The organism is Pedobacter sp., assembly GCF_031119335.1.
GTDB lineage: Bacteria > Bacteroidota > Bacteroidia > Sphingobacteriales > Sphingobacteriaceae > Pedobacter.
This window is the reverse complement of record NZ_JAVHXT010000008.1, coordinates 124,587-182,257: the sequence shown is the minus strand read 5'-3', so window position 1 is coordinate 182,257 and position 57,671 is coordinate 124,587. Positions and strand designations below refer to the sequence as shown.

The window sequence follows — 57,671 nt, the reverse complement described above, 5'->3', positions numbered from 1 at the left end:
AGTTTTTTAGGTGATTTAAAAGACGAAAAGGGTAAACTAATTCCAGTTCTTTTCCGTCCGTATCATGAGCATACAGGTAGCTGGTTCTGGTGGGGCGAAGATAATTGTTCGGTTAGTGACTATAAACAGTTATGGCGCTTTACCGTTGATTATTTAAGAAATGAAAAGAAACTACACCACTTGATATTTGTTTACTCAACCTCTCGTTTTAAATCTGAAGATCACTATTTAGAGCGATATCCTGGAGATCAATACGTTGATATGGTTGGTTTTGATACTTATGTTAAGCCGAAAGAATACGATTATCAATCTACTTTGACTAATCAATTAGCCGTCCTTCAACATGTTGCCGAAAGTCATGGTAAATTAGCAGCATTAACCGAAACTGGTTACGTAACCATTCCGGATGCTCATTGGTGGACCGGAACCTTGTTGCCGCTATTGGCAAAACACAAACTTTCTTACGTTTTGGTATGGCGAAATGCTCGGCCAAATCATCATTATGCACCATTTCCTGGGCATCCAAGTGTGTCAGACTTTTTGAAATTTTACCAAGACGAACGTATCATTTTTTTAGATCGTCTAAATCGTTTGAAAACACATTAAATTCGTTTTTCATTAAATTACGTGAGCTGGCACATGCCAACTATTCGTTAACTATACATACCTTATAATTAGAAACAATGACATCCATTTTTAGAAATAGCGTTGAACTGTGTCCGAGTGTACAGGAAGCATCAGTAAATAAAGAAAAGCAAATTGTTACTCGTTTTGGCTTAAAGCTCATGTTATGGCTTTGTATTGGTTTTTTGCCATTCATTTCACAAGCGCAAATATATAATGTTTTAGAAATGGGTGCAGTTCCAGATGGTAAAACCTTAAACACAAGTATTATTCAGGCGGCTATAGATAAAAGTAGCCAAGCTGGTGGTAAAGTGGTGATTCCAAAGGGCACATTTCTTTCTGGAACATTGTATCTCAAAAACAACGTAAATATTTATCTGGAGGAAGGTGCTGTACTGCTGGGTAGTGCTTCTTTCAAAGATTACCCTTCAAATAATGTAAAGCACGCAACCGCTTTTACCCATAGCAATGGGGTTTCTAACGCTTGTAAAGCCTTGCTTTTTGGGGAGGATGTAGAAAATATTACTATTGCAGGTAAAGGAACAATTGATGGTAATGGAAAAAGTCCTGAATTTAATTTAAATGATGATAGTACCTCTCCTCAGAGCAGATTAAGACCATGTATGATTTTGTTAGTTAATTCTAGAAACATTAAAGTGCTCGATCTTTATCTTACCAATTCGGCCTATTGGTTACAAAACTATCAAAGTTGCGATGGTGTACATTTAAAAGGTCTTAAAATTTATAACCATGCAAACTATAATAATGATGCAATTGATATCGATAGCCGTAACGTTTTAATTGAAGATTGTATTATCGACTCTGATGATGATGGCATTTGTTTAAAAAGCCACGATAGGAACAGAATGTGTGAAAATATCGTTATTAGAAACTGTATCATTGCTACAAATTGCAATGCCATAAAGTTTGGCACTTACTCTGCATCTGGTTTCAAAAACATAGATATTTCCAATTGCACCATCAAGAAGGCTTCAGAAGACCATATTCGTAAATGGCAGAAGAACCTCAAATTTATCGGACAGCCCATCACGGTAATTGCTGGCTTGGCATTGGAAATGGTAGATGGCGGTATCATGGAAAATGTAAAGATTTCAAATATCCAGATGACTGATGTACAAACGCCAATTTTTATAGTGATGGGCGATAGAAAGCGCAGCAATTCGACCAGTACAATACCTACCAGCAGAATTTCTAATATTTCTATTAGTAATATTACTGCAGTTTCGCATAGTAAAATGTCTAGCGCTATTATTGGTCTTCCCAATGTTTACGCAGAAAATATTATTTTAAAGGACATTACTTTTAGTGATATGGGTACCGGTAGAATGAAAGATTCTAGAGTTGTACTACCTGAAGCCCATCGTGCCTACCCAGAGAATAGGATGTTCGGATTGGTTTATCCTTCTAGTGGTCTTTATTTAAGGCATGTTAAAGGTCTTGAAGTTAATAATCTTAAATTGGGGCTAAGAAACCCAGATTACCGACCAGCTATTTTTATGGATAATGCTGTAGATATTAAACTAAATTCAATAGAACTCTTAGCACCCAAAGGGTCTAATGCAGCAATTAGCATTGTCCAGAGCCGTAACATATCAATAAAAGATCCTAAGTTTAATAGCAAAATACATCCATTGGTTCAGGTTGAGCAAAGTAAAGCAGCTGAAATTAAGTTATCTGGATTTGAAAAGTATGAGGGATGGTTAAAGTTGTTATAAAAATAGCAGCTAATTGAACCCTTTGTATAGCTACGAAGGTAAATCAATCGATTTATTATGGACATCGGCATCTCATGTGCTCGATGTCCCATTCTAATGTTACTTGTAGCATTTAAAATTCCCATTTCCTGGTGTTTTGCCTTTTAGCCAGCCGTCCGTCTTTTACTGGTAAATGCCGCATGCTTCTCTAGCAGTTAACACGATGTCTTTATTGTTTTTTATTGGTTGTAATATGTTATAAATGAGTACGATATCGATATGTGGCAATATGGTGTTTTAGTATTTTAAAAGGTTAAAAATGTATTATAAACTGGTTCCGGCCTTGCCTAATTTTATATTAACTAATAGCTAAGGATAAGAAGGTAGAGCTTAGGGCTTACCTTAAATCATGCTAGTTTATAAGCGTATAACCAAATATGGACACAGTAAAAAACTACATGAATTTGTGGCGTAATGTTATTCTGCATCGGTTAGCGGAAACATTTTTATTGTGGTCAAAAAAAGCGGAGGAACCTGTCCTTATGCTTACTAGGCTTTTCCAAACTGATTTGACCGTATACCTGATTGCGAAATACCGACATCTCCATTCCATCATTGTTCCATAGCTGAACATTAGCTCACCAAGCTTAAACGTTAACCAAAATATAAGATGTTATGAAAAAAAATCACTACTTTTTTTGCTGCCTGTGGATCATGGGCACTGTTTTAACGGTTTTTGGCAGTCAGGCCAATGCACAAGAGGCCAAGCGCTCCCAGGGTAGGCCTGTTACTGTTTCTAATACGGAGGCGGGAGGGGGTTATCAGGCTTCTAATGCCACAGATGGCAATACTGCTACAAGATGGTCGTCGCAATCTAATGGCCCCAGCCAATGGCTCGAAGTTGATTTAGGGGATGTTTATGATATCAGTATGGTAGTGATTCGTTGGGCCGACGGTCGCTATGCCACCCATTTGGATGTTCAGGGAAAGGTCAACTCCGGAGATGCTTTCTATAACCTAAGGGTGATGAATGGCAACACAAATTCAACCGCAAATCACATTAAGGGGCTTAAGGGCAATGCCCGATATGTGCGTTTTAACGGAAGGGGAAGGGCCAATGGCAACGGCTATCGCATTGCTGAATTTGAGGTGTATGGCTATCAGACCACTTCAGTTGCAGAAAAAAAAGAGGTCGATACGGTAACGGCAAGGCTAAAAAGATATCACATTGAAAGAACATTGACTGGGCCAGATTATGCAAATGATACTCAGGTTCAGACCTACATGGACGATATGTTAACCAATGGTAAATGGAACAATATTACCTACACACATGATGGTACCTGGCCCGAACATGCCAAAAGGATGTTGCAAATGGCTGTAGCTTATAGAAAATCTGGAGGCACGCATCTTAATTCGACCAGTTTACGCGACAAGATTGCACTTGGCCTCAACTATTATTTTGTAACCGGGCCTTATACGCACGATAATTGGTACGAGGTTAAACTTGGCGGGCCAAATAATTACATGAGTGCTATCCTTTTAATGCAGGGAGCTATTGCCGACAGCACCCTTCGGACGTTTTCATCAGCGATTTTGGATTATGTAGATGAAACAAGCCATAAAGGCAAGAACCGAGCTTGGGTTGCCATGGCACCCATTAACAAAGGTGCTATAGAGGGCAGATTTTATCTGGTGAATAGAGGATTTAGCTCTTTTGTGACTGCGTTAGCGCTTGCGCCTGTAGAAGGCAATGAAGGTATCAAGGCCGACAACAGTTTTCACCAACATCATCAGCAGCTGCAAACTGGTAGCTATGGTAAGTCGTTGATGATTGATTATGCTGATTTTATGCGAATTGCCGACAGTACTGCAACACTAAAGAACTATTTTACGACAACCTACAGACAGCGGCTCTCCAATATATTGCTGAAGGGTTTACAGTTGCAAAGTTATAAAAACCAGGTAGACTTTGGTAATAATGGTCGCTCTCTTGCCTGGAATAATAATACTCAAAACATTACTTCAGCAACACTGAAAAAAATGAAGATTAACGAACCTGATAGCTCAACCGCTTACCAAAACTGGATCGACCATCTCGATAATGGAGCTGCCTTTCCACTTAAATATAGAGGAACAACGCATTTTTGGAAATCGGATTTCTTCTCCATGAGGGGAGCAAATTACTACCTTTCTGCAAAAGTCATCTCCGACAGAACTTATGGCACCGAACGCTTAAATAATGAGAATATAAAAGGGTATTACCTTCCAATGGGTGCTACCAACATCTTGACCACGGGTAACGAGTACCGAAACATTTTCCCGGTATGGGATTGGAGCAGGATACCTGGCACAACTGCAGAGCTAAATGATGCGGAAACGGTTATTGATACCCCTCAGAATTACGTCATTGGCACAAATGCCTTTGGTGGTGGACTTGCTCATAAAGACGAAGGAATCTTGACCTATAACCATAACTACAAAGGCGTTACCGCTAAAAAATCCTACTTTTTTATGGATAACATGATGCTTTGTTTAGGTAAAGGCATTACGGCGTCAAAGTCGAATTTAGTCGTAACATCTATTAATCAGACTTTTGCTGTGGGCGATATTAACTACAATAGGGGAACAACCTCGGTTTTTTCGGGAGCACCGCTCACTGCCGACGACTTCAAATGGATTCACCATAATAATGTTGGCTATATTTTCCCATTGGGGGGATACATGACCCTGCAGAAGGCGAGCCAATCGGGTACTTGGCGATCGATCAAAGGAAACGCAAGTAATGCTCTCGTAACCCATGATATATTTAGTGCATGGTTTAATCATAGTCCAACTCCTTCCAACAGGAGCTATTGTTATATAGTGGTGCCTGATAAATCATTGGGTGATATGCCAACAACAGCTTCTGGACATGGTTTTGTGGTTGTTAAAAACACCACTAACGTTCAGGCGATTAGAAATGATAATGGCTATAAAAGATGGGCCATCGTGTTTCACGAACCCGATTCGGTAAACATGGGGAACGGACTGACGATTTTTTCTGACAAAAAAGCAATCGTACTCATCAGAGAATATTCTGGGAATTATAGGATATCAGTAAGCGATCCGTTGTATAACCAGTCATCAGTAACCATTAAAATTAATAAGCACGTAGATAAAGGTACCTATGCAAATGGATACACTACCCTAAACATTAATTTTAATACGGGAGATGCAGTGGGAAGTACTTTTACAGATTTTTATAACAAACTCGGATCGGGAGGTGGTTTAATGGCTAACGAAAATCAAACACAACCGGTGTTGAATAAGAATATTCAAGAGGATTATCAAAGTGATAAATATGTCGTTATCTATCCGAATCCTACCAAAGGAATGCTGAATATTGATGGTGTAATTAATGAGGCAACAATAGAAATTTACGATTTAAGTGGTACAAAACTAATCTCTACTAAAAAGAAACAGATTGATGTTGGACATTTAAAGCAAGGAGCTTATGTGATCAGGATTGATGAGGGAGGAAAAATTACCAGTCGTCTTTTTGTTAAAGAATAATTTCTTGAGGTTTTTCAATCTTGCTGTTGGGTTTCCAATAGCAAGATTTTTTTGCATGAGCTAGTTTAGAATTAGTTCTTCGGGCTAAAGAGCATATTCAGCTGGTAGCAGCTTAAATTACTTCGTAAACTCGTAGTGCATTATACTTTTTTTAATTTTTTTAAAAAAAAACATAATATTCTCATTTATAAGTATTTAAGCAATTTGACCATTTTTATTGAACACCCCGGTCTTCGACCACCCCTCTGAAAGAGGGGAATGGAGAACGAAATTCCCCTCCTTTGGAGGGGTGCCTAAAAGGCGGGGTGGTTATTTTGATGTTGATTTCATTTTATGATAATGCACTACGGGTTTCGTAACTATATAAACACTCGCGTTCCCGAATAGTTGTCCCTAAATTCCTTTGGTGTAGTGTGCTTTTTCTTCTTAAAAACCCTATTGAAATTGGAGATGTTATTGAAACCACAACTATAGGCAATTTCCGAAATAGTGTTAGTAGTGTCAATCAGCATTCTGCTGGCGTGTCCAAGTCTAATCTCGTTAAGGCTATCAATAAATGTTTTTCCAGTTCTTTTTTTAATGAAACGGCTAAATGAAACCTCTGGCATATTGGTAATTTTAGCAACCTCAGCTAAGGTAAGCGGTTTGCTATAATTAAGGTTTAGATATTCAAAAACCTTCTCTATCCTGCGGCTGTTATAGTTGGCCTGTTGGTTACTAAATGCCGCATCAGATAAGGTAAGCATATTTCTCGAAATAGATAAGTCATGCAAGATTGAAAGCAGCTCCAAAACAGAATCAAAACCGTTTTTTTGAGAAAGTTCAAGTATTCTAGGTTTAATCCTTTTGATAGTATCTTTGGAAAAAGCAATCCCCTTATTAGATCTTTCAAACAGATTGCGTATAAAGCTAAGTTGGTTTCTTCTTAACATGGTTTCGTCAAGAAAATCTTTATGGAATTGTATCGTCACCTCAATAATCTCTTGCGATTTGCACTCATGTGTAAACCAAGCATGACTTAAATTTGGACCCACAAAAACCAATTCTAAATCATCAATAATATGGATATGGTTGCCCACAATCCGTTTAGCATTTTTAGCATTTAGAATAAGGTTAAGCTCGTATTCTTCGTGAAAGTGCAGAGGAAAATCAAACTGTTTTTTTCTCCTTGAAAATAAAGTGAAGCAATCGCTTTGAGTCAAGGGGGTAATTTCTCTAAGAATGTTCATATAAAAAGGTATTGCTTCTTTGGTTGCTTTAAATTAGGATATAATTTCAATAGCGACAACTAATCAATAGAATATTTGTGTTTTTGTACTATAAAATGTTAAAAAAGTATTGATTGATTTGCTCGTGGTTGGGCTACATTTGAAATGTTGTTTCAGATTTGAAAAAGCATCGCAAGGATAAGATTGAGCCCCTATTACTTATGTAAAGTGATAATAGGAACTAACCATGCTATCTTTACGTAAGAACAACAAAACCAGACCAAACGTATGAACGAAAAAATAACATTAAAAGAAAAAATTGGATACGGATTCGGCGATTTCGCTTCATCCATGTTCTGGAAAATATTTTCTGTTTATCTGCTTTACTATTATACAGATATATTCGGTATTTCTGCTGCAGTAGTAGGTACTATGTTTTTAATTACAAGAATATGGGATACCGCTCTTGATCCTATCATTGGTATTATTTCGGATATGACAAACACAAAATGGGGAAAATTTAGACCTTATTTGCTGTGGGTGGCTCTTCCATTTGGAATTATAGGGGTATTAACTTTTGTAACACCAGATCTGGATATCACAGGAAAAATAATCTATGCCTATGTTACTTATACCTTAATGATGATGATTTACTCGGCAATTAACGTGCCTTATGCCTCTTTGATGGGGGTAATGACTTCGGATATTAAAGACCGCACCTCGCTATCCACTTTTAGGTTTATTTTTGCCTTTGCAGGAAGTATTTTAGTGCTGGCAACTGCCGAACCTTTGGTGGCATGGTTTGCGAATGCGGAAATAGTAGCCGATATAAAGCATGGGTGGACTATGACTATGGTTGTTTATGCCATTATTGCAGTAGTTTTGTTCTACCTCACTTTTGCTTGGACACGAGAGCGAATTAGCCCGCCAAAAGCACAAAAAACCTCAATAAAAACCGACTTAAAACATTTGGCAGCCAATAAGCCTTGGTTTATCCTTTTAGGTGCAGGGGTTTGTACGCTGATATTCAATTCTTTGAGAGATGGTTCGGCTATTTATTATTTCAAATACTATTTCTCAGCACAAGAGGCTTTTAAAGTTCCTCTGTTTAATGTGTCGATCAACTACAGTACGCTTTATCTAGTATTGGGGCAAGCCGCCAACATTGTGGGGGTAGTTTTGGCAAAGCCAATATCTGATAAGATAGGTAAAAAGCATACGTTTTTATGGGCCATGCTGTTTGCTACAGCTCTAAGCTGCGTATTCTATGCTTTTAGTGAAAATGATCTTGTATTAATCTTTTCTTTCCAGTTTTTAATTAGTGTTTGTGCTGGTAGTATCTTCCCTTTATTATGGTCTATGTATGCTGACATAGCAGATTATTCAGAGTGGAAAACGGGACGTAGAGCAACTGGACTGATATTTTCTTCATCGTCTATGTCGCAAAAATTAGGTTGGACCTTAGGTGGAGCCTTAACAGGATGGCTACTCGCCATATATGGTTTTGAAGCTAATGTGGCACAATCTATAGAAACTCAAACTGGAATTAGAATGATGCTGAGCTTTATTCCTGCTATTGGGGCCATATTATCAGCCGTTTTTATCTTTTTTTATAAACTGGATGATGCTTTAATGATCTCCATTACAAACGAGTTGGAAGATAGAAGAAGAGAGAATTAAAATTATAAACATAAATAGTACACATAACATCATAAGTTATAAACGTATTTACAGATAAAAGAGAATATGACATCCATTTTTAAAAACCGTGTAGAACAGCTTCAAAAGGCTCAAGAAGCACTTATCAATACAAGAAACCATATAGAAACCAATGGCAACGGTATATTTAATAGATACAAGTATCCCGTGTTAACAGCTGCTCACGTTCCCTTAACATGGAAATACGACTTTGACTCAGAGAGCAACCCATATTTTATGGAACGCATAGGGGTTAATGCGGTTTTTAATGCTGGAGCAATAAAGTTTAATGGTAAATACGTGATGGTAGCTCGTGTAGAAGGAGCAGACAGGAAGTCGTTCTTTGCGGTGGCCGAAAGTGATAACGGAATTGAAGGCTTTAGATTTTGGGATACACCAGTTGTTTTTGATGCTTATGAAGGGGCCGATACGAATGTTTACGATATACGTTTGGTACAACATGAAGACGGTTGGATTTATGGTTTGTTCTGTACCGAAAAGCGAGATCCTTCGGCTTCGGTTGGAGACCAAACTTCGGCATTGGCGCAATGCGGAATCATTAGAACCAAGGATCTCAAAAACTGGCAGCGCTTGCCAGATTTAAAAACAACATCCTCGCAGCAGCGAAATGTAGTATTGCATCCAGAATTTGTAGATGGTAAATATGCGTTTTATACCCGTCCACAAGATAGTTTTATAGAAGCTGGTAGCGGTGGCGGAATAGGTTTTGGACTGGCCGATGATATACAAAACGCTGTAATAAATCAGGAAGACATCCTTTACAAAAAAGAATACCATACAGTTTACGAGGCGAAAAACGGGCAAGGTCCGGCTCCTATAAAAACAGAAAAAGGTTGGTTACATTTGGCGCATGGGGTTAGAAATACAGCGGCAGGTTTGCGCTATGTGCTGTATATGTTCATGACCGATTTGAAGGAGTTAACAAAAGTAATTTATAAACCCGGAGGTTATTTCATTGCTCCAGAAGGAGAAGAACGAGTGGGAGATGTATCTAATGTTGCTTTCTGTAACGGCTGGATAGTTGACGAGGACGGACAGGTCTTTATTTATTATGCATCTTCCGATACTCGTATGCATGTGGCCACATCTTCTATACAACAACTGATAGATTATGTAGTAAACACACCTCAAGATGGATTAAGTTCTGCTAAATCTGTAAAAAATATTATTAGCTTAATTGATAAAAATAGCCTGGTACTTAAACAGCAATATACCAGTATAGCCGAAAATTTATAAAAGCTTTAGATATGAACCATTTGCTTGTACAAGAATTTGAAAATGAGCTTTCCGAAACGATAGCCTATTGGGCCAAATATGCTTTGGACAATGAAAATGGTGGTTTCTATGGACAAATAGAAAACGATAATACGGTTGTAGCGCACGCTGATAAAGGTGCGGTGTTAAATGCTCGTATCTTGTGGTTTTTTTCGGCAGTTTATAACTATAGCCTCCTGCCCGAAGATTTGGACTTGGCCAGACGTAGCTACGAATATCTGCGTGAGCACTTTATTGATAGTGAATTTGGCGGGGTGTATTGGTCATTGGATTTTAAGGGGAAACCATTGGATACAAAAAAGCAGGTTTATGCACTTTCTTTCGCTATTTATGGTTTGTCAGAATATTACAAGGCAAGTAAAAATGAAGAGGCGTTAGCTTTAGCCAAAACCCTTTACACCGATATAGAAAAACATAGTTTTGATCCAATAAACAAGGGATACTTTGAGGCGTTTTCTCGTGAGTGGAATGAATTGGCCGATTTGCGGTTAAGCGATAAAGATGCTAATGAAAAGAAAACCATGAACACTCACCTTCATGTGTTGGAAGCCTATAGTAATCTATATAGCGTTTGGCCAAACGAAACATTAGGCAAACAGATCCATAACCTGCTTAGTGTATTTGTACATAGAATTATCGATAAGCATACCCATCATCTAAAACTCTTCTTTGATGAAAATTGGCACTCCAAATCTGACGCAATTTCTTTTGGACACGATATAGAAGCTTCATGGCTTTTATTAGAGGCGGCAGAGCTACTCGGTGATAAAGATTTGATCCGACAATTTGAAGATATAGCCATAAAGATGGCCAATGCAGCTATCCGCGGTTTAGATGTTAACGGTGGACTGAACTATGAGCTAGAACACAATCACTGGAACAAAGAAAAGCATTGGTGGGTACAGGCCGAAGCGATGGTTGGATTTTTTAATGCTTTTCAGCTCACTTCAGAACAAATATATAATCAGCATTTCGTTCGTTGTTGGGAATTTACAAAGGCTCACATTTTAGACGTCGTTAATGGAGAATGGTTTTGGGGTGTGGATGAAAAATTAGTATTAATGCCACAACAGTACAAAGTTGGTATTTGGAAGTGTCCATATCATAACGGAAGAGCCTATTTGGAAATGATAAAGCGATTGAATAAAAACTATCATAGTAGAAACTTATAATAGAGTTTTCCTTTAGTGTGCTTAATTGCTTTCTACGGCTACTAAAATAGCCTAAAATGGGCTGTAACACCAAGCTGCCATATTGGTAAGATTGTATCTGCCTCAAATCTGATAATCTTGTTAATATATTTTATATCGATACCTGATGTTTTTGTATTTAAAAACGTTAAAAATGTATTATAAATTGGATAAAAGCTTACCTAAGTTTGATTAACCTGATGATACATTAAAGACAATATCTGCAAAATAACAATGCGTAGATGTTTCTAAATTATCAACCTTAAATAACCAAGTATAAACATTATGAAAAAAAGAATTACACAGTTTGTTGTAGATGGGTGTAAGCAAAGTTTACTCCTATTTCTCATGCTCTGCTACACTTTGGGCCATGCTCAAAATCTCACAGTCACCGGAAAGGTTATAGATGCTAATGGAAATCCTTTGGTTGGGGTAAGCGTAAAGGTAAAAGGCTCACAAGCTGGCACCTTGAGCAATCCATCTGGAAATTATTCCATTACCGTTCCAAATAGCAATACAGTGCTGGTTTTTACCTTTTTGGGAATGGTACCCAAGGAAGCCGCTGTTAATGGACGTAGCAATATTGATATCACCCTTGATGAAGATGCAAGCAGTTTGGATGCGATAGTGGTGGTAGGCTACGGCACACAGTCTAGGAGAGATATTACCGGGTCTATTTCATCCATCAAAGAAAAGGCACTAAGAGATGTTCCCGTTACCAATATTTCGCAAATGATAGAGGGAAGGGTTCCTGGGGCTTACGTAACTACTGGGGCAAATAAACCGGGCACTACGCCTAACATTACCATTAGAGGAAACAGATCCATAACAGCAAATAATGGTCCTTTATACGTAGTTGACGGAATACCTGTTAACGATGCCATTACCGATTTTAACCCAAGTGATGTCGTATCCATCGAAATATTGAAGGATGCTTCGGCAACGGCCATTTATGGTTCTAGGGGTGCCAATGGGGTGATCTTGGTAACTACTGCTAGAGGTAAGGCCGGGGAAACCAGCGTAAGGTATAATGCATTTTATGGTGTTACCGAGGTGGTGCGACGAGCTGATATTTTTACAGGAGAAGAATTTGTAAAATATATGCGTGACGCCGGAGCAGCAGTTACGCCCATACCGCTCACTAATGATATTGACATTTTCAGAGATCCTATTGAACGCGAATCTATAGCACTTGGTAGATACACTGATTGGCAAGACTTGGTAATTAAGAAAGGCCATACTCAAAACCACGAGCTAGGAATTTCTGGTGGAACGGAAAAAACAAGAGTTAATCTTTCATTGGGTTACTTTGATGATGAGGGTTACTTTATTGGACAGGACTATAAACGTTACACCGCACGAGTTAACGTAGATCAAAGTATAGGAAAGAGAATAAAGTTGGGAATGTCGATTTTGGGTTCGTATTCGGAAGTTGATGGTGTTAATTATGGCCCTTATGGCAGTTCCCTAACCAATTCGCCATTGGGAGTTCCCTATGATAGTGAAGGAAAGTTTCTGATCTATCCCATCAATGACGCAACAATGTCAAATCCTTTACTGGCAACCCAGAAAGATAAATTTATTAATATAGAGAAAAGGACAAGGATATTAGGTAGCTTGTTTGCCGAAGCTGAGATTATAGAAGGGCTTAAATATAGGATAAATTTTGGGCCAGATCTTCGTGGTGCCAGAGGAGGTAACTTTAATTCTACAGCCGTTAGTGCGGGCGTTGCTTCCACGGCCAGTTCATCCGAAAGTTACTGGTTTTCTTATGCCCTCGATAACCAATTGACCTATGATAAGACTTTCAAGAAACATAAGTTTAATGTGACGGCACTATATGCCATACAAGAGCGTAGGAATGAAGGTTCTAATATATCAGTAAGAGATTTACCTGTAGAAACGGTAACCTATCATAACCTCGCTTCGGGTACAATTGTAGGCGTGGGCAGTGGTTATTCGAGATGGAACATCTCATCCTATATGGGAAGAATCAACTACGGTTTTGATGGACGCTTTTCAGTTACCTTAACTGGTAGGGCAGATGGAGCCTCTAGGTTTGCTCCGGGTAATAAATGGGCATTTTTTCCTTCTGCCGCTCTTGCCTATAATCTCTCGGAGGAGAAATTTTTGAAGAATGTCTCTTATCTGAGCAATTTAAAACTAAGAATAGGCTACGGATCAGTGGGTAACGAAGCTGTGGCTCCTTACGAAACTTTAGCTCAATTAGCACGTACAGCTTATGATTTTAATGGAGCTCCAGCTTTTGGTTTTGCACCTTCTAATGTTCCAAATAAAGATTTGAAATGGGAGACATCAACAACAGCCAATATTGCTGTAGATTTTGGGTTCTTAAACCAGCGTATCAGTGGTTCGGTAGATGTTTACCAAACCAACACCACAGATTTGCTACTGCCCTTTGCCCTACCTCCTAGCACAGGTTTTGGAGGCGTAATCTCGAATGTGGGTGCTACACGCAACAGAGGTGTAGAGTTCTCCTTATCTACACAAAATATTGTGTCTAAAAATGGCTTTCAGTGGAGCACCGATATAACTGGGGCATATAATAAAAATGAGATTGTAGAGCTCTCTTTGGGTAAAGTAGATGATGTTGGTAATTCTCGTTTTATAGGAAAACCCCTAGGCGCAATTTACGATTATGAGAAGATAGGGATTTGGCAAACTGGCGAAGAGGCACAAGCTGCTTTGTTTGCTTCCAAAGTTGGACAGATCAGGGTAAAAGACCAAAATGGAGATGGCAAGGTGACAGGAGATGATCGAACTATCCTCGGTTATCAAAATCCGGACTTTACCTTTGGTGTCAACAATAATTTTTCTTTTAAAGGCTTTGATTTAGCAGTATTTGTTGTGGGTGTACAAAATAAGACCATCATCAGCCCGTTGTACGACGGTCAAAACACCTTAGGTTTGGGAGGTAGATATAACCACCTTGCTGTAGACTATTGGACACCTACCAATCCGACGAATGCCTATCCACAGCCATTTACAGGCCAAAACGTGAATAACATTTTGTATAGAACCACCATGAGGTATTTTGATGGGTCTTTTGTGCGCATCAGAAATATCAATCTGGGATATACTTTGCCAAATATGGCGGTTGCTAAGATTGGTGCCAAATCGTTGAGAGTTTATTTCAATGTGACTAATCCGTTTGTGTTTTCTCCTTACGTGAGAGATCATAAAGGAATTGATCCAGAGATATTGGATAATCCGGCAACCATCAATTACCAGTTGGGGCTTAATGTTAAATTTTAATTCAAAAGTTATGAAAAAGATATATACAGCTATCATAGGCAGCTTGGTACTTTTTGCTTCTTGTAAAAAAATATTGGAAGAAGATGTAAGGAGCCAGATTTCAGATTTATATTACACTACACCTAGCGGAGTGGAATATGGAGTTAAGGCAAGTTATAGTTACATGAGAAGATGGTATGGCAACTTGCAAGAAACGGCATGGATCACCAATTTTGGCGACGAGTACACTGACGGAAATGCCAGCGGTGTAGTTAATGATTATAGTGTAGCCTTCAACTCTTTTGCTACTGCTTCTATAGCGCCCTGGAGTAACATGTACACGGCCATTAATACCTGTAATTCGGTGCTGAAAGCTGCCGAAGGGGTAGATATGCCAGCGCAGTTAAAAAATACGAGAATAGGAGAATTGAGGTTTTTAAGGGCAAACTATTTCTTTTTGTTGGTACAAACTTATGGTCCAATTTCTTTACCCTTAACCCCAACGGAAAGTGCATCTAGTGTGGCAAAACGAGAGCCCATTGCAGATGTATATAAAACAATAATTGCAGATTTGGATTTTGCGGTAGCTAATCTCCCACAAACAACAACTGAATATGGCAGGGCAACCACCTGGGCTGCACGACACTCCTTGGCAAAGGTATATTTGGCAAAAGCAGGCTCTACGGCTAAGGAAGCAACAGATTATGCTAAAGCGGCAACCTTGGCAAAAGAGGTGATTGCTTCTAATGTATACAAATTATTGCCAGATTTTGCCTCAATTTTTTTGCATGGCAAAAATGAAGAGGTGATATTTTCTTCTCAATTTGATGCCGAGCCACTTGCGGGCGGCTCTACTGGTAATTTGGGAAACTATTCGCATTTGTTTTTTGGCACCGGATACGATGTGATGCCAGGTATGCTACGCGATATTGCAAATGGAAGACCTTATAACCACTTTCGGCCAACGCCTTTCATGCAGGGATTGTATAATAAAACGATAGATTCCCGTTTCAGTAAATCTTTTAAAACCGTTTGGTATTGTAACAGACCAGGTAACTATACGATTAGCGGAAAAACGGTGAATATGAAATTGGGAGATATTGCGTTCATATTTACAGATTACGAACCTACTCAGGCAGAGAGAAATGCCGCACCATATACTATTGTTTCGCCTAGCCAACAAACAACTACCCGTTTTCCGCAATCTTCGAAACATATTGATGCCAATAGACTTGATTTTAATAACGTGAATGGTAATAAAGATTTAATTATTCATAGACTAGGTGAAACTTACCTAATTGCAGCAGAAGCATTGATGATGGACGGAAAACCGGGAGAGGCAGTTTTCTATGTGAACGAGTTGAGAAAAAGGGCTGCCATTACTTCAACTGATCCTTCGGTAACGGCTGCCAATAGATTGGCTATGGAGGTTACTGCTGGGCAATTGAATATCGATTTTATTTTAGATGAAAGAGCAAGGGAGCTTAATGGCGAATACATGAGATGGTTTGATTTGGTAAGAACGGGCAAGTTATTAGAGAGAGTAAAACTTTACAACACACGTGCTGCACCTAACATTAAGGATTATCACGTATTGAGGCCTATTCCACAAATCCAAATTGATAGGGTAATTGGAGGAGCTTCGGCTTATCCGCAAAATCCTGGATATAACTAATCGGAGTAAGTTTTAATTTTTGTTCACTAAATTGGCTGAAATCAGTACATAAAAACGATAAAATGCTTAAAAGGTTCATCTTGCTCTTTTTTGTACAGTGGATAGCACTAAACTCAACAACGGTTTTCGGTCAAATGAAGAAAAACAATTCTGTGTCCGAAGATATTAACCTAGTTGCTGAACGTTTGGTTAAAACTTATTTGCAGGAAGAGGTTGATGGACAGAAAGTAAAAAAGCTAATCGAAAACATACAACCAGATGGCAGTTGGCCTGGTATAGACTATACTACGGTTACGAATGGTTTCCCGGCAGGACAACATCTAAAAAACCTAAGGCTAATGGCCATGGTTTATGCCAAGCCGGGTACTAATTTTTACTGGAGTGAAAAGTTAAAACAAAAAATTTTGCAGGGTTATGATTTTTATCTGAGCAAAAATCCAAAATCAAAAAACTGGTGGTACAATGAAATAGGTGCTCCGCAAGATTATTTAGTTGGTTTGTTGTTAATTAAGGCGGAGCTTCCCGAAAAGGAGCTTCGCCATTATTCGTCTTACCTAAAAGATTTGACCGATAATCAAGGGCATCGTGGCATGAACCGTATTTGGGTATCGGCAATTACCATAGCCAAAGGATGTTTAGAAAACGATGGGGAAATGATAGCCAAAGGTTTTATGAGTGTAGCCTCTACTTTGGTCATTGCGCAAGAGCAAGGCGTAGAGGGTATCAAAATCGATAATAGCTTTCATCAGCATCGCCCACAGTTATATTCTGGCGGTTATGGAATGGGCTTTGCAGAAGGTACGGCAAATTTAATGGCACTGGCTGCGAATACTTCATTTGTAAAGGCTTTTTCTAAAGATAAAATACGCATTTTTTCAAATATGCTGCTCTACGGACATCAACTTTTCAGCTATCGCAGCGCCGTAGATTTTGGAACTATCGGAAGGAATATTGCCCGCCCCAATGCCATTAACGCTATCAACCCAGTTACTTTGGATGAGATGACCATCATTGATACCACTCGGGCTTCGGGTTTTAAGAATTGGAAAGCGCATTTGCAGGGAGCAGATTTCCCTAAGCCGTTTTGGGGCAATAGCTATTTCTGGAAATCGGATATCATGACACATCACGGACCAGATTATTATCTGTCTGCTAAAGTCATTTCTACGCGTACCAATGGCACCGAAATGCTCAATGGAGAAAACCTAAAAGGATATAATCTTCCCTTGGGTGCCACTAATATCATGGCAACAGGAGAGGAGTACAAAAATATTTTTCCCGTATGGGATTGGACTCGTGTTCCAGGTACTACAGCAGTAATGAATCCATCGGCTGCGGTACTACCTTGGTACCATTTCGGCAATAATGAATTTGCCGGAGGGATAAGTGATGGCAAGGCTGGGGCAATAGCCTACGAGCATAGCTATAATGGTGTACAAGCCAAAAAGGCTTATTTTTTTGTAGATGATATAATGCTGTGTCTAGGGGCAGGGATTAATGCCATCAGAACGCAGCAGGTGGTTACTTCTGTTAATCAATGTTATTTGCTGGGCGATATTGTAGCTGGAGGAGCTGAAAATGTGGGAGGTATTAAAATCAGTGACAGCCTTAAAGCTATAAAAGGTAATAACCTACAATGGGTTTATCATGGTGGTGTAGGTTACCTATTTCCTAATGGTGGCAATATCACGGTTAAGAATGCGGTACAAACTGGCTCATGGAGATCAATAAACACTACTGGAAGCGAAGAGATAATTAACAAGCCTATTTTTAGCTTATGGCTTAACCACGGTACAGCCCCAAAAAACGATAGTTATTGCTATATGGTCAGTCCAGGAAAATCTTTGGAAAGCTTTAAGCAGAAAATTGCTGCAAATCAATTTAAGGTAATCAAAAATGATAAAGATTTACAGGTAGTCAAATATCAGCAGTGGTATTTCATCATTATGTACAAGCCAAGTGTAATCGAAATAGAAAATCTAAAGATCACCTCTGATGCAAAAGTGGTAATGATGATAGAAGAAAAGAACAATGGGTATCAACTTTCAGTTTCAGACCCTACCCATCAGCAAAGTGAGGTGAATATCTCTATCAATAAAATCTTGAAAACTTCTACAAATATTCATGGAAACAAAGCCACCAGTATAAATATTAAATTTCCTCAGGGAGATAATGTAGGTAACTCGGTTAGAAACTTTTATGAAAATAAGAAGTAATATCAATTAATGTAGCCAAAGAAAAAATCCTGATAGGTAAAAATATAAAGCAGGGTTATTGCCCATAAAGTGATAGAATGAAAAATATGATTAAGATAGTGTTAGGCTTATGGTTAGGCTGTTTTTTATGCTTTACCAGCACAGCACAGCACAACATACAAGCACACAGCGATTCGGTTTTAAAAGTGATGAACAAGGTGGCCCAATGGCAGATGAAAGAATGGGAAGAAGGACGCATCATCAAACTTCCTAAAACAGAATGGGAAAATGGAGCCATGTATACGGGTTTTGTGGCCTTAAAACAGATTGATAAGCATCCAGCCTACGATCAATTTCTATATCATATTGGAGAGGAATTGAAATGGAATACTGGGCCGGTTAGGTTATTTGCTGATGATTATGCAATTGCACAAATGTATACTGCAATGTATATGGAACACAAAGAACCTAAAATGATTGCCAAATGGCAGGCACTGGCAGATACCATTGTAAATAAACAGTTTAATGAATCGTTAAAGGTGGTGCCAAAAATTAACCACCGCGAATGGGCCTGGTGTGATGCGCTTTTTATGGGACCGCCATCTATGGCTATGCTCTCTAAAGCAACCAACGATTTGAAATATCTCAAAAAGGCAGACACCTTATGGTGGAAAACATCGGCTTATTTATATGATAAAAAAGAAAGCCTATACTATCGTGATAGCCGTTTTTTCGAACGTAGGGAAGCTAATGGCAAAAAGGTTTTCTGGTCGAGGGGCAATGGTTGGGTATTAGCGGGTTTGGTTCGGATGATGGATAACATGCCGAGAGATTTTGAAAGTAAGCGTAAATACGAAAAACAGTTCAGGGAAATGGCTAAAAAAATTGCTGCTATACAGCAACCCGATGGTAGTTGGCACGCTTCTTTGTATGATCCTGTAACTTTTAATCTTAAAGAATCCAGTGGGACAGCATTTTTTTGCTATGGTATTGCTTGGGGTATTAACAATGGTTTGTTATCGAAAAAGAAGTACTTGCCAGTAGTGGAGAAAGCTTGGACAGCTCTGCTTTCTTCTATACATCCAAATGGAAAATTGGGTTATGTACAGCCCATAGGTGATAAACCTGTAAAAGCTGGTTTTGATAGCACCGATGTTTATGGTGTGGGAGCTTTTCTGCTTGCCGGCTCAGAACTATATAGGCTTTACAAGTAAATAGCAAGTGGTTAGCTAATAATAAAATATATTGAAATTCTAATGCAAGTATTTAGCCGTATCTCTTTTCTGGCACTGTTGTTCAATTTTGTTTTTCAGTGTTCCTTTGGGCAGCAACTGATGACTATGGATATGGTACACCATAATCCTGGTGAGCCACAAACAGAATCTCAATTTCTTGAACCTTCGTTTTTAAAGACTTCGGGCTATGATGCCAAAGTATTCTTTCTTTTCGAAGCAGCACAGTTTGGGCTAGATTGGCAGGCTTTTGACCAAGATGTCTTTCCCGAAAATACAGCAGAAAGAAGATGGGTAGATGATAAAAATGTAATATTGCAGCAAAAATATACAGCGGCAAAAAATGCCGGATTAAAGGTGTACTGTATGTTAGATATGTTAGTTTTTCCAGCAGAGCTGATTAATAAATACAAAACAGAGTTATGCAATAACAATGGCAGAATAGACATCAGCAAGCCCTTCACTCAAAAGTGCATTCGTTCATTAATTAACCAAATATTTGATAGGTATGCTCAAATGGATGGACTGATTATCCGCACAGGAGAAACTTATTTACACGATGCACCCTACCATAAAGGTGGAAGTCCTTTGGTGAATGGTTATAGTGACCACGTAACCTTGGTGAACATCTTACGTGAAGAAGTTTGCGAAAAGAGAAACAAACAGCTCTTTTACCGCACTTGGGATTTTGGTAGGTTTCATTCATTGCCAAAATACTATTTGGAAGTTACCAATCAGGTAGCACCTCACCCAAACCTCTATTTTTCGGTGAAACATACCATTGTAGATTTTTGGCGCTCTGCTATCACTCAACCTAACCTGGATTATAACAAATTTGATGTTTATTGGATAGATGAAGCCAGTAAATACGGTATTCCCTTTAATCCTTGTATTGGTATTGGTAAACATCAACAGATTGTAGAGGTGCAGGCACAACGGGAATACGAAGGAAAGGCGGCCCATCCCAATTACATTGGTAAGGGGATAATAGATGGTTTTGAGGAATTTAAAATAGCTAATAGCCAACAACCTTATTCGCTTAACCAAATCAAAAATAACCCATTATTTAAAGGGATATGGACTTGGTCGAGGGGAGGAGGTTGGTACGGTCCCTATATCAAAAACGAATTTTGGGCAGAACTGAACGCAAGAGTGGCTGTTCAATGGGCAAAGTATCCAGAAAAAACAGAAGAAGAAATCTTTGTGGCATTTGCCAGAGAAAAAGGACTGAACGAAGAAGATATTCCCAAATTTAGGGAACTGTGCCTGTTATCTGCCGATGGCGTAATGATGGGGCAATACAGTAGAATGGGCGGTGTACATGTCAATTGGACTAGGGATAATACCATTTCTGGGCTATATTTTCTTTCTCCATATTTTGATAAAATAATTGCCGAAAATAAAGTGAAAGAATATTTGGATGAGAAAGCGGAAGCCTTGGCAATATGGAAAAGAATAGAGAAACTATCAAAAGAGTTGCGTTTTAATAATAAAGAAACACAGCAATTTGTCCGTACATCATCTATTTATGGTAAATGGAAATTCCAGTTGTTAGATGCAGCATGGAAAGTAATGCTCAATGCCTATGCAGAAGAAAAGAAAGGCAATATTGATCTTAAAAAGCTTAGGGCGAACCTTAAATATTTTGATGAAACCCTCATACAGTGGCAGCAGTTTGTAACCGAAAATCCCGAAAGTGCATCGGTATATGTAACCACTTATTATGAAGACGAACAGGAAGTTGGTATAGCCACTACACTAGAGCGTTACCGGCAATTATTAAAGTAAATTCAATAACTTATTTTATCATTTTTTTAGTATTTAATTTTAAAGATATGTGCATTCCAACACTTTTAACAAACTATCCCGGTAGGGCTAAAGCAATAAAGACCACGCTACTACTTGTAATGTTGTTGTTGGGCAATTTATCTAACGCACAACAAAGTGTGCCAATTGTTTATCCTACCGTTTCACTAAGCGCAGAATGGATTGCCTGCCCTAACGTAAACCTCAAAGATTACGGGGTTTATCATCTCCGTAAAACATTTGAATTAAGCGAAAAACCCGAGAAATTTGTAGTTCATCTCACGGGAGACCAACGTTATCGTTTGTATGTAAATGGTGTGCCGGTAGTGCTTGGTTCGGCTAGGGGCGATTTAAGGAACTGGTACTATGAAACCATCGATATTGCATCAAATTTAAAAGCTGGAAAAAATGTGCTTGCGGTGTTGCTATGGAATATGGGAAATGGTGCACCTGCTGCACAGGTTTCCTCTCAAACGGGTTTTATCCTACAAGGTAATAGTGATAAGGAAAAATTGGTGAATACCGATAAAAGCTGGAAGGTGATTAGAAATAGCGCCTATTTCCCAGAGCCATTCCCAGCATCAAGGCTGGCTTCTTATATTGTGGGAAGCTGCGACAGTGTGGTATTCAAAAAATATCCCTTTGGATGGGAAGAACCAGCTTATGATGACAGTGCTTGGTTAATCCCGGTATTAGAGCCTCAGCCCAAATATTTCAATGTAAAACGAAACCTTATCCCTAGAACAATTCCTTTAATGGAGGAAAAACTGGAACCAATACATGGAATAGTTAGGGTATTAAATTTAGATGCTCAAAAAACAATAAAAACTTTTGAAAAGAGTGGCTCCATTACAATTCCGGCTAATACCAAAGCCACAATTTTGTTCGATATCAAAAACCTAACCACAGCTTATCCAGAAATTACGTTTAGCCGTGGAGAAAATGCAAAAGTTCAGATTACCTATGCCGAATCACTATTTGATAAAAATAACTTAAAGGGCAACCGTAATCAGGTAGAAGGAAAACATATTAAAGGTTATTATGATGTATTCCTTGCCGATGGAGGTGAAAATCGTTTGTTCAGGCCATTATGGATGCGTACTTTCCGCTATATCCAATTTGATATTGAAACCAAAGAAACGGCACTTACCTTAAATAAATTACAGTCTATGTTTACGGCTTATCCGTTAAAGGAGAATGGACGTTTCAGCTCTAACGATACCAGTTTGGACGAGATATGGAATGTGGGCTGGCGCACTGCTCGTTTATGCGCCAACGAAACCTATATGGACTGTCCTTATTACGAACAATTGCAATATGTTGGCGATACGAGGATACAGGCGTTGATTTCTTTGTATGTTTCTGGCGATGATCGTTTGGTGCGAAATGCCATTGAGCAGTTTCATCAATCTAGAATACCTGATGGTTTGACCAGAGATGCCCATCCGGCAGGAGGGGGTAAGTTTATTCCACCTTTTTCACTGTTTTGGATTTCGATGGTTTATGATTATGCTTGGTATAGGGACGATAAAGCTTTTGTGGATAGGTATCTTGTTCCAATGGAGTCGATTTTGAAATGGTTTGAGTATCGTTTAGATTCCAAATCGGGATTATTGGGTAAAACCGATTATTGGAATTTTGTGGACTGGACATTTTCTCCGAGTGGTATCCCTTCTGGTGGTATAGATGGAAACTCTTCCATTCTTTCGTTGCATTATGCCTATACCTTAGATCAGGCAGCCACGCTTTTCGAGCAAATGGGGCAATCACAAAAAGCAGGCTATTACAAAGAGTTATCCCGAAATATTAAAAAAGCTGTTTTTAATAGTTGTTACGATGCCGATAAAGGGCTTTTGGCCGATTCGCCAGAGAAGAAAGTTTTTAGTCAGCATGCCAATATTTGGGGAATTTTAAGCGATTGTATCCCACAAGCACAGCAGCAAGAGGTGATGAAAAAGGTGATGAATGATAGCAGTTTAATATCAAGCACCCTGTATTTTAGGTTTTACTATACAGCAGCATTAAAAAAAGCAGGTATGGGAAATCTATACCTTTCTACTTTGGGACCTTGGAAAGAGATGTTGTCGTTGGGTTTAAGCACGTTTCCTGAAACCTTATCGCCTACCGTACGTTCTGATTGCCATGCCTGGAGCGCCAGTCCTTGCTATGATTTTTTGGCCACGGTATGTGGAATAGAACCTGCAACACCAGGTTTTACTTCGGTGCGTATACAGCCAAACTTGGGCAACTTAAAAGAGGCTTCTGGCGAAATACCACATCCTATGGGAACTATAAAAGTGAGCTATCAAAAAGCAAAAGATGGAACTTATAAGGCTACCATTGAACTGCCTGCAAATTTGAAGGGCGAGTTTATTGCTAATGGTCAAAAAATGGTCTTAATGTCTGGGAAACAGCAGCTCACATTTAAGTGACATTAAGAAAAAAGAATTTATAAACTGTAAAATAAGTATTCGATGAACAAGTTACGATATCTGACATTTTTAATCTGCTTTGCTATTATAGGTGCTAAAGCCCAAGACAAAGATCTGATGCAGTTGTATCCAGAAGGGCAAGTTCCCTTCGCCAAACCTGGTGCAGAAGTTCCAACCATAAAAGTATTTTGGCCAGAGCGCAATCTTGCCAAAGGCACGGCTGTTATTGTTTGTTCTGGTGGTTCTTACGGGGGGAGAGCCAACAATGGGGAAGGTATTCCAGCTTGTAAGAAACTAGCCGAAGCAGGTATTACTGCTTTCCTCTTAAACTATCGTTTGCCTAAAGCCGAGTTTATGGATCGTAAGGAGATTGTTCCCTTAACAGATGCGCAACGAGCTATACAGTTTGTGAGAGAAAATGCGAAGAAATTTAAGATTGACCCGTCACGATTAGGTATCATGGGTTTTTCTGCAGGCGGACATCTAGTTTCTACTGTAGGTACACATTTTGTCGAAAAATCAGAATTGGATAATCCTAAAGGTACTTCGCTGCGTCCCGACTTTATGGTGCTGGTTTATCCTGTAATTAGCTTTGCGGATTCGTTAACCCATAAAACCTCTAGAATGAATTTGATTGGTCCTGAAGTTACAAAAGATGCCATCTTGAAATACTCTAATGAATTGCGGGTAACGGAACAAACCCCGCCTACTTACCTTACTTCTGGTATGGATGATAAAGCAGTTGATGTAAAAAACAGTCTTTATTTTGCCGCTGCGTTAAAGCAACACCATGTTCCTGTAGAATTGTTTCTCTATGAAAAAGGTCCACATGGGCATGGAGTGAACAATAAGTATGCGAAAGTACAGTGGATTGATGATTGTATTGAATGGATTAGAAAGGAGCGTTATCGTAGATAAGAGCTTTTAAGGTTGTTTAAGCTAAAATTATAACATTAGAAAATTGATAAGGAATAAACTTGATTTAGCTAGTTATATCTCAAATACGATACAGTACAAAGGAGAATTTATTTTACAAAAGAAATAATATCTTATCGATTGTTTTTAAAAATATTTAAAAACAAGCATGGTTTTCTTGGAAATCTATCTGTTATAAGTTAGTTTTGTTATTGGGATTTCTCTCCTAATAATCCCATTGAACTTACAAACTATATGGAATTTCTGAACGGCGTTAACGCTCTTACCCTTGTATTTGTCTCACTTTTGGTATTTGCCATTGCCTACCGTTTTTATGGTATATTCATGGCTAATAAGGTGCTACGATTAAATGCAAACAATGTAACTCCTGCTGTCGAATTTGCCGATGGGAAGGATTATGTAGCCACTAACAAGAACGTACTTTTCGGTCATCATTTTGCAGCAATTGCAGCTGCTGGACCACTTGTAGGACCAGTACTTGCCGCTCAATTCGGTTATTTACCGGGCACCTTATGGATACTGATCGGTTGCGTACTAGGTGGAGGTGTACATGATATGATTGTGCTTTTCGCATCTGTGCGGCACAAAGGCCAAAGCTTAGCTACCATCGCCAGTAAAGAAATTGGAAAGGGTACGGGTACCATTGCAGGTTTTGCCATTCTTTTCATCCTGATATTAACGCTAGCGGGACTTTCGCTGGCCTGTATCAGTGCTATGCACGAAGCCTCATGGTCGTTGTTTACCGTTATTGCCACTATGCCTATCGCGGTTTTAATGGGTTTAATTATGCGCTACAGAAAGAACAGCGTTACCTTGGCAAGTATCATCGGCGGTATTTTGCTCATCGCAAGTATTATCGGTGGGCACAACCTCATGCAGATCAAGGAAATCAGCGATCTTTTCCATTGGAACGTGAAAACCATCTCTATCTCGATTACCATTTATGGTTTTTTAGCATCGGTTTTACCAGTGTGGTTATTATTGGTGCCTAGAGATTACCTGTCAACCTACTTAAAAATTGGAACCATATTGATGTTGGCCGTGGGTGTAATTTTCGTTCATCCAACGTTACAAATGCCAGCTATTACCGATTTTATTAATGGAGGAGGTCCAGTAATTGGTGGTCCAGTATTGCCATTTATCTTTATTGTTATTGCTTGTGGAGCAATTTCAGGCTTCCATGCGGTTATTGCCACTGGAACCACGCCCAAGATGCTGAACAGTGAGAAGGAAATTCTTTTTGTGGGTTATGGCGCCATGTTAGTAGAAGGTTTCGTGGCCTTAATGGCATTAATTGCCGCTTGTACATTAGTGCCTGGCGACTACTTTGCTATCAATACACCGAAGGAGATGTATGATACTTTTCTTGCACAAAACCCAGGAATGCACACGGTAGACTTAGACCACTTCAGTGAGAAAATTGGCGTTGATTTACATGGTAGAACTGGTGGAGCGGTATCTCTGGCTGTGGGTATGGCGCATATCTTTAATAAAATTCCTTTTATGGATGATGTGATGGCCTATTGGTACAATTTCGCTATCATGTTCGAAGCAGTATTTATTCTTACGGCAATTGATGCCGGCACAAGGGTAGGGCGTTTCTTCTTGCAGGAGATGATTGGTGGAGTAATCCCTAAATTCAATGATAAAAACTGGATGCCGGGTATTCTAATCAGCAGTGCCATTTTTACCTTCTCATGGGGATACTTAGTTTATACTGGTAACGTAAGTAGCATTTGGCCACTCTTCGGCATCAGCAACCAGCTGTTGGCAGCCTGCGGTTTAATTGTCTGTACTACCATGCTAATCCGCATGAACAGAAAGAAATATGCCTTATGCTCCGCAATTCCGGGAGTGTTTATGGCCATCATCACCTTTTGGGCAGGCTACGAGCAGGTATTCAATATCTATCTCCCCAAACAGCAATATTTACTGGCATCTTTAGCCATCTTGGCGATGTTGCTCATGCTCATTGTATTCATCAACACCTTTAAAAGATGGAGCAAGCTTTTAAAAATGGAAGCGAAGCATGTAGATTATTATGGAGATACGGTGAAGGAGTTGGTAGAGCGGTAGTTTTTTGGGTTATAGCCGCTTTGATAACATTACAGATAACGACGTTCCGGAGCACTCTAGACAAGTATGCAAAATGCCTAGGCATTACGTGTCCCCCTTCGGAGGGGGATTCAAGGGGGAGGAATTTGCAACGTTGTGCACGCAAATAACAAGATAGATGTGTCCACACGGTAGGATAAATGGGAGCGGACGTATAGCTCTTAGGCATTTTGCATATTCCCCTCTTTTAGAGGGGTGCCCAAAGGGCGGGGTGTTTTAAACGTCGGTATTTAGTCAGGCTAGCGTTACTTAAATTCAAACTCAAGTCAATAAGCCACAAAAAAAGCCCCAATTACTCGGGGCTTTTCATTTTATATGCTTTTTCAGCTTAGTATCTGTAAGCTTCTGGTTTAAACGGACCTTCTACAGCTACACCAATATATTCTGCTTGGTGTGGATCAAGAACATCTAACTCTACACCAATTTTTTCTAAGTGTAAACGAGCTACTTTTTCGTCTAAGTGCTTAGGTAAAACGTAAACTTTGTTTTCGTAGGCATCTCTGTTAGTCCAAAGTTCTAACTGAGCTAAAGTTTGGTTAGTAAACGAGTTACTCATTACAAAAGATGGGTGACCAGTTGCGCAACCTAAGTTTACCAAACGACCTTCGGCCAAGATAATTACATCTTTACCGTCGATAGTATATTTATCTACTTGAGGTTTGATCTCTACTTTAGTGTTGCCATAGTTTTGGTTTAACCAAGCCATGTCAATTTCATTATCGAAGTGACCAATGTTACAAACGATAGCTTTGTCTTTCATGGTTTTGAAGTGCTCGCCACGAACAATGTCGCGGTTACCAGTGGTAGTTACCACGATATCAGCTTCTTTAACAGCAGTAGCAAATTTCTTTACTTCGTAACCTTCCATTGCAGCTTGTAAAGCACAAATTGGGTCAATTTCAGTAACGATAACACGTACACCTTGTGAACTTAATGAAGCAGCAGAACCTTTACCAACATCACCATAACCAGCAACAACAGCCACTTTACCAGCCATCATCACATCAGTAGCACGACGAATTGCATCTACTAGTGATTCGCGACAGCCATATTTGTTATCGAATTTAGATTTAGTTACCGAATCGTTAACGTTGATTGCAGGTAAGTGCAATGTTCCGTTTTTCATACGCTCGTATAAACGGTGTACACCAGTAGTAGTTTCTTCTGATAAACCTTTAATTGCAGCAATTAACTCTGGGTATTTATCGAAAACCATGTTCGTTAAGTCACCACCATCGTCTAAGATCATGTTCAAAGGTTGACGGTCTGGACCGAAGTGTAAAGTTTGCTCAATACACCAATCAAACTCTTCCTCGTTTAAGCCTTTCCAAGCATAAACCTGAATACCAGCAGCAGCAATTGCAGCAGCAGCGTGATCTTGTGTAGAGAAAATATTGCATGAAGACCAGGTAACTTCTGCACCTAGTTCTACTAAAGTCTCAATTAAAACCGCAGTTTGGATAGTCATGTGCAAACATCCTGCAATTCTAGCACCTTTTAGGGGTTTTGTTGGACCAAATTCTTTTCTTAATGACATTAAGCCTGGCATTTCTGCCTCTGCTAATTCGATCTCTTTGCGGCCCCATTCCGCCAGTGAAATGTCCTTAACTTTGTAAGGTACGTAAGTTGTCTCTACTGATGACATATTCTTTTCTTGTTTTAAAATTGAGCTGCAAAGTTACGGCATAGCTTTGTGAATATCAATTTAATAATTACAGCTTTACACCACGATGAAACTACCAAATCTTCTCAATTAACCATAGGTTTAAAACCGAATTGTTATACCTGCGCTATTTTCCTTAAACTTATCTCTTAATGTTAGCAAATCAATGTCATTGTCTTGTGGCAATAGCAGTCCCGCTTTCCGCTTTACTACAGGGCAAACACAGAGGTTTGCCCCTACGTGTTCGCTCCAATCGGGTTTAATGAACAAAAATCTGTGCTACATATGTAAAATCTTGCATCTTCATATAAGCCCCGGGTTAAAACCGCGGGGCTGAATGTTAAGCCTTCCCGACACTTCGGGAAACAAATCATCGATTAAACAACGCCCAAATCCCCACCTAAACATATTTCCTACTCGTTTGTTAAGCAGGTAGCTAAAACATAGAATATGGAAAATACAACTCATAAAATTACCGATCAACCTTCTCCTCAAGATGGGTTAGACAATACAGGTACTCAAGGTTATGATTCATTAAGCGACGATGCTTACAAAGGTTCCGTGATAAAAACGGAGCAAAGCAGTAACGACCCTAGTCAACAGGCTCCAGTTACTATTAGCTCGCCACCTAATGAAGGTGAAAAGATCATCGTCGATGTGCTGATTAACGAGAAATTAGCGCATGTGATTGTCACAAAGAACAGATCGCAATTTCATATCAACCTAGATGGTAAAGATATAGGGCGGTTTGAGCTAAATGACGAGGGTAAAATTAAACGTTTCCCGCAACCCAGCAGTGCCCACATAGACCACGATGTTTATTTTGCCCCTATTGAGGAAAAACTGAAGGAGCTGAATAAATTAAACTAACTTACTGTATCAGGTAAAATTATCATTTCTTCAATTTATCTAAGGATAGTGTTGCGCCCAGATACATCGCCAAGTACGTATCATAATTTATCACTTTTCTCAACTCCCAACCCAATGCAAGATCAACGGGAGCAACTTTGGTGAGTAGCTGACCCTTAAAAAGAAAAAATGGTGTGGTTTTCCTCTTCGTAGTGAAAAGCTGCCTGATTATCCCATTTTCAACTACTGTTTTGCTGAATGTGTTGTCAAAAAATGCGGCGCCCAAGGTCGGGTCCGCGTTAAAGGCAAATTTTTTTTCCTTTACATTTAACCTAAGCGGAAGCCCCAAACCTAAATAACTTTCATAGCTTACGTTTTTACTATATTGACGCTGTTGAATGGGTATCCTGTTAAGTGTAATGTTTTGTGTAATATCTGCTTGGGTTACCGTCAACGTATCAATCCTACGGTTTGCTTTGGTAGGCTTAACTGTTGTGGTTCTTACCATGCCTTCCAGATGTAGGTTGAGGTAAACTGAGAACCAATTTGACTCATCTATCGCAATCATCGGGTTCAAATACCATCCCCATAAATTCTGATCGGTCTTCGTGTCCAAGGCGTATGTTTCCTCTATATATTTAGACCCTACTTCTAAACTACTTATATTAGGTTTTTCAAGATACCTCTCTCTTCTTGTATAGCCTTTACTACTATCTGCCTCGAAATATCTAAAATTATAAATTCCAAATTGGAAGCCTAATTTTGTTTTTGATTTAAAAAGTTTAAGATCGTTCCAAATGTTAGGAACGAAAAGATTAATCTGGCCAGCAAAATTTTTAAACGTAGGTGCTTCAAAAAAATCAAAGTTACTACCTGTTACAATCCTAAGTTCCCATTTGGCTGTATCTGCTTTAGCTTTAGATGGGTCGGTAGCGTCACTAATCACAAGCTTTATGGGGTAAGTAGTAATCTCCCCATCAATTTCCTGAAATACGCTCAAGTTAATATATTCGTCAACTTCTGGAATGATGTCTGCCAATAATCTTACGCTTATGGTAAAGGCAGCAGAAATATTCTTATCAATGGTTTTAGTAGTTAAGGAATTGTCTGTATAAACATAATCTTTATTTATACTTGCTGTGCCATCGTTCCTGTCCTGAAATTTATAGACAATTTTCTTTTGATCATTATTATCCTCCACTTTAAAATTCAGAAAAATTGTCTGGTCACCGCTAGTCGGCTCACTTACTTTTAATTCTGTTACCTTGCCATTTTCTAACTTGAAGGTTTTTCCATTAAAATTCAGCTCTAGTTTTTGAGCTGCGCAAATCAATGGGAAATAAAAAATTATCGCTAATAACTTTTTCATATTATTCTGTTATAACTAATTTACATATGCTTAACTACTCAAATTTATCGTATTTGAATTGTTGGTGAAATACTTGAAAACCAGTATTTTATTAGCTAATTACTATAGGTTATCTTCGCAGCTTGACATGTTTTATACTTTTGTTTTTGTCGTACACAGGTTGTATATTAGTTTTTGCTAACAAAAATTAACTTGCTCAACCCAACGCTTTCCACATACGCCAAAGCCTTTACCAAACTCAAACGTGGTGGTACCAAATACGGTGCGGCACCGCACAAGCCTATTTTGCTGTTAAGCATCATCGAACTCATCGAAAAAGGCATCGTAACCGATAACCGTATATTTATAGATGCCCAACTGGTAGGCACTTTTAAAGAGAACTGGCTCTTGTTGGTTAACACCGCCCACCAAGAAGATTTTACCCAACCTTTCTATTACCTACAAAACGAAAGGGTGGAAGGCCAATGCTATTGGTTTTTACAGCCTATGCCGGGCTGCCAAATCAATGCGCATATTAAATCTGTAAGTGTATTGGCCAGCGTTTGTGAATATGGCTACTTAGGTACAGATTTATGGCTCTTATTAAACGATGCCGTAAGTCGAACCTTTCTAAGGCAAGTGCTACTAGATACTTATTTCGTAGCGACAAAAAATAACTTGCTAAATGCCAAGCAGCGAGGGCAGGGCTACCTTAACGACCAAACCTCCGATTTGCTAGAGGAACCCCAAGCCAAGTTAAAGCACATTAGTAAATTCACCGAAGAAGACGTTTTTGTGCGCAACGGCCTATTTAAACGCCTAGTGCCCAAACTCTACCAACAACAATGTAGCTTTACGGGCATGAGCCTCAGTAGCCTATACAAGCATAGCTTTGTAGATGCCTGCCACATCGTGCCTTTTAGCCATAGCCAAAATGACCATGTAACCAACGGCATTGCACTTTGCCCTAATATGCACCGAGCTTTTGACCGTGGTCTGCTGAGCATTGATGATGACTACCGCATCTTAGTTTCCGAACATTTAACAGAAGATAAAACCCATCCTTATGCATTAAGTGCATTAAAAGGAAAACAAATTATATTGCCTCAACAACAGAACCATTACCCAGCGCAGGAAGCTTTGGAATGGCATAGGAGTGAGGTGTTTAAGATTTAGTAACACATTGCGTGAGACTAAATTTTTTATTATGAAGATTTTTTATTTTTTCTAAAATATACATTTAACATCATGAAAAGCCCGAAAAATCCAATGACCATACCCCAGAACTGTTCCGGTGATTTATAAAATTTATGTAAAATATCATCTTTGAAAAATGAGAAACCAAATCCCATCGTTGCCAATAATATTCCTATCATTAATAACAACCGTTCATATAAGGCTAAAATTCCCAATTTACTCTCAAGTTTTTGGTTTATAACTGGACTGTATCGATAAAACTCAATTTTAGAGTGTAGCTTCATTTTTGAAGCAATATTATTCCATATTTCGCTTACGACAGCCTTATATAAAGACTTAGAAATATCGTCCCAGAATGTTTTCTCTCCGAAACTATTTAATACGTCCATATCAAAAGGTATCCGACCAATGAACGTTGAATATTCAAGTTGGCTATTAAGTTGCTTAAAATCGTGAATGTTCCTAGCTTTGTTAATAACACGAAAAATAGGCTTTTTTGAATTTTCTCTATCTAGCTGTTTAATTAAATTTCTAGCCGTTATATCAGAAATAAAATCATCTTCTTGAATACATATTGTAAAATCAGCAATGGAATGTATTTTTGATACTAATATGTCATAGCCGGCCCTACAATCTAGAAAAATGAAGTCATAATGATTTTTTGGAATTAAATTAAAGATCTTTTCTAAACCGATAGAAAAATATTTGTTTTCATCGAGATACGGATCATCTAAATCAACTAATTCATCGATCCTATCAACCGATGGTAATATGTCGAAACTTCTATATCTTTTAATTCCTAATGGATATGGTTGGTTGGTGCCAATTAAATCATTGTAATGCGAGGGTTTATTTTGGTAAAGGATATCACAAGTGCTTAATTCGCCTTTCTCTATTAGGTTGATTGCTTCACCTTTATGGAAATAAAGCAGTGATGTTAATCCCCTTACATATACGTCTAGATCTATTACTAGCACATTTGAGCCATTGTTGCCCAATAGATCTGCTAAAATCGCAGAAAATAAGGTTTTCCCAGTACCGCCTTTGCCACTTACTATATTGATTACAGTACTATTCATTATTTAACAAATCTAATTATGATAAAAGTAATAATTCCCTGAACGAAAAGTCCGATTAAAATCGTTTGCCAAACTATTTCAAACACCTTAGGAAGTTCTACGGAACTTATTCCGAATTTTAATAAATAACATGGATACATTATTACGGCAAACCACATGATGCCAAGAGCAGTTTTTGAAATTGATGAATTTAGATGTTTAACAGCTTTGTTGTTTGTGTTGCCTTTTAACCAAGATAAAATTATATAGAGCCATACATATCCACTTATAAAAGAGAAAAATATAACTGCCAAAGCAATAGGGGTTTTTATTATATACTTTACAATTTCGTTTTGTATAGATTTCTCCAGAATCATTTACTAAGAATTTGAGATAACGTCTAACTTTGTATTTGAGATATAATCTGATGCAATGTAACAAACATTTCGACGACTTGAGATTTTTTATTATTATGTTTTTTCATACTGAAGTTTTAGACTCATTTGAAGGTTCCAAAGTCTCTAATTTAAAGCACTAAAAAATGAGGTGTTTTTTTCTGCAAACATGTTCAATCATGAGGAATAAACTTACAATACTCTTTCTACTCCATTATTTTCCACCTTCCAGATTTGGCATGGCAATAATTTATTTAATTCTTGAAAAAGCTGTTTTGCATTTTGATAGGAGTAAATATGCACTGCTTCCGCAATAGCAAGCATAAACACAGGCTTGCCTTTTTCAAAAAAACCACTGTAGTAATAAGTTTGTTCAGAATTTGACTCTGCAACTAGATAAAATTTATCTTTGGAAATTAAGAATGTGTCAGTCATATTTGTAATTAGGTATACTGAGTTTAGAAATTAGCCTCCATTTTACTAAATTAAAATGATAAATATTTCTTTTCAAGTAAAGCTTCGTATTAATCGAAATTATTGAAAAATGCATTTACTTTTATTCTGTGTTTTGTAATTTTCTTAGTGTTAAGAGGTTTAGAACATTGCTGCAGAATGAATAAATAGTTCAAAAATAAATCTCCTTTTTTGAACTATTTGTACAAAAAATGCTAATTTTTGTGCCTTAGTAAAAGAAAGACGAAAGGTACCAAGAGATCATGAGTAAGAAAGGAAATAGCGTAAAGAAAGATACGGAAGAATTAAGGGAGAATATTAGGTTTATTGATCTTTTTGCAGGAATTGGGGGCTTTCATATCGGTATGCACAGCGTCGGTGGTAAATGTGTTTTTGCCTCTGAAATTGATAAGTTTGCTCGAGTAACTTACGAGCACAACTATAAGAAATGGTCTCCCGAAGTTTTCGCGAACAATTTGTTCAATCAAGACATTACCGATCCGAATTTAGATTACAATAACATACCCGCTTTCGACGTGCTTTGTGCAGGTTTTCCTTGTCAGCCGTTTTCTCATGCAGGATTAAAGAAAGGCTTCAGTGACACGAGAGGTACATTGTTTTTTAATATTGAACAAATCGTAAAAACGAAGATTAATCAAGCTAAGAAAAATAAAGATGATAGCTTAATCCCTAAAGTTCTTTTCTTGGAGAATGTGAAAGGATTGAAAAATCACGATAAGGGTCACACTTTTGCTGTGATAAAAGCTAACCTCGAGAAGCTAGGTTATGAGGTAAGGGCGGAAGTTTTAAACAGTAAAAACTTTGGGGTGCCTCAAAATAGAGAGAGGATTTTTATTATAGCTTGGTATAAAAAACTTATTAAAGCAAAGGATTTCAAGTTTCCTTGGGGTATTGATGCCGAAGGAGATGTAATTTTTGATAAATCTCAAAGAGATAAACTTTCAATTCCTACTACTTTGGGTGATATCCTATTAGATGAGAAACAGCTTTTAAAATTTGAACAGAAACAAAATAAAAGCTATACCATTTCAGAAAAACTCTGGGAAGGTCACTTAAGGAGACGGAAGGAGCACGGCGAAAAAGGCAATGGCTTTGGTTATTCCCTATTTAAAGATGATTCTCCTTACACGAGTACAATTTCTGCAAGATATAACAAAGACGGCTCTGAGATATTAATAGATCAAAGCATACTTGATAAAAGACCAAGAAAGCTACATCCAATAGAAGCAGCAAGACTACAGGGCTATCCAATAGATGCAAAGGATAAAAACGAACGTTTTCAGATACCAGTCTCCGATGCCCAAGCTTATAAGCAATTCGGTAATTCTGTTTCTGTTCCAGTGATTAAAGTATTGGCAAAGGAAATTTCTAATCAATTATTAACGCAAATCAAATGATTAAACAACTATTAAAAGACATAGATACCTTAAATGGTAAATCTAAATTTCGTCTAAGTTTTTACGCCTCAGGCGGTTTTGTAGAGTTTTACAATACTTCTGGAAAAGTGTTCGTACTAGGTCTCAGATCTATCATTTCTGTTTTAGAAGATATAATAGAAAATCTACCCGAATTCGCAAAGAGTGACGATTATGTTGAAAAGGAATGGAGAGACTTAGGTTCGGAATATTTTAGTGATGGTGCCGCTAACGCAATGGCTACCGTCCAAACCAAACCCTTATACGCTACCTTAACTAAATTTGTTGCTATTGCTAACAAAAATTTAGCTTCTTATGATGATAGTTGGATAGATCTAGAAAAAAGTAAATTAACTAACACTGTTGCCTACATGAAAAAGCTCTCTAGCTTGTTCGAAGTAGATGAGAATACTGAAAGTAACGACAAAAACATTGAAGAGGTTGAACTAAAATCAGAATTTGCGCAGTGGCTAGTGGATAATCCAAGAAACCATTATTTTGATGACGATATAGCAAAAGCCTTAAAGGCATTAGGAGTTTATCAAGAAAAATACGAAGAGGAATTCAAAACAAAACTATTTGAAATAAATTTTGCTGAACTTCAAAAGGAAATAGAAACTATTGAGCAAAATATCTGGAACACGGAATCTGCATTCTTTGAGTTTAGTGAAAAAACAAGTACACACCAACCGAGAGCAATATTCGGTTCTAGGAATTACCTAAAATTCTTACAAGAATATCAAAAGCCCAAAGAAACGGCTGGGGAAGTAATACTCGGCTACAACAAGATATATTTTGGTGCTCCCGGTACTGGTAAGTCCTACGCCGTTGCGCAGTTGCTAAAAGTAAATAAAGTTCGAGAAAGCAATGTCGAAAGGGTTACATTTCATCCCGATTACGACTACAGTTCCTTCATTGGAGGCTATAAGCCCGTTACTGAAACTGATGGACAAGGTAACGAGTTTGTAAAATATAAATTCGTTCCTCAAGTATTCGTTAACATATACGAAAAGGCATGGCGTAACCCACGCCAGAATTACTATTTAGTCATAGAAGAAATTAACCGTGGTAACTGTGCTGAAATTTTCGGAGATGTTTTCCAATTGCTAGACAGAAACCCTGACTATACCATCACGCCTTCCGAAGACCTCGCAAAATATCTTAATAAAAGAGATGAGGTTTCTGCGAACAAAAGTCTACATCAAGGTAAGTTAGTCATGCCAAGCAACCTTATTATTTTAGCGACAATGAATACCTCCGATCAATCGCTGTATCCAATGGATAGCGCCTTTAAACGAAGATGGGATTGGGAATATGTGCCTGTTAAATATCCGATTGATGAAACTGACAGCAGTTGCCCATCTTTTGGCTACAAAATCAAGTTAGATGAACATCATCATATCAACTGGATCGATTTTGTAAAAAACATTAATGCCCATATTATGCAGAACCCAAGTTTGGGTATGGATAAGTGTCTGGGTAATTTCTTTGTCAAACCGGACGAAACTGGTGAAATTAGTATCGATGCAGTAATCAACAAGGTAATGTTCTACCTATGGAATGACGTGTTTAGAGATGAAGAAAACGAGGTCTTTTCGGATCACAGTTACAATGATTATTTTCCAATTGCTACTAATGGCAGGGCGCAGCTTCATGCATTGTCGAGTAAGTATGATCTTATTGTAGAAAGTGTAGTAGTTGCGGAGCCTGAAGTTATAGCTTTCACTGACGAAGAAAAGACAACCTAAAAATCTCGCAATGAAGATACTCATTGAAGGAGAGAAATATCCCATCGAGGATTTAGAAAGGATATTTAAGTCGGCTCAGTTCTATTATCCTCAAGGCTACCAAGGTATTGTAAAGGCTGTGGGCTACTATCACTCTACAGAAACCAATGAACTGGTATTCATGCTTCCCAAAGTGTTTATGAGGGATGCTGAGCAGACTGTATGGGGCATTTCTAAAGAGGAGCTGTGTCAAATTGGAGAGCGTAGTACTTCAATTAAGCATGATGAACAGTTCGAATGGCTAAGGAATCTTTCTGTATTCTTTTATAAGAGTTTAGTTCTCTACAAAAAGAAATTTCCAGAATCAGAGTTGATCAACTATTCACCAACTTACCAGTTAAAGGGATTACGTACTACTCAGCAGTATTCTTACCTAGATATACTACTAAGTTTTGTTTCCTTTTATAAGAGAAATAGTAGTCATATTCTTTATAAACATATTGATGCCGTACACGCCAATCCGAAGAAACCAAAGTGGGAAAAGACAATAAGAAAGGGTAGTCCTATTTTGATCGATGATAAAAGTTTTATCTACGATCGAGTAAGAACAAAAAGTAAGGCAGTAGATAATGAGGAGGATTTGATTATCTACTTTCTTTCGATCATCAACTATTTCAATGAGCAGCATAGTTTAGGATTGCATTTGGACAAAATCTATCCAATTATAAAAGGCAAACGTTTTATTGAATTAAAGAAAAATGGCCTGCAGAAGCTGAAAAAGATTAAGTATAGATATTTTACTGATATGCTAAAGTCAATGCATAGCTTATGTATGATCTTTTTCTCGCAATACGACCAAGCCAGCGCAAAAGTACAGGAAGATTTTATCACAATTAGCAGTTACAATATCGTTTTTGAGGAAATGGTAGATCGTTTGTTTTCTGACGAATTGGAAGAAAAGTCGGTTGGCGGAGTCACTCTTTCTCAGTTAAAACATAACCTAGATGGAAAAGTGATAGATCACCTTTTTGACCACACCTCTCTATTAGATGATTCTCGTATCTTCTATATCGGTGACTCTAAATATTATAAATCAGGAACCCAAGCACATGACCTTTCAAGGTATAAGCAGTTTACTTACGCCAAGAATGTAATCCAATATAATATTGATCTGTTAAACGACGGAAGTAGAACCTATAAACCTGGTTTACGCTATCGAGATGAGCTAACTGAGGGATATAACCTAACACCTAATTTTTTTATTTACGGTTATATCGATAAGCCTAATGATTATTCTTTGAATGAACTAAGACCTAACGGAGACATTGTTCCTTCTTTCCATTTTAAAAACAGACTGTTTGATAGGGACACGCTATTCGTGCATCAATATAAGATCAATTTTCTTTTTGTACTAAAGGCTTACGTTACATTTAGTACCGATGCCGTATCAAAATTTAGGTCAGAGGTAAGGGATACATTCAAAAAAGAATTTGTAACCTACTTCTCAGATTCAACAAAATGTGGCTTCGAATTTTACCGCTTAAAAACAGAGATAGATTCAGAGGCTTTTATCAATCAACATTTCAAAATACTTAATGGTAAGGTTTATACCACGAGTAATAACGAAATCTTGCTAGCTTTATGTAAAGAAGAAGATGATAAAAAGCTTCTTCAGCTACTTGGAGATTTTGAAAAGCATACCATACAATAAATAAATACTATATTTATTGCTAGATGAGTACAAAGCTTTCCGATTATTTTGTAGGTATTGCGGCTAAACGCTTAAGCCATGTTGAAATCTTCTCAAACCAACACGAGCTAAATGGAATTACGAAATTCCGTTCGATACTTGGTGAAGAAAAAGCTAATTTCAATGGTCTAGCAGTTTATTTGCCCGATGAAGAAGAACATGTGGTTGAGAACGAGAGCAGCTATACTTGGTACGATGTTAGGGCAAATAACCCTAACCGCTCGGCAGAATACAGGCTCTACTTTTCCGACAACGAAGTTGTACCCAATGCAGCTGTCGGAGACTTAGTTATTTTGGGTAAAGATACCCAAGGCAAGCTCATCATCATTGTATCACCGTCAGGGTCAACTTCTGAAAAACAACTACTTTTTCTTTTCGGGCTCGAGGAAGTGGGCAATTCGTTTATTGTAAAGGATTTTAGGGAAGATAAAAATGATATAGGTTTTGCTGGTAGGTACATCCTCTCTACCTTGGGTATACAGATTACGGAAGATAATTTAGAAGAGGACTATCTTGCTCAGATGGTTAAAGTATTTGGGATGACTTTCCCAACTACAAGGGATTTTTCCGCTTTTTCGAGAGCAACGGTTAAAGATGTATCTGCTGTAGAAGACCCAGATGGCGCTTTGGTGGCTTGGTGGGATAGGGAAGGAATGCTTTTAAGGTTATTCGAAAAGGAAATCATAAAACAAAGATTGGCTCAGGGGTTTGGAGAAGATGGGACTGATGTGGATGAATTCTTGAAATTCTCTATAAGCGTAATCAATAGAAGGAAATCAAGAGCAGGCCATTCATTTGAAAACCATTTAGATACTATATTTACAGCGCAAAAGCTACAATATACCAAAGGTGGTAAAACTGAAAATAACAATAAACCAGATTTTCTTTTTCCCTCGGTAGAAAAATATCATGATCCCAATTTTAACACGCAGTTATTAACCATGCTTGGTGTGAAAACCACTTTGAAAGATCGTTGGAGACAAGTACTCGCTGAAGCGAATCGTATTCCCAATAAACACTTGATAACTTTAGAACCCGCCATCAGTAAAAACCAAACTGACCAGATACACGCTGTAAATCTACAGTTAGTATTGCCTCAAAAGCTAAAAGAAACCTTTTCTGCAGAGCAACAGCAACAAATTATTAATTTGTCGGATTTTATTGACTTGATAAAAGGCAAAAGTGCTTTTATGGCCTAGTCTCTTTTAACAAAGTTGTTAAGCTCACACAGATAGGTGGGGTTATAAGTGTCTGTCGCTCGCATGCCAGTGCCACCTGCAATCGGCTTTCGATCCATTTTCTCTATAAAATTCTTTATGCTTATCACTCTCCATTCCATAAAATCTCTAGTAGTTTGGTTGGCCACTCTTCTAACAATATAATAAACATTAATTCCAGTTGTTTCCTCTAATACGCGTAGTGCTTCTATTCTACTTAAATCCATACCAAAACCATTCAATGGCCCTTTACTTAAATCCTTTTCCTTCACCTCCATGATCAATGGCAAGCCTCTTGATGTCAATGCAATACAATCAATATCTGACGGAATACCTCTTTTAACTTTAAACCCTAAGAAACCATCGAAAATTAGTCTTTGTACATACAGTTGTAAGAGTTGTTCTTCATCAAACTTTTCTAATTTACCTATCCATTCTGTTTTTTTCGCTTCTGGTATATTGTTTTTAGGTCTATAGTAATTGTTAATTTGATAATTAGCTAAAAATTCTGGCAGTTCCACTACCTTGAATTGAGCATCTTTTGGTAAATACTCGAATACACTTAATTCGGGAGTGTGAATTGGATTTTCAGATTTAAGCAAATCTTTTTGCTCCCATTCTTCGAATTGTTTTTCAGTATTGTATTGTATAAAGTAATATTTTTTTAAAGAAAGCTTTGCAATGCTTTCATAGATAAATGCATACTCCTCAGGCTTGTCTTTCGATACGGTAAAATAAATACTGCTCTTGTCGTAGCACTCCTTGTATTCTTGCGTCGGCAAAAAATATCCGCCATCGAATAATCTGTCGTTTGGATGTGTTGATTGATACCATTCCAAAAAGGAAAGCTCCCCATTAAAACCAATATACCGGTAATTATACTGAATATCCCCAATTACATTATGTGCTAACAATTCATGGAGATTTTCTAATATGAGTTGTTTTTGAGACATAGGTATTACTAATTATTTATCTATTCTAGGAAATTTAAGAAAAAGGTCATACGCTCATTTCCGCAAGAACTTGTTAAGCGATATTCTTTTTTAATCGGAACCTTTTATAATTTTTTCGACTTTATCAAAAATGCTTTTTTCATAGGGGTCAAAATTCGATTTGAGTTTAGCGGATTTAGCTTTATCGTCTAAGTTTTCGTAATAATCAAGTACATTTGCAGGCACACCATAATCACTTGCAATTCGACCATAGTCTGTCAATGCATTGTATTCAAGTTTCACTAACAATCTATCAATGCCAGTAACTTCATCAAATGATTTATTGGTTTCTTGAGATTGGATGAAACGATACATAATATTAAAAACTCCCAAATATTTAACAACTTGATACTTTAACGTATTATATACAAATTCTGCTGTTTCAGAAATTGCTTTATCTACAGACATACTCCTCATCTTGTACTTAACCGAACCTAAAAAACCACCAGTCAAATAAAAATGAGTTAAATGGGTTAACGTTGAGTATTCATTAGCTTGTCCTTTATAGTCTATTAGGAACTGGAGCTTTTGGTTTTTGACTATGGGGCGAATGACCTTCAGAATTACTTGAAAACCATCGTAGTCAATATCCATTTTGAAGTTAATTGTTCTAATTAATCCTTTGATATAATCAATCTCAGAGTTGGTTAACTTTTTTATCTCATCATAAATAGTAATCTTATCAAGTCTGCTTACGACTTTGTATAGATTGAAAATTTCGTGAGGTATTCCTCGTTTAATTTGCTCATTTGATATATCAGTTTTTCTAAGTTTGTCAGATTCGGATAAGTATTCATCGCTAGAATAAAAGAGGTCAATCTCATCTTTAGGAGCTTGTAAATCATAATTTTTGTGCTTAATGCCTTCTGGTTCAGCTTCAATAGCCTTCATGAAATCGTTTTGAAGCACAATAACTCTACCTGAATAGTGATATAAAAATCTACCTGCTCTACCTGCAATATTTTTAGCATCAAACTTTTTTAATTCTTTATCTCCTTTTTTGCTATGTAACACAATTAGATTCTTGGCAGATGTGTTAACCCCTTCCGTAATAGTTGTTGTAGATATGAGAGTATTTAAATAGCCATTATTAAAGAGTGAAATGATTTCTTTTTGAATATATTTTGGAACTAACCCATGATGTATTCCAATTCCTTTTTTTAAAGAATTTACAACTATCCAATCTTCATTAAAGTTTTTCGAAATATGGTTAATAAATTCTGAATAATTTTTGTCTAAGTGGCTGTCAAAAACTTTTGATTCTAAAATGTTGCTAGCATAACTCTCTGCATATGCCCTTGTTGCGCAATAAACAATAGAGTTTTCATCTATTGCTTTTATTTGCTTTAATATTTCTATTAGTCTATCGGTTTTACCATTTGTTTGAAATTCAAATTGAAGTTGACTATCAACTTCAACATGTTTTTTCGTTTTTATATTATTGTAAGCTTTATTGACAATTTCGAACCTGTTATAATTCAAAAGAGTAATGTTGTTTTTTGAAAGGAAATCATCAAATGAGCTATTATAGCCTTTTTTATCCTTGTTGTAGAATTCAATGTAAGGCCCAGCGAGAAGAACATCTACGTTTTTTTCAAATGCATAGAAAACCGATAACCTGTATGCTACATCTCTTTCGTTTTCTTTAATTTCTTCGTCTAATAAATATTCATTGTCAATTTTGTATATTTCATCGATGAAAGCAAAATTAAAAGCTATTGTATTAGTATTTTTTTCCTTAAAGGATAAAAAACGTTCAGGTGTATAAATAAACAAATTGTTATCTGCAAACTCCGTTACCTCACTTAAAGTATGGATGCTATATTTTTCTCGAAAATAGGAATATGATACATCTGAAATAAGTTTTTCTAGATTTTCAGATAGTAATGCAATTGTAGGGAAAATCAAAACAACATTCGTATAATTCATCTTTTTGATGATCTCAAATACAATATGTGTTTTACCAAAAGAAGTACTTGCCGAAAGAAAATATCTGTTTAGCTTATCTCTGCTAAACAAATTGAGAATTTGCTTCTGATATTTATGTGCCTTGTTTTGTAAATCTAGATATAACGTGCTTTCATAAATAACAGATGAAAGTGTATTAAGATCAAAATTGTCAATTTCTGTGTTTTGGTTGAATTTTCCCAGTAAGTCATAAAAGTGTGGTATGCCAACAGCATTACATATATATATTAGGAACTTTTTGTCATGTTCCGTGATTTCTTCGTTCTTAATTTTATCAAAGTAAGCGCATACTGATTTAATTAAATCATAGTCCTTTATATGGCCATCGCGGTAATTATTTAGGCTAACGATTACAGTAGCGGCTTCTTCAATTTTATCCATGATAATACTTCTGTTTTTACAGCTTTAACATTTGAAATTGGCATTAAAATAAAATACAATGTGTAAGGAACAGATAATCCAAAGGTTGGTACTGTATATTTATTTTGAATGTATTCGGGGATCGCTTTGATACTTTCGTCAAATCCTTTTTTGTTTTCTTCAAAAAGGATAAATATTGGGTATACTAGTTCAATGTTATGTTTAACTAATTCGTCAATGATTACAATCTTCGGATTTTTTGCCCATGATTGTAATATGGTTTCGATAGTCGAACCTGAAATATTTAGACGGTCTTTATTCTGTCTTATGGCTAATAAATTTCTTTGTAGATAAGAATCAGACAAAGAAGTTGATATTTTTCCTAGTACGTCATTTAATGCTTGAGTGTAGCTTTTATGAAACTTAGTCTCGCCAAACCATAACTGAATTTTAGAGTTATTCTCAACTAAATGATAAGAATCATAACCTTTAGCTTCTGAGTTTTCAATTGGGCTATAGAAATAACCTTTAGATATTAGGGTATCTATCCCGTAAATAACTTTTAAAGTTGCATATAAAACTACCTCTCCAAAGAACCCATATTTTAACTGTACTTCATCCGAATCATCTTCATTGAATCTTATTCTTTCCTGAAATGCTACTTCAAGTAAATCATTGTAATCATTGCCATCTATTTCAAATTCGTTAAAAGAATATTCGATGATTGAGTTGTAAATTATTTCCGCTAGATCATTTTGGTTAGCAATTTCGTAGCACTTATCATTACAAGTAGAAAAGATAGTTTTGTCAATAATCAAACTGGTATGCGGTAAGTCATACTTATAGACGATTGTGTTATTAACTAGTTCTAAAAGTTCCTTTCTCATATTTATGTTTAGAATTCCATCATCTGTAATCTTAAAAATGTTTGCTTTTTTAAATGTTTAAATTTTGGGTGGTCATTCATGTTGAAGCTTGCATACTGTTCGATAACTATAGTATACATTCATTTTCGACATCTATATTTCCATCTCTTCAACAGCCTAGCCATCTTAATAATAATAAGGCACCTAGTACTAAAATGACCCACAAAATCTTATTGCTTGTGTTTTGTCTAAGTTTGCCACAACCTTCACACATCTCTGGCTCGGTTTCTATTTTGAAGCCATATTTTCTCGCACATTTAGAACAGTATTCAGCCATCTTTACCTTTAGAATTAAGTGACTATTTTATTTCTTTAACTACTTTTAGTCTTCTCCACAAATTCTCTCAGTGCTTTGACCATTTCTGGGTTATTAACCTCTTTAGTTGTTCCACTCTCGTCTCTTACTATTATTTTTTTGGTTAAACCATTTGCCAGTAATCTTTTATACTCTTTTTGCAATGCGTCGGCCAGTCCTGTTTGTTTTCTAGGTTGCGAGCTAACTAACTCTTTATTATCAATTTCTAAGATTTCACCAACTTCATCTAAGCGTTTTAAACTTGGTTGCGCAATATTTGAATTCCATTTACTTATAGTGGTATCGTCAACATCTAGATATAATGCTAACGCAGCAACCTGCAGTGTTGAATTTTTAATCGCTTTTGCTATATCATTAATTTTTTTAGACATTTTATAGTTTAAAAAACTTGCATAATAGTCAAGTAATATTTATATTTGTTTAATAGTTAGTTTAATAGCGACAAAATAGAGTGGGACATGTTCTTGCTTTTTACGATGTCACTCATGAAAGAAAACCGCTAAACTTTCCACATGAGCGTCGTGAGTTCGCTTTCTATTGAATATTTGTATCTTCGTATACTTATTCAATAGGGCGTTACTCATGTCAGTCTTTTGTGGAACACAAACTTAGGTTTGTGCGGTTCTTAGCGGTACCTCTTTCAAAAGCATTGAGTTTCGCCTTATTGGTTTCTCACCAATTCGGTTTTCTTCTTTTGCTTTTCGTGTACATCGTTTAACATATACCAAATATGAAAACGAACAAATCAAACGCCGTACTATACCGTTACCTCAAGGAGGTTAGGTATGGTTTTTCCCAACTCATTATTACAAAGAACAAGCTCTGTTCTCCTACATAGCGCAGCTAAAATATTCCAAATAAAAGGGGCCAATAAAAAAGAGGGGAGTCGTGAGAGCGAACCACAATTTTTAGATCGGTTTACATTTTGTTTGGTTACCAGCCCTTTTAGCTTACAGGCTAAAAGTTCAGCTACTATAGGTTTGTCGTAATTCCAAGGTAGAAAACTTTTTTCTAATAAGCAATACGGGAACCCGTAGTGGTGGCAAAAAGCCACCACAAGGGCTGGTTATGGTGTAATTTTTTTTCAACAAGGTTGAAAATGTGAGGAATGTCACGAGTGGCAAAGTTCATTAGCGGAGTAAAGCGCTTACCTATTACTGCAATTAAGTCCCGATTTGCATCGGGAGACGAAGAGCAGAGAGGATGACAAACAGGAGGAGCAGTGATGGTAGGGGTTGGATGGTGCTGATGAACTTGGAGATTGCCGCGTCGCTGCGCTCCTCGCAATGACGAGTAAGGGGATGAAAGTGGGAGGTATGAGAAGAGCAGAGAGGATGATGAAGGGGGTTGGGATAGTGCTAAGGAACTTGGAGATATCTCCTCCCTACGGATCGTCGATATGACGTGCAAGGGGACGGGGATTAGAAAGTGCAAAGGAGCGATGACATAGCCAAGAACGACGAACGGCCTCAGCGCATCGACGTTAAGAAAACTAGTCGTAAACAGCGTTAAAAATAAAAAGCTGTTTGAGCGTAGCGAGTTCTTTTTATTTAGCTGTTGCGGCTGGTTTTTAGGAGAGGCGGTGCACCTGTGCCGATTTTTCATCGGTAGCCTTGATTTTTTGGTGACTTTTTTATCAAGAAAAACTGCGAAGCATTCTTGAATACAATTAAAAAAATCCAATTCTAATGAAAAAAGTTACTAGCCATAACGGCGATGAGTTAAAAACTTAACTAACAAACCATATGAACCACAACCACTACAACTTCGATCGCTTATACGCGATCAAACCTAAAAATCCAGTATAGTTTGCATTGCAAACGGCAGCGTTTAGGTGTATGGTTAATAATTAAAATTAGCTGCCGTTTGTTTCAATCAACCTTACAGGTTTTTAAAACCTGTAAGGTTTGTTAAGCAATCAACTAACAAACTAAACCTATAAAAATGAAACTCAAAAAAATAACGCTTTTAGGCGTGCTGGCTGTGCTTTGCCTAAATTTTAGCACCAAGGCGCAGCGCAACTTTGATAAAACGATAACAAATTCAGTTAATACAGTAACAAATTCTCCCGAAATAACTTCGGGAACAAAAGATGCGGCTCCTTTACGCGTGGGCGACAAACTACCCGAAGCTTTTTGGAAACAAGAACACACTATTTATGCCGATGGCAAAACCAGCAAACAAACATTAGAAGCTTACAAAGACAAACTATTGATACTAGACTTTTGGGCAACATGGTGTAGTCCATGTATAAGTGCTTTTCCAAAACTACAGACATATCAACAGCAGTTTAAGAATAAACTAGCCATTGTCTTGGTAAACTCCGTAAATACAGCAGATAAAGACGAGCGCATCAATAAAGTACTGGCCAAGTTTTCTAATAGTACCGAAGCATTAGCCTGTATAAAAAGCGATACTGTTTTACTTAAATCCTTCCCCCATGCCATGGTACCACTTTATGTATGGATCATAGATAGTAGCGTAAGGGCAATTACCGCAAAAGAATGGCTAAGTGAAATAAACATTACCGAGGTGCTACAGGCAAGCAATAAATTAAACAGTTCATCTACTAAACAAGCGCAACAATGAACAAGATCTTAATTTCACTAAGCTTCCTTCTATTAGGGCTTATAAGCGTAAATGCGCAAAAAGTAAAAATAAGTTTGATAGATACGCAAACCAAACAACCGGTATCAGATGCCAGTTTAGCTTTGCAGCAAGGTAAAATCAAACAAACCTATCAAATTGCTAATGGCGAAGTGTTATTAACAAAGCACGCTGGTATAAACCATTTAAAAATTACTGCATTAGGTTATAAGCCTACAGATACCATAATAAATTTTGATAAAGTAGCGGCAATAGTCATACAGCTGCAGCCTATACAAACCTTATTACAGGAAGTTTCCATTGTAAGTAATGGCTATCAGCAAATAGAAAAAGAACGAAGTGTAGGTTCATACCAACAAATTTCAAACAGCCAGTTTAACAGTCAGGTAGGTACGCAGGTATTGTCTAGGTTAGAAGCCATTGGTAACAGCCTAAAGGTAGACAGGGCCATAGGAGAAAATCAATTGAACATTAGAGGTATAAGTAGTATTGGCGGGCCCAGAAGCATACTGGTAATTCTAGATAATTTTCCATACGAAGGCGATTTGAGCAATATAAACCCTAATGATGTGGATCAAATTACCATATTGAAAGATGCCGCCGCGACGTCAATATGGGGCGCTAGAGCTGGTAATGGCGTGGTGGTAATTACCACTAAAACAGGTAGGTATCAGCAAGCACTTTCAATTAGCCTAAACATTAACCAAACCATTGGCCAGGCGCCAAATTTAGAATACCTGCCACAAATGAGCACTAAAGATTTTGTGGAACTAGAAGAGTATCTTTTCAAAGCAGACCGTTACAAAGCAGACTATAATGCCGTAAACAAACCTGCTTTAAGTCCGGTGGTGGCCTTGCTGTATGATAACAGTATATCCCAAGCAGAGAAACAACAAATGCTCAACGAACTAAAAACAATTGATGCGAGGCAGGGTTACAGTCAACACTTTTACCAAACGGCATTAAATCAGCAATACGCCATAAATATCAAGGGCGGCTCCGAGAAATTTAAATGGTTGTCGGCAGTGGGCTACGATAATAACACCAGTAATTTGGCAGCCCAATATACCAGGTTAAGCATACGCTACACCAACGAGTATAAGATCTTAGATCGGTTAAGCCTACAATCTGCTATTACCTATACCAATAGCTCAAATAAAAGTGGTAAGCCCGAATTCAAGGATATCAGTTCTTCAAAAGGCATGCTCTATCCATACACACAATTTGCCGATGCCAACGGTAGCCCCCTGCCAATAGTTAAGGATTATAATTTTAACTATATCAATAGCGCTGGTAATGGTAAACTGTTAGATTGGAAATACTACCCATTAACAGATGATCAGTACCATACCACCACTTCGCCGAGCAAAGATATATTGCTTAACACAGGGCTAAACTACCGCTATAAAGGCCTCGTAGCAAATGTGAAATATCAATACCAACAGCAAGAAACCAGTGTAGAAGAATTACTGGGGCTAGAGAGTTATGCCGCCCGTAACCTGATCAATAGCTATAGCCAAATAAATTCCGATGGTACGGTAACCTATGCTATCCCGAAAGGGGCAATTTTAAACGAATCTCTAGTGGTAATGAAGTCGCATAATGTACGAACCCAGTTAGATTACAAAGTTCAAAAGTCCAATCATGATGTAGATGTAATGGCCGGTGCCGAACTAAGGGCAGTAGACACCAAAGGGCTGCAATTTCGATATTATGGTTATAATGAGGAATTGGCCTCGCAAACTAATGTCAATTATACTAGTCTATATCCTAACTTTATTACTGGCGCTACAAGCTTTATCCCAAGCAATAACGGAATCGCCGTTACTGCTAACCGCTTTGTTTCTTTGTATGCAAATGCCGCCTATAGTTATTCTAAACGTTATACAGCCTACTTAAGTGCAAGAAAAGATGCTTCAAATATTTTTGGCGTTAATACAAACGACAAATGGAAGCCCTTGTGGTCGGCGGCAGTGGCTTGGAATGTTTCCGACGAAACTTTTTTTAATCTAAAGCAAGTGCCATACCTAAAAATACGGCTAAGCTATGGCACAAGTGGCAATATAGATCCCTCTAAAACAGCGGTGACCACCATTAGGTATGCTTCAGTTTCTCCATATACACAAAGTCCTTATGCACTTATAGATAAATTTTACAATCCCGAGTTAAAATGGGAAACTGTTCAGATGACAAATATTGGAGTAGATTTTGCCCTCTTTAACCGCCGTATAAGTGGAAGCATTGAATATTTCAAGAAAAAAGCGAAAGATTTATTTGCTTCATATCCTATAGATTATACCACGGGTGTTGGCTCGTTTATCGTTAAAAATGTAGGCGCAATGAAGGGGCAGGGGCTAGATCTAAACTTGAAGTTAGATAATATACAAGGGAAGTTTACTTGGAGCACAAATTTAAATACCAGCTTTTATAGAGATAAAGTAACCGATTATTATTTACAGGCAGACCGCAGTAGTAGCTTGGTAACAACAAACCCTACGTTTAGCGGTATTTTAGGCAAACCAGTTTACGCCTTGTACGCTTTTAGGTGGATGGGGCTTGATCCTAAAACGGGCGATCCGCTCGGGGCCATTGATGGTGTTGCCACCAAAGACTATGCTCGCCTACTGGGTGCCGATACAAAAATCAATGACTTGGTTTATATTGGTTCGGCTATACCTACTTTTTTTGGAAACATCAACAATCAGTTTTCTTACGGTAGGGCAACCTTAAGTTTCCAGTTGCTATATAAGTTTGGGCACTTTTTTAGAACGCCATCTATAAATTATAATGAGCTAATTGCTAGTGGCAAAGGCCATATCGATTATCAAGACAGATGGCAGAAACCTGGCGACGAAAATCAAACCCATGTACCATCATTTGTTTATCCAAACGCAAGTAATCGAGATACTTTTTATTTGGGCACAGAGGTATTGGTGCAATCTGCAGATCACATAAGGTTACAATATGTAAGTTTTAACTATCAACTTTTAAAGTCTACAAATAAATACTTTAAGCAATTAGATGTCTATGCCAATATCGCTAATCTCGGAGTGTTATGGAAAGCCAATAAAGCTAAAGTAGATCCAGAATATAATGGCCTTAACAAGTTACTGCCATCAAAAACTTTTTCTATTGGTACAAACATTAATTTTTAATTCAAAAAAATGGAAAGAATATATAAAGCTATATCAATTTTGCTGTTCAGCATATTTGGTCTATCCTGCAAAGAATATTTAGACGTAAAGCCCGATAAAAAACTGGTAGTTGTTTCTACCGTAGAAGATTTACAGGCATTGCTAGATAATTTTGGGGTAATGAATTACAGCGATCCTTCTGTAGCAGAAATTTGCGCTGATAATTATTTTCTAACAGATGCCGTTTTTCAGGCTAGAAAAGAAACCGAAAGAAACATTTACGTATGGGGAGTAGATAATGTTTTTGATGAAAGAAACAATGCATGGACTGATGTTTATAAGCAAGTTTATATCGCAAACCTAGTCATAGAACAAGCTACAGCTATGGAAACAAGTAATCCAAATGCTACTGCTGTAAAAGCCCAAGCGCTATTTTTTCGGGCAAAAGCATTTTTAAACGTGGCAAGTGTTTGGGCACCAGCTTATAGTGAGCCTACCGCAAATGAAACATTGGGTATTCCACTTAGGCTTGGTACCGATTTTAATGTAAAAACAACTCGGGCAAGCTTAAAAGAAACATATCGCCAAATTACCGACGATTTACTAAAGGCAACCCGCAGCCTGCCAGTAAAGCAGGTTCACCTTATGCGACCAAATAAGGCCGCTGCTTTTGGTATGTTGGCTAGAAGTTTTTTGATGATGCAAAATTACGATCAAGCATATCTTTATGCAGACTCATGTTTAAAGTTGAATAGTGAATTGATAGATTACAACACGTTGAATGTAAATGATAATTTCCCGTTTGCAGCTTTTAATAAAGAGGTAATTCATGAGAACAGATACGGTGGTTCTGGTCACTTAGCGCAAACTAGAGCCTTGATTAATCCAGAACTTTATGCCTTATATGAACCTAACGATTTAAGAAAAACACTGTTTTTTAAAAGCAGTGGTACTAATTTTATATTTAAAGGTTACTATTCTGGTTCTGGGAATTTTTTCAATGGCTTAGCTACAGACGAATTACTATTAATTAGAGCAGAATCTGCGGCAAGAATTGCTAAGCTCAACAATGCGCTAGACGATTTAAACTACTTGCGGAGAAATAGATTTAAAAAAGCAAATTATATTGATTTGCAAATGATGAGCGCTGCAAATTTACTGATAAAGATAAAAGAGGAGAGAAGAAGGGAGCTGCCTTTTAGGGGACTGCGCTGGATGGACATTAAAAGATGGAATAAAGAAGGCGATAATATTGTTTTATCAAGAACGGTGAACAATACAAATCATGTCCTGTTGCCTAACAGTTTGCGGTACGCTATTCAAATACCTGCGGATATTATTGAGTTGAGTGGTATTGCTCAAAATCCAAGGTGAACATTGCAACCTGTAGCTAAATAGCTACAGGTTGCTTTTATTTAGTCCGAAAGTTTTTTGTAACTTGTAGAAGCAGTAATGTCCGCGTCATTGGGGAACAAAATCATATCATTTAAATAGTCATGTAATTTTGTCTCATCATCAATACTGGCATCTACTTCAAGCACACAGGGTAAATCTGTACCTGGGTCACAGCTAGCTGCTCCTGGATTCGCAACAATGCTATAGGCTTCTTCGTTTCGAAGGTCTGAGGCATCATTTGGATTGTAACGCCAAAAAATAGTAGTTTTTTTAACAGACTTTGCTTTAAAGGCACTAACTGTAAACACCAAGCCGAACACCATTACCAGCGCTACAAGGCCAAACATCAAACTTTTTAAATTTTTCATAATTCCTTGACTGCTTTATTGCACTTGAAAAAACAGACGAAAAAGTTAAGTTAAAATTAGATTGAAGCAACACAACAAACAGCTAACTGACATATACACAACCGCTATAAAATATTCATCACTGGATCGGTACAGGTAAAGGTCAAATAAAAACGAAAGAGAATAAATGTTGCATGCGGTAAAGTTCAGCACGAAATGAAGTCGATAAACTTAGCTGTAGCTATGAAATAAGCTAGCCGTAGCTAACTCTCCCTTCTAAAAAATCAGAATTTTGTACTAGGCAAATCAGGTAGGTGGCTCCAATGAACTTTGAGATTGCCACGGCTCGCTCAAACCCGGCCTCGCAATGACGGCATGGATTGACGGAAGACCTAGGTAAACTTTGCAAACGTGAACCAATATTGCTAAGCACGAAAGACGGCCTAATCAAATCGACGTTAAAAAAGGTGGAGACGGCAGCGTTAAAAATAAAAAGTTGTTTGAGCGTAGCGAGTTCTTTTTATTTAGCTGTAGGCTACAGCTTTAGGAAGATTTTATGCAGCCTAGATTTATACCTAATTAGTCTATTATATTTTATCTGTAAGTATGCTTTCGCTAAAGCTTCAGGTTTGTTTCTTTTCATCAATGGAAAAGAAATTGAGAAAAAACTATAGCATTACGATCCCAGACTAAATCTGTGATGACGAGAAGGGAGTGGATGGTGCTAAGGAACTTGGGAATGCTTTCCCGAAGTGTTCGGGACAGGCTAAGGATGACAAGCAGGGGAGAACGACTTTTATAAATGTCCATATAGCATGATGCTAGATCTCTCCGAAGTCGAGATGACGTGGAAGGGTGGTGAGAAAAAGCATTGGCCTTGCTAAGCATGAAAGACGGCCTTATTGGATTCCGACGCAAAAGAAAATTAAAAGATATGAATTTGCTAGTGGGGTGGAAGAAAAAATAACTCTAAGAATTCCAGTGCCTCAAAAAATTTGTATAATGTAAATTCAAATAATTTGCAATATCCTTTTTCTTCAAATAAGGCACTACGTCCTTAAAAACAACTCTAAAAGCACTGATCCTTCTCGGAACAGTCATTTCCAAGAGCCTCATTCTAAATAAAATACCCTCATCATATTCTGCACAAAGCCGATGGTAAATAGGCCTCAATTCATTAAATTCCTTTGAAATTTCAAGCAATACAGTCTCATTCCAAAAATAAATGATACTAGAGGTGCACGCTTTAAGATAATATTTTCGATTGTAACTTCGAGTATGGATACACTGTCCGATAGTGATAAAATTGATGATGCTAGGCTGTTTACGATCTGCAACGTCATATTCTTTCAGTACACCTTCCGCCACAAAGGCTAAACTACCTTCGCTACGGACGAAACTTTGATTGGGTTTAAGCTGTATCGTGACCAAATGGAAACAAATCATTTCCCATGCTTCAGGTTGTAAGGCACCAAGCTTTTGAAGTTTAAGTTTTAAAGAAGTTAAGAGCTGTTCCATAGAAAAATACTAAGCAGGGTCGAAGGGCTGTCCGACCCTGCTTTTGAAAGGTTAGTAACTGATTTCTATGACAACTTCGCCTTCCGCGTTTTCATTGCCATCACCATCTCCGCTAGCGTCAATTTTAGTTTTCGTTTCTATTAACTTCGTGTCTCTAGCACTAACACTTCGTTGTAGAGGTTTTTCTAAAGTGATAGGTAAGCGGTGTCTCATAGCGAATGAAACCTGTGAGCCCGTAAACTGAAGCAGTATTTTGCTCATACCATTAAGATAGTTAACCTGTGAATCATCAAAGTTAAATTTTGAGATAAGCCAAGAACTAAAATCTGCCAGTACAAGATCGGCCTCTTGCTTAAGTGCAACATCGTCTAATCCATACAGTGCTTGCATGAGTTCAGCAGCACCTGCTGTTGTAAAATCAATTTTTTTCATAAAAAATGTATTTAAAAGGTTAATAATGCCCAAAAATGCCGCTCACCGCTTAAACAATGCAAATGTTCATGTTCCTAAATGTGCTAACTCATCCAAAATGTTGTGCTAACTCATCCAAAATGAATAAAATACTTACGTTTGGGACCACCGAGATATTCACCTAACTATAAAATCATAATTTTCTTTCTTATATTCCATCAACCTACTTAAGCGCTTATGAAAAACACAATCAACCTTCTGAACCACCAACGACCTATTTACAATGACCTATACATTAGAATGTTAATGTCATTGCTAGCTGCGCACTATATTTTAACCCACACTTCTAAGTACGGCTTCTTCGAAATAGTACTTGTAAATGGCTATCTCTACTCTTTAGCGATCAGTTTTTTTATTGCATTTCTGCTCTTTCAGTTAGTCTATGCATTAACAACTCAGTTAGATAAGCGTTATCCATATCTAAGCAATTGGAAAATTAGGCTTGTGCTGCAGGTTTTAATTGGCATTGGCGTCGTAGCGATAATAGCTTTTTTATCAGCTTATATATTTTTCTATGCAAATAATGTGACGGAACGCATACCAAGATATTTCAATCACGACTTTCCAATGATTATGGCATACATTATTGGCATGAATGTATACTATATGATTCGGCAAGGCTTATTAGTGAATAGGTTTTTATTTGACCGAGTTCATTCATTGACAGAAGAGACACCCAAGAAAGCTCCACATCGAACAAAACTTGCAGAAAGAAAGACTGATCGAAAAATTGCTTTCGTTCTTAAAAAGGATAGGCAATACATGGTGACTTACGCCGATGGTAGTACCTTTGCATGGTTTAAATCCATAAAAAGGACAATGGAAGAATTATCTCTAGAGGAATATTTTGCTATAAATCCCACCTGCATTATATCGAAAAACGTAATTCTCTCAATAAAACCTATCCAATCTAAACGATATGCCATCACGTTGAAACCCGATTTCCATAAACAAGTCAATCCAGAAAACTTTATCGTAAGTCAGGCAAACAAAAAGCGATTCACTGCTTGGTTTACTAACAATCACATACATTAATTCGCATTTATACCTTAAATGACCCATATTAGCCTTTTAGTGCATTATGGAAACACTTTAATTTGAATTGAAATTAACCAAGCTATAAAAGAACGGTAGTTTATCTTAAACGATGTGTATAGGGCTGTAACACATCTATCATTTACCTTAATATTTCATTATGAAAACAAACAGACTGTGTATCTATGCTAAAGACATCAGCATTATCACTGGTAAAGGCATACGATCATCCCAAAAACTATTAAGAGAAATTAAAACCAAACTAAACAAGCAAAACCATCAATACGTAAGCCTCAAAGAATTCGCCGACTATACAGGCATCGAATTCGAACTCGTTACCAAGTCATGTTGGTAAAATAGCTTAGGCCAGTCCCAAATTTGCGACTGGCTTTTTCAATGCAAAAGCTTCAACCCAACCCCAGATACTGTTAGATTTCTCCTAACGTCGAAATGACGAATAGGGAGTAGTATCCACACAGCACATCTATTCCTAAGTACGAGGAACGGCCTCTTGGCGTAGCGCAGTGTAAGCCGATAAAACTTAAGTAGTTCTATAAAATCTGTAGGATACTAGCTTGGTGCAGAAGTGTTGCAGAAACAATAACTCAGTAAATTGAAAATTACCGTATTAAGATCCCGTATCAAGTACGGGATGACGGAGAATGAAAGACAGTGCTAAAAAATTCGAGATTGCCACGGCTCGCTCAAACCAAGGCCTCGCAATGACGTGAGAGGGCGGATGGAGCGAAGTAAAGGAAAAATAGCATCATCATTGCTAAAAACGAACAACGGCCTCATAAAATCGACGTTAAGAAAGCTGAGAGGGAGAGCGTTAAAAATAAAAAGCTGTTTGAGCGTAGCGAGTTCTTTTTATTTAGCTTGATAAATCAGCTTTTAGGAAGATTTTATGCAGCCTTGATTTTTTCCTCCTTTTTTATCAAGAAAAAAGGAGATGCCACCGCGGCAAAGAGCGGAAAACTAAGAACAACACTACCTCCACACTACCACCACACATGGTCGGCACAACAACTACACATCAACAATACATGAATCACACATGAACCACACATGGACGAGATACGCAAATTCCGAACAAAATACCATTTAGCGCAACTTTAGTACTAAAAGGACTAAAGAAGTATAAATGCATGCGATAGCGAACAACAAATTGTATGTCAGTAATTTATATTTCAACTTTGGTTTATCAAAGCATTCCGGAAAAAGCTTTTTAACAGAATTTTAAACTTTTAAAAAACAAACAACATCATGGCAAGATCAACAAACAACGTCGTAATGAAAGGCGTAAGCGGTACCATCGGAAAAATGTTAGTGTTTCGTACAAATGCAGCAGATAAAACAATTGTAGCCCGTCGTCCAAAACCATCAAACAAACCACTAACCGTGGCGCAGTTAGAAGTTAGAGATCGTTTTACCGAAGCAGCGTACTACGCAAAAGCGGCAATCAGTAATCCAGCTTTAAAAGAAGAATATCAAGCAAAGGCAAAGCCAGGGCAGTCGGCTTACAACATTGCCTTCGCCGATTATTTGAAAGCACCAGAACTTAGAAAAGTAATGGCAGATGAATACAATGGCGCAATCGGTGACAGAATTCAATTTAGAGTAGTAGATAACTTTAAGCTACAATCAGTAAACATTAGGATATTGGATTCCACAAACGCCGTTATCGAACAAGGTGCAGCAACACCCTTAGATAATGGTCTAGACTGGGAGTACATCGCCACGGTGGCTAACCCTACTGTGCTTGGCTCAAATTTAGAAGTCACCGCAAAGGATACACCGGGCAATACAGTCACATTTGATAACATCATTTCAAGTTAACAGTTATCGCGACACAGAGGGTCTTTATATTGCTATGAATATTAAACTTAGATGCAATGAAGACCCTCTTAAAACAGTAAAAGGCTTTATTGACTTCTGGCAGTAAAAACTACAGCATTACGATCCCAGACTAAATCTGGGATGACGGAATAGGAGGCACAGTGATAAAGAACTTGGAGATATCTCCTACCTAGGGATCGTCGACATGACGTGCAAGGAGAAGGGGGATATGGGCGGTGCAAAGTAGAACCGACATTGCTAAGCACAACGGACGGCCTTATTGGATTCTGAAGTAATAGGCAGCAAAACTTTTGCATGAACTAACATTTAGCAATAACAAGAAATTAGGCAGTCGAGCTAGGGTAAAAGCGGTAGGAGGACATTCTAATTTCGCTGAAAAAGTTTTGCTAGTCTAGTACAAGGAAGGCAATTCAGCCTTGATTGTTTGCTTCTTTATCATCAAGGATAAAGAAGATGCCTCTCCAGCATAACTTGTGCCGAGCATCGGTAGAGCGGGAAATACTTAAACAGCATTACGATCCCAAACTTAACCTGAGATGACGGAATAGGAGGGCCAGTGCAGATGAACTTGGAGATATCTCCTCCCTACGGATCGTCGACATGACGTGCAAGGGGAAGGGGGATATGGGCGGTGCAAAGTAGAACCGACATTGCTAAGCACGACGGACGGCCTTATTGGATTCTGAAGTAATAGGCAGCAAAACTTTTGCATGAACT

The 57,671-nt window shown here is 37.7% G+C and carries 39 protein-coding genes (1 of these 39 only partly in view); 26 read left to right on the top strand and 13 right to left on the bottom strand.

Annotated features, from left to right (window positions below; all coding sequences use genetic code 11):
* The 3 genes from REI64_RS10850 to REI64_RS10840 all read left to right on the top strand — a co-directional run.
* Positions 1-606, top strand: the 3' portion of a protein-coding gene (locus REI64_RS10850; protein WP_308850143.1) for a glycosyl hydrolase. 504 nt of this gene lie to the left of the window's left edge; 606 of the gene's 1,110 nt are visible here — the last part of the coding sequence; the start codon falls outside the window, past its left edge; it ends in the stop codon at positions 604-606.
* A 77-nt stretch (positions 607-683) separates the two neighbouring features.
* Positions 684-2,360 (top strand): glycoside hydrolase family 28 protein, encoded by a 1,677-nt coding sequence (locus REI64_RS10845; RefSeq protein ID WP_308850142.1) that lies wholly within the window; start codon positions 684-686, stop codon positions 2,358-2,360.
* 654 nt (positions 2,361-3,014) lie between these two features.
* The gene (locus REI64_RS10840) at positions 3,015-5,894 is read left to right on the top strand and encodes a polysaccharide lyase family 8 super-sandwich domain-containing protein (protein ID WP_308850141.1); all 2,880 of its coding nucleotides are present in this window, start codon (positions 3,015-3,017) and stop codon (positions 5,892-5,894) included.
* A gap of 359 nt (positions 5,895-6,253) precedes the next feature.
* On the opposite strand, the gene REI64_RS10835 is transcribed toward REI64_RS10840, so the two are convergent.
* Positions 6,254-7,123, bottom strand: a complete 870-nt coding sequence (locus REI64_RS10835; RefSeq protein ID WP_308850140.1) for an AraC family transcriptional regulator — start codon at positions 7,121-7,123, stop codon at positions 6,254-6,256.
* Positions 7,124-7,390: 267 nt separating this feature from the next.
* Here REI64_RS10835 and REI64_RS10830 point away from each other — a divergent pair, with 267 nt between their 5' ends.
* The 11 genes from REI64_RS10830 to REI64_RS10780 all read left to right on the top strand — a co-directional run bounded on the left by REI64_RS10830 (position 7,391) and on the right by REI64_RS10780 (position 26,893).
* Positions 7,391-8,782 (top strand): MFS transporter, encoded by a 1,392-nt coding sequence (locus REI64_RS10830; RefSeq protein WP_308850139.1) that lies wholly within the window; start codon positions 7,391-7,393, stop codon positions 8,780-8,782.
* Positions 8,783-8,848: 66 nt separating this feature from the next.
* Positions 8,849-10,057: a glycosidase gene (locus REI64_RS10825; protein WP_308850138.1), complete on the top strand. Its 1,209-nt coding sequence runs from the start codon at positions 8,849-8,851 to the stop codon at positions 10,055-10,057.
* A gap of 11 nt (positions 10,058-10,068) precedes the next feature.
* Entirely contained in the window at positions 10,069-11,268 is a 1,200-nt protein-coding gene (locus tag REI64_RS10820) for an AGE family epimerase/isomerase (RefSeq protein ID WP_308850137.1), read from the top strand.
* Positions 11,269-11,571: 303 nt separating this feature from the next.
* On the top strand, positions 11,572-14,562 hold the full coding sequence (locus REI64_RS10815; RefSeq protein ID WP_308850136.1) for a TonB-dependent receptor: 2,991 nt from the start codon (positions 11,572-11,574) through the stop codon (positions 14,560-14,562).
* A 10-nt stretch (positions 14,563-14,572) separates the two neighbouring features.
* Complete coding sequence (locus tag REI64_RS10810) at positions 14,573-16,216, top strand: RagB/SusD family nutrient uptake outer membrane protein (RefSeq protein ID WP_308850135.1); 1,644 nt, start codon at positions 14,573-14,575, stop codon at positions 16,214-16,216.
* A gap of 62 nt (positions 16,217-16,278) precedes the next feature.
* Positions 16,279-18,432, top strand: a complete 2,154-nt coding sequence (locus REI64_RS10805; RefSeq protein ID WP_308850134.1) for a polysaccharide lyase family 8 super-sandwich domain-containing protein — start codon at positions 16,279-16,281, stop codon at positions 18,430-18,432.
* A gap of 77 nt (positions 18,433-18,509) precedes the next feature.
* Positions 18,510-19,625, top strand: a complete 1,116-nt coding sequence (locus tag REI64_RS10800; RefSeq protein WP_308850133.1) for a glycoside hydrolase family 88 protein — start codon at positions 18,510-18,512, stop codon at positions 19,623-19,625.
* 42 nt (positions 19,626-19,667) lie between these two features.
* Positions 19,668-21,431 (top strand): hypothetical protein, encoded by a 1,764-nt coding sequence (locus tag REI64_RS10795; protein WP_308850132.1) that lies wholly within the window; start codon positions 19,668-19,670, stop codon positions 21,429-21,431.
* A gap of 47 nt (positions 21,432-21,478) precedes the next feature.
* A complete protein-coding gene (locus REI64_RS10790; protein ID WP_308850131.1) occupies positions 21,479-23,881 on the top strand; it encodes an alpha-L-rhamnosidase C-terminal domain-containing protein in 2,403 nt (800 codons plus the stop codon).
* Between the two features lie 42 nt (positions 23,882-23,923).
* Positions 23,924-24,799, top strand: a complete 876-nt coding sequence (locus REI64_RS10785; protein ID WP_308850130.1) for an alpha/beta hydrolase — start codon at positions 23,924-23,926, stop codon at positions 24,797-24,799.
* A 252-nt stretch (positions 24,800-25,051) separates the two neighbouring features.
* Complete coding sequence (locus REI64_RS10780; RefSeq protein ID WP_308850129.1) at positions 25,052-26,893, top strand: carbon starvation protein A; 1,842 nt, start codon at positions 25,052-25,054, stop codon at positions 26,891-26,893.
* Positions 26,894-27,260: 367 nt separating this feature from the next.
* Here the strand turns inward: REI64_RS10780 and ahcY are convergent, their stop codons facing one another.
* Positions 27,261-28,577, bottom strand: coding sequence for an adenosylhomocysteinase (gene ahcY / locus REI64_RS10775; protein ID WP_308850128.1), 1,317 nt, complete (start codon positions 28,575-28,577; stop codon positions 27,261-27,263).
* 468 nt (positions 28,578-29,045) lie between these two features.
* On the opposite strand from ahcY, the gene REI64_RS10770 reads away from it, so the two are divergent.
* Positions 29,046-29,465 carry a hypothetical protein gene (locus REI64_RS10770; RefSeq protein WP_308850127.1) on the top strand — a complete coding sequence of 140 codons (420 nt, stop codon included), beginning with the start codon at positions 29,046-29,048 and terminating at the stop codon, positions 29,463-29,465.
* Positions 29,466-29,487: 22 nt separating this feature from the next.
* On the opposite strand, the gene REI64_RS10765 is transcribed toward REI64_RS10770, so the two are convergent.
* Positions 29,488-30,813, bottom strand: a complete 1,326-nt coding sequence (locus REI64_RS10765; RefSeq protein ID WP_308850126.1) for a hypothetical protein — start codon at positions 30,811-30,813, stop codon at positions 29,488-29,490.
* Between the two features lie 192 nt (positions 30,814-31,005).
* Here REI64_RS10765 and REI64_RS10760 point away from each other — a divergent pair, with 192 nt between their 5' ends.
* Complete coding sequence (locus REI64_RS10760) at positions 31,006-31,968, top strand: HNH endonuclease (protein ID WP_308850125.1); 963 nt, start codon at positions 31,006-31,008, stop codon at positions 31,966-31,968.
* A 29-nt stretch (positions 31,969-31,997) separates the two neighbouring features.
* Here the strand turns inward: REI64_RS10760 and REI64_RS10755 are convergent, their stop codons facing one another.
* The 3 genes from REI64_RS10755 to REI64_RS10745 form a co-directional block, all read right to left on the bottom strand.
* Complete coding sequence (locus tag REI64_RS10755; RefSeq protein WP_308850124.1) at positions 31,998-33,068, bottom strand: AAA family ATPase; 1,071 nt, start codon at positions 33,066-33,068, stop codon at positions 31,998-32,000.
* Positions 33,068-33,424 (bottom strand): hypothetical protein, encoded by a 357-nt coding sequence (locus tag REI64_RS10750; RefSeq protein ID WP_308850123.1) that lies wholly within the window; start codon positions 33,422-33,424, stop codon positions 33,068-33,070. The genes REI64_RS10755 and REI64_RS10750 overlap by 1 nt, the downstream gene beginning before the upstream one ends.
* Before the next feature lie 210 nt (positions 33,425-33,634).
* The gene (locus REI64_RS10745; protein WP_308850122.1) at positions 33,635-33,877 is read right to left on the bottom strand and encodes a hypothetical protein; all 243 of its coding nucleotides are present in this window, start codon (positions 33,875-33,877) and stop codon (positions 33,635-33,637) included.
* Positions 33,878-34,158: 281 nt separating this feature from the next.
* On the opposite strand from REI64_RS10745, the gene dcm reads away from it, so the two are divergent.
* From dcm to REI64_RS10725, 4 genes are read left to right on the top strand one after another with little or no spacing between them, the layout of a single operon-like run.
* Positions 34,159-35,313 carry a DNA (cytosine-5-)-methyltransferase gene (gene dcm, locus REI64_RS10740; RefSeq protein WP_308850121.1) on the top strand — a complete coding sequence of 385 codons (1,155 nt, stop codon included), beginning with the start codon at positions 34,159-34,161 and terminating at the stop codon, positions 35,311-35,313.
* Positions 35,310-37,079 (top strand): AAA family ATPase, encoded by a 1,770-nt coding sequence (locus tag REI64_RS10735; protein WP_308850120.1) that lies wholly within the window; start codon positions 35,310-35,312, stop codon positions 37,077-37,079. The genes dcm and REI64_RS10735 overlap by 4 nt, the downstream gene beginning before the upstream one ends.
* Before the next feature lie 10 nt (positions 37,080-37,089).
* Positions 37,090-38,769, top strand: a complete 1,680-nt coding sequence (locus tag REI64_RS10730) for a hypothetical protein (protein WP_308850119.1) — start codon at positions 37,090-37,092, stop codon at positions 38,767-38,769.
* Positions 38,770-38,792: 23 nt separating this feature from the next.
* On the top strand, positions 38,793-40,007 hold the full coding sequence (locus REI64_RS10725) for a type II restriction endonuclease (protein WP_308850118.1): 1,215 nt from the start codon (positions 38,793-38,795) through the stop codon (positions 40,005-40,007).
* Here REI64_RS10725 and REI64_RS10720 read toward each other — a convergent pair.
* The 4 genes from REI64_RS10720 to REI64_RS10705 form a co-directional block, all read right to left on the bottom strand.
* Positions 40,004-40,978 carry a hypothetical protein gene (locus tag REI64_RS10720; RefSeq protein WP_308850117.1) on the bottom strand — a complete coding sequence of 325 codons (975 nt, stop codon included), beginning with the start codon at positions 40,976-40,978 and terminating at the stop codon, positions 40,004-40,006. The genes REI64_RS10725 and REI64_RS10720 overlap by 4 nt on opposite strands.
* A gap of 90 nt (positions 40,979-41,068) precedes the next feature.
* Positions 41,069-43,366 carry a DEAD/DEAH box helicase gene (locus tag REI64_RS10715; protein ID WP_308850116.1) on the bottom strand — a complete coding sequence of 766 codons (2,298 nt, stop codon included), beginning with the start codon at positions 43,364-43,366 and terminating at the stop codon, positions 41,069-41,071.
* Positions 43,336-44,232, bottom strand: coding sequence for a DUF1837 domain-containing protein (locus REI64_RS10710; RefSeq protein ID WP_308850115.1), 897 nt, complete (start codon positions 44,230-44,232; stop codon positions 43,336-43,338). The genes REI64_RS10715 and REI64_RS10710 overlap by 31 nt, the downstream gene beginning before the upstream one ends.
* A gap of 351 nt (positions 44,233-44,583) precedes the next feature.
* Positions 44,584-44,958 (bottom strand): hypothetical protein, encoded by a 375-nt coding sequence (locus REI64_RS10705; protein ID WP_308850114.1) that lies wholly within the window; start codon positions 44,956-44,958, stop codon positions 44,584-44,586.
* A 1,573-nt stretch (positions 44,959-46,531) separates the two neighbouring features.
* Here REI64_RS10705 and REI64_RS10700 point away from each other — a divergent pair.
* The 3 genes from REI64_RS10700 to REI64_RS10690 are packed head-to-tail and all read left to right on the top strand — an operon-like array spanning position 46,532 to position 51,702.
* A complete protein-coding gene (locus REI64_RS10700; protein WP_308850113.1) occupies positions 46,532-47,176 on the top strand; it encodes a redoxin family protein in 645 nt (214 codons plus the stop codon).
* The gene (locus REI64_RS10695) at positions 47,173-50,349 is read left to right on the top strand and encodes a SusC/RagA family TonB-linked outer membrane protein (protein WP_308850112.1); all 3,177 of its coding nucleotides are present in this window, start codon (positions 47,173-47,175) and stop codon (positions 50,347-50,349) included. The genes REI64_RS10700 and REI64_RS10695 overlap by 4 nt, the downstream gene beginning before the upstream one ends.
* A 9-nt stretch (positions 50,350-50,358) precedes the next feature.
* Positions 50,359-51,702 carry a RagB/SusD family nutrient uptake outer membrane protein gene (locus REI64_RS10690; RefSeq protein ID WP_308850111.1) on the top strand — a complete coding sequence of 448 codons (1,344 nt, stop codon included), beginning with the start codon at positions 50,359-50,361 and terminating at the stop codon, positions 51,700-51,702.
* 41 nt (positions 51,703-51,743) lie between these two features.
* Here REI64_RS10690 and REI64_RS10685 read toward each other — a convergent pair whose 3' ends face one another.
* From REI64_RS10685 to REI64_RS10675, 3 genes are all read right to left on the bottom strand, one after another.
* Positions 51,744-52,091 (bottom strand): hypothetical protein, encoded by a 348-nt coding sequence (locus REI64_RS10685; RefSeq protein WP_308850110.1) that lies wholly within the window; start codon positions 52,089-52,091, stop codon positions 51,744-51,746.
* 948 nt (positions 52,092-53,039) lie between these two features.
* Positions 53,040-53,588 carry a hypothetical protein gene (locus REI64_RS10680; protein ID WP_308850109.1) on the bottom strand — a complete coding sequence of 183 codons (549 nt, stop codon included), beginning with the start codon at positions 53,586-53,588 and terminating at the stop codon, positions 53,040-53,042.
* Positions 53,589-53,639: 51 nt separating this feature from the next.
* Positions 53,640-54,020, bottom strand: coding sequence for a hypothetical protein (locus tag REI64_RS10675; protein ID WP_308850108.1), 381 nt, complete (start codon positions 54,018-54,020; stop codon positions 53,640-53,642).
* A 216-nt stretch (positions 54,021-54,236) separates the two neighbouring features.
* Here REI64_RS10675 and REI64_RS10670 point away from each other — a divergent pair, with 216 nt between their 5' ends.
* The 3 genes from REI64_RS10670 (at position 54,237) to REI64_RS10660 (ending at position 56,933) form a co-directional block, all read left to right on the top strand.
* Complete coding sequence (locus tag REI64_RS10670; protein WP_308850107.1) at positions 54,237-55,094, top strand: hypothetical protein; 858 nt, start codon at positions 54,237-54,239, stop codon at positions 55,092-55,094.
* 160 nt (positions 55,095-55,254) lie between these two features.
* Entirely contained in the window at positions 55,255-55,449 is a 195-nt protein-coding gene (locus tag REI64_RS10665; protein WP_308850106.1) for a hypothetical protein, read from the top strand.
* 911 nt (positions 55,450-56,360) lie between these two features.
* Positions 56,361-56,933 carry a hypothetical protein gene (locus REI64_RS10660; protein WP_308850105.1) on the top strand — a complete coding sequence of 191 codons (573 nt, stop codon included), beginning with the start codon at positions 56,361-56,363 and terminating at the stop codon, positions 56,931-56,933.
* Positions 56,934-57,671: the final 738 nt, after the last annotated feature.

What these genes read in the sequence shown, in the direction of transcription:
- REI64_RS10845 (WP_308850142.1), top strand. Translation starts at nt 684, where the DNA reads ATGACATCCATTTTTAGAAATAGCGTTGAACTGTGTCCGAGTGTACAG.
- REI64_RS10840 (WP_308850141.1), top strand. Translation starts at nt 3,015, where the DNA reads ATGAAAAAAAATCACTACTTTTTTTGCTGCCTGTGGATCATGGGCACT.
- REI64_RS10835 (WP_308850140.1), bottom strand. Translation starts at nt 7,123, where the DNA reads ATGAACATTCTTAGAGAAATTACCCCCTTGACTCAAAGCGATTGCTTC.
- REI64_RS10830 (WP_308850139.1), top strand. Translation starts at nt 7,391, where the DNA reads ATGAACGAAAAAATAACATTAAAAGAAAAAATTGGATACGGATTCGGC.
- REI64_RS10825 (WP_308850138.1), top strand. Translation starts at nt 8,849, where the DNA reads ATGACATCCATTTTTAAAAACCGTGTAGAACAGCTTCAAAAGGCTCAA.
- REI64_RS10820 (WP_308850137.1), top strand. Translation starts at nt 10,069, where the DNA reads ATGAACCATTTGCTTGTACAAGAATTTGAAAATGAGCTTTCCGAAACG.
- REI64_RS10815 (WP_308850136.1), top strand. Translation starts at nt 11,572, where the DNA reads ATGAAAAAAAGAATTACACAGTTTGTTGTAGATGGGTGTAAGCAAAGT.
- REI64_RS10810 (WP_308850135.1), top strand. Translation starts at nt 14,573, where the DNA reads ATGAAAAAGATATATACAGCTATCATAGGCAGCTTGGTACTTTTTGCT.
- REI64_RS10805 (WP_308850134.1), top strand. Translation starts at nt 16,279, where the DNA reads ATGCTTAAAAGGTTCATCTTGCTCTTTTTTGTACAGTGGATAGCACTA.
- REI64_RS10800 (WP_308850133.1), top strand. Translation starts at nt 18,510, where the DNA reads ATGAAAAATATGATTAAGATAGTGTTAGGCTTATGGTTAGGCTGTTTT.
- REI64_RS10795 (WP_308850132.1), top strand. Translation starts at nt 19,668, where the DNA reads ATGCAAGTATTTAGCCGTATCTCTTTTCTGGCACTGTTGTTCAATTTT.
- REI64_RS10790 (WP_308850131.1), top strand. Translation starts at nt 21,479, where the DNA reads ATGTGCATTCCAACACTTTTAACAAACTATCCCGGTAGGGCTAAAGCA.
- REI64_RS10785 (WP_308850130.1), top strand. Translation starts at nt 23,924, where the DNA reads ATGAACAAGTTACGATATCTGACATTTTTAATCTGCTTTGCTATTATA.
- REI64_RS10780 (WP_308850129.1), top strand. Translation starts at nt 25,052, where the DNA reads ATGGAATTTCTGAACGGCGTTAACGCTCTTACCCTTGTATTTGTCTCA.
- ahcY (WP_308850128.1), bottom strand. Translation starts at nt 28,577, where the DNA reads ATGTCATCAGTAGAGACAACTTACGTACCTTACAAAGTTAAGGACATT.
- REI64_RS10770 (WP_308850127.1), top strand. Translation starts at nt 29,046, where the DNA reads ATGGAAAATACAACTCATAAAATTACCGATCAACCTTCTCCTCAAGAT.
- REI64_RS10765 (WP_308850126.1), bottom strand. Translation starts at nt 30,813, where the DNA reads ATGAAAAAGTTATTAGCGATAATTTTTTATTTCCCATTGATTTGCGCA.
- REI64_RS10755 (WP_308850124.1), bottom strand. Translation starts at nt 33,068, where the DNA reads ATGAATAGTACTGTAATCAATATAGTAAGTGGCAAAGGCGGTACTGGG.
- REI64_RS10750 (WP_308850123.1), bottom strand. Translation starts at nt 33,424, where the DNA reads ATGATTCTGGAGAAATCTATACAAAACGAAATTGTAAAGTATATAATA.
- REI64_RS10745 (WP_308850122.1), bottom strand. Translation starts at nt 33,877, where the DNA reads ATGACTGACACATTCTTAATTTCCAAAGATAAATTTTATCTAGTTGCA.
- dcm (WP_308850121.1), top strand. Translation starts at nt 34,159, where the DNA reads ATGAGTAAGAAAGGAAATAGCGTAAAGAAAGATACGGAAGAATTAAGG.
- REI64_RS10735 (WP_308850120.1), top strand. Translation starts at nt 35,310, where the DNA reads ATGATTAAACAACTATTAAAAGACATAGATACCTTAAATGGTAAATCT.
- REI64_RS10730 (WP_308850119.1), top strand. Translation starts at nt 37,090, where the DNA reads ATGAAGATACTCATTGAAGGAGAGAAATATCCCATCGAGGATTTAGAA.
- REI64_RS10725 (WP_308850118.1), top strand. Translation starts at nt 38,793, where the DNA reads ATGAGTACAAAGCTTTCCGATTATTTTGTAGGTATTGCGGCTAAACGC.
- REI64_RS10720 (WP_308850117.1), bottom strand. Translation starts at nt 40,978, where the DNA reads ATGTCTCAAAAACAACTCATATTAGAAAATCTCCATGAATTGTTAGCA.
- REI64_RS10715 (WP_308850116.1), bottom strand. Translation starts at nt 43,366, where the DNA reads ATGGATAAAATTGAAGAAGCCGCTACTGTAATCGTTAGCCTAAATAAT.
- REI64_RS10710 (WP_308850115.1), bottom strand. Translation starts at nt 44,232, where the DNA reads ATGAGAAAGGAACTTTTAGAACTAGTTAATAACACAATCGTCTATAAG.
- REI64_RS10705 (WP_308850114.1), bottom strand. Translation starts at nt 44,958, where the DNA reads ATGTCTAAAAAAATTAATGATATAGCAAAAGCGATTAAAAATTCAACA.
- REI64_RS10700 (WP_308850113.1), top strand. Translation starts at nt 46,532, where the DNA reads ATGAAACTCAAAAAAATAACGCTTTTAGGCGTGCTGGCTGTGCTTTGC.
- REI64_RS10695 (WP_308850112.1), top strand. Translation starts at nt 47,173, where the DNA reads ATGAACAAGATCTTAATTTCACTAAGCTTCCTTCTATTAGGGCTTATA.
- REI64_RS10690 (WP_308850111.1), top strand. Translation starts at nt 50,359, where the DNA reads ATGGAAAGAATATATAAAGCTATATCAATTTTGCTGTTCAGCATATTT.
- REI64_RS10685 (WP_308850110.1), bottom strand. Translation starts at nt 52,091, where the DNA reads ATGAAAAATTTAAAAAGTTTGATGTTTGGCCTTGTAGCGCTGGTAATG.
- REI64_RS10680 (WP_308850109.1), bottom strand. Translation starts at nt 53,588, where the DNA reads ATGGAACAGCTCTTAACTTCTTTAAAACTTAAACTTCAAAAGCTTGGT.
- REI64_RS10675 (WP_308850108.1), bottom strand. Translation starts at nt 54,020, where the DNA reads ATGAAAAAAATTGATTTTACAACAGCAGGTGCTGCTGAACTCATGCAA.
- REI64_RS10670 (WP_308850107.1), top strand. Translation starts at nt 54,237, where the DNA reads ATGAAAAACACAATCAACCTTCTGAACCACCAACGACCTATTTACAAT.
- REI64_RS10665 (WP_308850106.1), top strand. Translation starts at nt 55,255, where the DNA reads ATGAAAACAAACAGACTGTGTATCTATGCTAAAGACATCAGCATTATC.
- REI64_RS10660 (WP_308850105.1), top strand. Translation starts at nt 56,361, where the DNA reads ATGGCAAGATCAACAAACAACGTCGTAATGAAAGGCGTAAGCGGTACC.